The organism is Primorskyibacter flagellatus, assembly GCF_900176485.1.
Taxonomy (GTDB): Bacteria; Pseudomonadota; Alphaproteobacteria; order Rhodobacterales; family Rhodobacteraceae; genus Primorskyibacter; species Primorskyibacter flagellatus.
On the sequence record NZ_FWYD01000026.1, the window covers coordinates 1 to 48,485 of the forward strand.

Here is a 48,485-nt window from a genome sequence, read left to right on the forward strand (position 1 = left end):
CTCATTCTGAGCGTTCACGAAGGCAAAAACGTCAGCAGAATGAGCCGAGCACCCCACCGCAAGCGAAACACCAATGGGGCCGAGACGGCGCATACCTTGCAGCCCCCAGCCATCAAGACCTGAACGCCCTTTGGGCGCACGCGACGCGTATCCCCGTCCTTCCGCATTCCTGCGTCATTTGTGCAGGGCGGGTGATCCCCCTCCCGCCGCGCGGGTCTTGGCTGCATCCTCCTGCTCATTGGCGCGGGCCTAGTCCCGGTTGCATGCGCAACCGGCAATCTAGGAAAGGAAAAGCCAATGAAAAAGGACATTTACCAGGACGTAACCAACAAGATCATCGCTGATCTGGAGCAAGGCGAACTGACATGGCTCAAGCCGTGGAACAGCGGCAATATGGAAGGGCGGATCATCAAGCCGCTACGGCATAACGGCATCGCCTACAGCGGGATCAATGTCCTGATGCTTTGGGCGGCATCCATTGAGCAAGGGTTTTTCTCTCCCCACTGGATGACCTTCCGGCAGGCAAAAGAACTTGGCGCGCACGTGCGCAAGGGCGAATGCGGCAATCTGGTGGTTTATGCCAACACGATCACCAAAACCGAGGAGCAGGACAACGGCGAGACGGAAGAGCGGCAAATCCCGTTTATGAAGGGATACACCGTGTTCAACGTCGAGCAGATTGAAGGCATGCCCGAGCACTTCTATGCCAAGCCCGAACCGATCACTGATGATGTGCAACACAATGAGGAAGCCGAGGCATTCTTTGCCGCAACCGGTGCGGTTGTTCGTCATGGCGGTAATCGCGCCTATTACAGCGGCGGCAGCGACCATGTGCAAATCCCGGTCTTTGAGGCGTTCCGCTCTCCAGAAAGCTATTATGCCACGCTTGCCCATGAACTTACCCACTGGACAAAACACGAGACGCGCTTGACCCGCGATTTTGGCCGTAAAAAATGGGGCGATGAAGGCTATGCAAAAGAAGAACTGGTTGCCGAACTAGGCGCGGCTTTCCTTTGCGCCGATCTGGGTCTCACACCGGAGCCCGGCCTTGATCATGCCGCCTATATTCAAAGCTGGCTGAAAGTCCTGAAGGACGACAAGCGCGCAATTTTCAGTGCCGCAGCGCATGCGCAGCGCGCAGCAGATTACCTGCACGCGTTTCAATCCAACCAACAAAAGGACGGGGTTGCCGCGTAAGCGGCGTCTCCTATCCCTTGGAGGGCAAAGACATGGAATTGCACAACATCATATGGCGCGGCATTGAGATTGAGATCACGTTCACGGCAGAAAAATTCAGAATCTCCGATCATATTGAACTCAGGACAGTGGAACGGCAACCGCTGCCCGTGACCGAGACCGGCTATCGCTCACACTTTATACCGGCTGGCTCAGTTGACGCCTATGGCGGCGCACGCGCCTTTGTCACCGCATGGCTTGAGCATGAAGCAAAGCGCACCCGCTGGACGGTGCGCAGTTGTCCTTGTTTTCATGAGGGCAATATTTTCGCGCCCGCTTGGAAGGCGGGCGCGAAGAACAGAGTATCCCGTCAGGGTGACGGGATACATGCCAATTCAACTTGTCTTGACAAAATGTTATCATATTTGATACTATGGTTGATGAGTTGGAAGATCACGTTCTATAGCGAGAAGGTAGAAAAAGAGACGCTGACATTGCCAGCGGGCATCTTGGCTAACTTCCTACGGATCACCGAGTTGATCGAGGAATTTGGCCCTGATCTGGGACGACCACACACCGCGCCGCTTGGCAAAGGTTTGTTCGAAATCCGCGCCAAGGGCAAGGAAGGCATATCGAGGTCAGTGTTCTGCACCGTGAAGGGACAGGAAATCGTGATCTTGCTGACAGCGATTAAGAAGTCCAACACCCTGCCAAAACGGCAAATGGTGACGGCTAACAAGAGAATGAAGGAGGTTCAGGACAATGACTGAGCGACCAAGTTTAAAAGAGATGCGCGCCAAAGCGCTGAAAAACCCCGAGGTGAAGGCGGAGTATGACGCCTTGGCATCAGCCTTCGAGATGAAGCGGCAAATGATTGCGCTGCGCAAGGCGGCAGGGCTGACACAGGAAGAGATGGCGGAAAAACTTGGCACCAAGCGCAGCAATATCTCGCGCCTTGAAAGCATGAGCGCGTCCAACTCTCCGTCAATTGCGACCATTGAGAACTATGCGCGCGTCTTGGGATATTCCCTGCGCGTTGGCTTTGAGCCAGCCGCCGCACGCTGAGCTACCTCTCGAACGAAGGTGCGTTGTGGGAAAGCTTTGTTGGGCCAGACCGCTCGTTCGTAAATCGCTCTCGATCTTGCACCAACTCTGCGCTCTGATCCTTGAGATTAGAGCGTTCGATTGACTGAAAGCATTTCAAAGAACGCCTAACTTCGAGATCTCGAAACACCAAATCATCTTTAAGCTTCTGATCACGCAGATGGGCTTGCCACGCAAGTTCTTCGTTTTGCCGCCTAATTTGACGATGTTCACCGCGAACACGATCCCACAAACCCTGTAAGCCAGAACGAAACCGTGCCTGTCTTTGTTTCGATTCTACAGATCGCCGCTCTTCCAACTTGGCGATCAGTAGTTCTCGCTCACGGCGTTGCTTCTCGACAAGTTTTTTTAGCTTTTGTTCTTGATGGACTTTGACCGCGTGCTGCCTTGCTTCCAGTTCTTTTTCCCAGCGTGATGCAGCGTTCTGCATGGTATGGGCGATCTGATTTTTTGCTTGTTCAACAGATGGAAGGACTTTCGGGTCACCAAGTTTTTCCCCGACCTCTTTCGTCTTCAGTCCTGTCCATTTTGGGACGGCGTATACCTCGCCGTGAACATCGACGGCAACAAACCCGCGCCGATCACCACGCGCAAGCACATACCCTGTCTCTTCCAAGGCATTTGCAAAAGCCTTTTTGGTGTCCGAGACCGACCATGCTTCTTGAAACGTCCGCTTGATCTCTCTCGCATCCTTGCCCTGACGCTTGGCCTGTTGCCATTCTGCGAGCGTGAAGTTTCTGGGATCACGGTTGCGCTTATCGCGATATCCTTCAGGCAAGCGCCAGCCATGTTCCAAAAACAGATCCTTTGAGACCTCATTCAATTTGGTCTTAAAGAACGGAAGATTGATGGCTATCATTTCTATCACATCGATACGTGACCAGACCACATGAGCATGGCGGCGTCCCTCCTTTTCATGAAAGACAATTGCCCGCGCCTGATCGCTCAGCCCCAAACGTTCTTCGATCCGCTCAATCGCTTTTACAAAATCTGCCACCCGGACCTGCTCAGTTTCAGGCGGGCTAAGACTGAGAGAAAAAAGATACTGCTGGCAGCGTGTGCCTTTTGAGATTGCGTCCGTTTCCTGAAACGCCCCGTACAGGTCGTCGGCTGTGAAGCCGCGCAGTTCATGAACATCGACATGATCATTATCGCGGTCATTCATTAAATGCGCGGCAAGCTTTAAGCCGCCGCTGCGCTGGGAGCCTTTCAGGATCATGGCTGATCCTTACAGTCGTATCCGAGCGCTTTCATCAGTTCTGCCCTGATCGCCAGTACAGCGGCGCAGGTTGCCATCAGTTCTGCCTCGACTTCAGGAGAAAGCGGCAGCGCGCCAACATTGGCCGCTTTGGCAAGCTGATTGAGATTGTTCGCCAGCCGCAAGTTGCCGAGTAGACCAAGCGCCCGTGCCAAAGCGGCATGATCTTTGACGGGTGCCCCGCCTCGTGTTCTGCGCGGAGATAAATCACCATCAAGCAGTTTTGCTTTGATAAAAGGCCCAAGGGGCATTCCGGCGGCAGCTGTTTCCAGCTTTGCGCGCTCTTCCTTGCTCAAACGCAAAGAAAAAGGTGGCGGTGTCTTCTTGCGACCGGGCTTCGATGTTGTAACTGAGAATGTCTTCTTAAGATGGCTCATAATTCCATCTCCAGAATCGGCAGTTCAGTGTGTTTGAGTTGCTCCTCCCAATTGGCTAAATCCTGAAAAATCGCGTTCGAGTTTTCTCCGGTCAAGCGCACCATTTTTCACGGTTTCTAGTGTCTTTCCCTTGGCGGGTTTCTGACCGTCCCCCAGATAGCCCCCAAGGCCGATTGCGTCTAGCCGGCCTCGGCGAGGGTGATGGCGCGTCCCGGTTCACCTTTCTTGGCGCAGAAATGCATGCTGCGCGCAAAGGTGCGGGCCTCCTTGCGGTCCTGCGTGATGGGGGTGGGCTGGAATGCCATGCTACACTCAGGATACAATCGAGGCACTCACCGGGCACCCAACATGTAGATCTTGGGAAGAAATCAGGTTTCTCCTAGGCACCATGTTCGCAGGATATTCGGCCCAATCCCGAGAAAGCTTTGCCCCGATTTACATCGGATCAATGTGTCCAGGGACCGCGGCGGTCGGTTGCAAAGTTTTCGGCATATCCACGGGCGCGAATGTTGGGCTTGCGGGTCTTCGGCTCTATCACCACCGCATCAATGCCGTGATCGCTTGCGTATTCCTCGGCAGCCTCACGGGTGTCAAAGCGCAGACGTACCTGGCTTTGCATGTCGCCTGAAGAGGTCCAGCCCATCAGCGGGTCGACAGAGCGGCGCTCGGACGGAGCGAAATCCAGAACCCAGGTCTTGGTCTTGGCGACCCCCGATTGCATAGCGTTGCGGGCGGGTTTGTAGATGCGCGCTTTCATGGCCGAAATCTCCGTTTCTGTGAGGCCGTTATGCTAGATTTGCGCGTGCCCGGCAAGCCGGGTATTCAGGACAAACTGTTGCATAAGGCCGCAAGGCCGGATCAGAGATTAAAGCAGTGTTGGGGGAGTGAGAGGAAGACCTGCCCTGAACCTGCTGCTCCGGCGCTTGCTTCATAACAGGTAAGGACCGGGTTCGCCCTTGGGCAAGCCCAAAGCGACAGAGTTAAGACTAAAGGACAGGCCCGCGACCTGTTACTGACAGGTTTTGTCAGGGGGTGGGGTTGAAAGGCGCGGCAAAGCCATCAAGTTTGTCACTTCTGAAAGGCCGTAGCACATGCACAACAATTCTCCTGAACAGATGCCGCTGATGCACGCGCCCGCGCCCGACGTGCGGGTGCGCGAAAAGCTGGAAGGCGGCCAGCGGTTTGTGATGCAGACAGAGTTCTCTCCGGCGGGCGATCAGCCCACCGCGATCGTGGAACTGTCAGAGGGTGTCAATGCAGGCGAACGCGATCAGGTGCTGCTGGGGGCGACCGGGACCGGCAAAACCTTCACCATGGCCAAGGTGATCGAGGAAACCCAGCGTCCCGCCATCGTCCTTGCGCCTAACAAGACGCTGGCCGCGCAATTATACGGCGAGTTCAAGCAGTTCTTCCCCGACAACTCGGTCGAGTATTTCGTCAGCTATTACGATTACTACCAGCCCGAGGCCTATGTCGCGCGGTCCGACACCTACATCGAGAAGGAAAGCCAGATTAACGAGCAGATCGACCGGATGCGCCACTCTGCCACGCGCTCGCTGCTGGAACGTGACGATGTGATCATCGTGGCCTCAGTGTCGTGCATCTACGGGATCGGCTCGGTCGAGACCTACGGCGCGATGACGCAGGATCTGTTTGTCGGCAAGGAATATGACCAGCGCAAGGTGATGGCCGATCTGGTGGCCCAGCAATACAAGCGCAACGATCAGGCGTTCCAGCGCGGCTCTTTCCGGGTGCGTGGCGATTCGCTGGAGATCTTTCCCGCCCACCTTGAGGACCGCGCATGGCGGCTGTCCTTCTTTGGCGACGAGTTGGAGGGGATCACCGAGTTCGATCCGCTGACGGGTGAAAAGACCGGCAGTTTCGACCGCATCCGCGTCTATGCCAACAGCCACTATGTGACCCCGCGCCCGACGATGAATCAGGCGATCATCGGCATCAAGAAAGAGCTGCGGATGCGGCTGGATCAGCTTGTGGGCGAAGGCAAGCTGCTGGAAGCGCAGCGGCTGGAACAGCGCACCAATTTCGATCTGGAAATGCTGGAAGCCACCGGCGTCTGCAACGGGATCGAAAACTACTCGCGCTATCTGACAGGCCGCGCACCGGGCGAACCGCCGCCCACGCTGTTCGAATTCATCCCCGACAATGCGATTGTGTTTGCCGATGAATCCCATGTCAGCGTTCCGCAGATCGGCGGAATGTACAAGGGTGACTTCAGGCGCAAGATGACACTGGCCGAGCATGGCTTCCGGTTGCCGTCCTGCATGGACAACCGCCCCCTGAAGTTCGAGGAATGGGACGCGATGCGCCCGCAATCGGTCTTCGTCTCTGCCACGCCCGCCAAATGGGAGCTGGAACAGACGGGCGGCGTGTTCACCGAACAGGTGATCCGCCCCACGGGTCTGCTTGATCCGCAGGTCGAAATCCGGCCCGTTGAAATGCAGGTGGATGATCTGCTGGACGAGGTGCGCAAAGTTGCCGCCGATGGGTTCCGCACGTTGGTCACGACACTGACCAAGCGCATGGCCGAGGATCTGACCGAATATATGCACGAACAGGGCATTCGCGTGCGCTATATGCATTCGGATATCGACACGATCGAACGGATCGAGATCCTGCGCGACCTGCGGCTGGGTGCCTTCGACGTGCTGATCGGCATCAACCTGCTGCGCGAAGGCTTGGATATTCCCGAATGCGGTCTGGTGGCCATTCTGGACGCCGACAAGGAAGGCTTTCTGCGCTCTGAAACCTCTCTGATCCAGACCATCGGGCGGGCCGCGCGGAACTCTGAGGGGCGCGTTATCATGTATGCGGACCGGATCACCGGCAGCATGGAACGCGCGCTGGGGGAAACCAACCGTCGCCGCGACAAGCAGATCGCCTATAATGAGGAACATGGCATCACGCCGTCGACGATCAAGAAGAATGTCGATGACATTCTGCAAGGGCTGTATAAGGGCGATGTGGATATGAGCCGCGTGACGGCCAAGATCGACCCGAAACAGGCAGGGTCCAACTTGGCCGCCGTGCTGGACGGGTTGCGTACCGACATGCGCAAAGCCGCCGAAAACCTGGAATTCGAAGAGGCCGCGCGCCTGCGCGACGAGGTCAAGCGGCTGGAGGCTGTCGATCTTGCCTTGCATGACGATCCGATGGCCCGGCAATCGGCGGTCGAGGCGGCGTCGGATGCTGCCACAAAAGCGCGCGGGCGCAGCACCGCAGGCAGGCCGGGTCAGCATGGCGGCAATGTCAAACGACGCAAGCGATAGGCGAGCCGCGATCTTGCCGCCCCTGAAACCACCGGGCTGAAAGACGCTTGCCCGCGCTTTGGCGGCTTTTTGCTCAAACGACCAAAAATATGGCGAATAGGCCAATTTTCGAGATGCTCGGGATGTTATGTCTTCTTGTTGTCATCCTGCTCGGATAGGTTGATCTGGCATCGGTGCCCAATGCTGAATCGATGCGGCGCAATTGGAGGAGGAGCGTGCAATGAACCCGTTAAGCCAAGGTTACCAATTTAGTGCAATGTGGTGGCGTTTTTGCGGGAATATCGCGGAAACCAATCTGCGCGTTTTGCAGACCATGTCCCAGACAGGGATCAAGCGGGCGAATATGGCGGCTGTCCCGATGCTGGCCTTCGGGGTCTATGCAGCAAGGTCAATCACGCCAGTACAGGATGCCGCAGCCCCGTCGCCCTCGGCCCTGAGCGTCGCGCGGCAGAATGCCCATAAGATGGGCGTTGAAGCGTCCCGGCCCGACGTGGCCAGCTTTGCACCGATGAGCAATTTTCAGGCGCAGAACAAGAACCCATCCTTCGTCGACAGCGACGCTTCCGCGCGCGCGGTCTGACGCCTCAAACCCTGCTTTGCGTCGCGGTCTGTTATCAAGGTCTGCGTCGCGGATGGCACGAGTGGGCGGGCAAGAACCGGCCATAAAAATACCGAAAGACGGGTCCTGAGGAGTGATCGTTTTGCCGTGCACAGGCATCGCTTGTTAGGCGGCGGTCTGGACCAGATGCCATGTCTTTCTGAAGAGGCGCGGGTACGGCATCGCCCTTAGCTCTCGGGACCTTCGGTGACGAAGGCAAGCACTCGGCTGGATTCGTTCAGCCGCAGTGCTTGCCTGTGTGGTTCGGACAACAACAGCGCTGCCAGCCCCGCACCGCCGGAGGGCGTGGTTTCCAGATCATGCGCTGCAAGGCGCGGTAGCGTCCGTGCAACCGCATCGTCCGACAGGGTGACCGCCATATCTGCATCGCGGGCGAGCCCTTTTAACGCGATCAGTGATGGTTCCTTGCAGTCCAGCCGCCCCATGATGGAGACAGGTCCGGTGGTCGTGATGGCGCGCCCCTCTGTCAGGGACGCCGCAATGGCGGGGGCTGCGTCCGGTTCCACGATGATAATGCCGGGCGCATCGCCCCAAACTTTGCGCGTAAACGCGGCAACCGCAGCGGCCAGTCCACCGACGCCGGCTTGTACAAAGACGTGTGTGGGCGAATCCGCGATCTGATCCGCGACCTCTGCCATCAGCGCGAGATATCCTTGCATCAGCCGCCAGGGTCGGTCGGTATAGCCTTGCCAGCTGCTGTCGGACAGAAGTCGCCAGCCGTTAACCTCGGCGGCTTTTGCGGCAGCGGCCATGCTGGCCTCATACTCGGCACCTTCGCGGACCACCTTCGCGCCTTTTTCCGCCAGCCGGCGTGCGAAGCTTTCAGGCACGGTTTCGGCAACGTAGATCACGGCATTGGCCCCGAATATCTGCGCCCCTGCTGCAACCGACATTCCGTGATTGCCTGCACTGGCGGTCACATAGGTGATGCCGTGCAGCGCCTCTGCAAATGGGTCGGTCCCGGTTTGCACCGCGTCATCGGCGATCACATAAGCCGCGCCAAGCGCCTTGAAACTGCCAAGACCCATTCGCCCGCGTTCGTCTTTCGCGCTAAGCTGCGCGATGCCTGTCGCGCGCGCCAGTTCCGGCAGACTGCGCAGCGGCGTGGGCGCATAGGCCGGGCAGCGCGCCAACAGGGCAAGCGGTTTTGACGCGTCGTCGGACGGATAGTCGATCCCTTGCGGCAAGGCGATGCCAGAGTCGAGCTTCCGGAAAAGATTTGGGCGCAGTTGCACAATTCAGCCTTTCTGAACAGCATTGTGTTAGTGAGCCCAGCAATTCGGCATGTCGTCAATCCCCCAAGATTGGCTTTGAACCACGTCGCAGGACGCATTCAAGCCGCAAACCGTTTGTTCTCAAAACATGCCGCCGGGCAGCGGTTGCCGTAACGGCAATTAACTTTTTGTCGCAAGTGAGCCGAAACTGTCACAAACTGTCGGCATAAAACTTCGGAATCGAAATGCGGCCTGGGGGGTCATCACATGTCATATTGGTGGAAATCATTCGTTTTTGGCACGAACGGCGGCGACAAGCTGATTGGTTCTGCGTTCAATGACCGCATTTTTGGCTTTGGCGGCGACGATACGATCGAAGCAGGGGCCGGAAATGACATCGTTTTTGGCGGCAGGGGCGATGATGTCATAAATGGCGGCGCGGGCAATGATGTGCTGGAAGGCGGGCGTGGTTTTGACACGGCCGTCTACGAGGGTGGCATTGGCGATTATGAGATCACCATGCCCACGCGCGGACCGTGGTGGTCGTTTGGCCGCTGGTCCCCCACGACTGTTAAATCCGCCGGGGACGTTGCCGATACCGGGACTGACAAGCTCTGGGGGATCGAGGCGCTCTATTTCAAAGGCGACGATTTCACCCTTTACCTGAACGGTCAGAACAATGACGTGCTTGCCGGGGATGACGCGCTGTCGGCGGGCGAAAATGAGGTTCTGGTTGTTGCTACGGCTGACCTTTTGGCGAATGACCGCGAGTTTGACGGCGACACCATGACGGTGATTTCGGTGGGCGCCACCGCAACTGCGGGCACCTCCGTCAGCCTGTCCGGCGGCCAGGTGACCTATGACCCCGGCACAGCGTTTGACGCGCTGGCAGAGGGCGAGACGGCCACCGACAGCTTCAGCTACACGGTGGATGACGGCAAGGGCGGCACCGATACCGCCACCGTGACAGTGACCATCACGGGCGCTAACGACGCCCCCGTGATCGCAGCACTGGCCGCCGTGACCATCGACGAAAACACCGTGGACGTGTCCGCCGCGATCAGTGCCACGGATGTGGACAGCGCCAGCCTCAGCTTCAGCCTGTCCGGCGCGGATGCGGGCCTGTTCCAGATCGACAGCATCACGGGCGCACTGTCCTTCGTGACTGCCCCGGATTTCGAGGCTCGCGGCGATGCGGATGGGGACAACATCTATGACGTGACGGTCAGCGTCAGCGACGGCATTGACAGCGACAGCGCCGATATCGCGGTGACAGTGGCCGATGTGGTGGAATTGCCGCCACTCGATGCGCGGGTGAATGAATTCCACTACGACAATGCCGGTGCCGATACCGGTGAATTCGTCGAGATCCGACTGGCGGCCGGCACCGATCCGTCGCGCCTGTCGCTGGAGCTGTATAACGGCAGCAGCGGGGCGCTTTACAACAGCTTTGCCTTGCCGGGCACACCGGCTGGCAGTGACGGGACCTATGATTATTACGTGATCGACACGCCCGGGTTGCAGAACGGATCACCCGACGGCATTGCGTTGATCGGCGACGGCGCGGTGGTGGAATTTCTCAGCTACGAGGGCACGCTGACCGCCGCAGACGGCACCGCTTCGGGTCAAGTCTCGACCGATGTAGGCGTGGCAGAGGCCGGATCGACCCCGATCGGCCAATCGCTGCAACGCAATGACGATGGCACTTGGCGCGGACCAGAGGGTGAGACGCGCGGGCTGGACAACGATTTTGTGCCAACACCCGAGATCGTCATCACCGAGATCATGCAGAACCCGTCTGCCGTATCGGATTCCAGTGGTGAGTATTTCGAAGTCTACAATGCCGGGTCGGGCGATGTCGATCTGAACGGCTGGACCATCTCGGACAATGATTTCGACAGCCATGTGATCGACAATGGCGGGCCGCTTGTGGTGCCGGCAGGCGGTTACCTCGTGTTTGGCAACAATGCTGATATGGCGACGAATGGCGGCGTGAATGTGGATTACGCCTATAGCGGCATCGCGCTGGCCAATGGTGCCGACGAGGTGGTGCTGACCTCCCCCGACTTTGGCGAGATTGACCGCGTGGAATATGATGGCGGCCCGGCTTTCCCGGACCCCAACGGCGCGTCGATGGAACTGGTCGATCTGGCGGCGGACAATAATGACGGTGCCAACTGGACAACGGCCGTGGCGGATTTTGGCGATGGCGATCTTGGTACGCCGGGGGCGGCCAATGGTGCGGCACCTGCGGCCTTTGCAGGCCGTATCAACGAATTTCATTATGACAATGCTGGCAGCGATGTCGGCGAATTTGTCGAAATCCGTGTCGAGGCAGGCAGCGACGTGTCGCTGGCGTCGGTTACGTTGTATAACGGCAATGGCGGCGCAAGCTATGCCACCTATGACTTCCCGACTGCCGCCAGCTCTTCGGATGGCACCTATGACTACTATGTCATCGAAACGCCCGGCATCCAGAACGGCAATGACGGTATCGCCCTGTCCAATGATGGCGCGCTTGTCGAATTCCTGAGCTACGAAGGCAGCTTCACGGCTGTCGGTGGCCCGGCGGACGGTGTGGAGGCGACCGATGTTGTGGTCAGCGAAGCCACGACCACCCCCATCGGCCAGTCGCTGCAACGCAACGATGATGGCACTTGGCGCGCGCCAGAGGCCGAGACGCGCGGCGAGGCCAATGACGCGGATGTGACACCTCCGGGTGAGTTGGTGCTGATTTCGCAGATCCAGGGGGCGGGTTCGATGTCGCCCTTCGACGGGCTGGGCGTGACCGTGAATGCGGTTGTCACCTATATCGGCGCGGGCGGCTTCTTTCTTCAGGAAGAGGATGCCGATGCTGACGCCGATGCGGCCACCTCCGAAGGTATCTTCGTTTTTGCCGCCGGTCTTGCTCTGCCATCGCTGGGCGACCGGGTCAGCGTTTCGGGTACGGTGGACGAGTTCTTTGGCCTGACGCAGATCACCTCTGTCACCGACATCACGGTGGAACTTGGCAATCAGCCGATGCCCACGGCAGCAGAGATCCTGCTGGATCCGGCGGTCTCGCAGGACTTTGAGGCGGTCGAGGGCATGCGCATCTCTCTCGACAGTGGAGTGGCGGGCGAACGCATCACCGTCACACAGAACTTCAACCTTGACCGGTTTGGCGAGATCACAGTCTCGGCCGGCAATCAGGTGCAGGGCACGCAACTGTTCGATGCCCAGACCGAGGCCGCGCAGGTGGCGGCGGTGAACCAGGGCAACATCAACAACCGCCTGCTGATCGACGATGGCGTGAGCGCATCCAACCCGACGGAGTTCGCCTATATCCCGGTCGAAGCGGCATTTGATAATGGCAACGGCTATCTCGATAGCGGTGATACCTTCACAAGTGACGGACCGACGTTGCGCCTGGGGGCAGAGATTGACGGGCCGACCACGGGCGTCATGTCCTACGGCTTTGGCGCGTACCGGATGCTGGTGGATGGGCAGTTGAACGTCGACCAGACCACAAATACCGGTGCTCGTGTTGCAACGCCGGAAGATGTCGGCGGCACCCTTCAAGTGGGCGCGTTCAATGTGCTGAACTACTTCACCACGCTGGGCAGTCGCGGGGCCAACAGCGCGGGCGATCTGGCGCGCCAGACCGCCGCAACGGTTGAATCGATGCTGACCTCCGGCGTGGATGTGTTTGCCTTGCAGGAGATCGAGAATAACGGCTTTGGCGCAGGATCGGCCATGCAGACGCTGACCGATGCGCTGAACCTGTCCACGGAGGACGGGGCCAATTTTTCGGTTGTTGATCCCACGGGCGGTGGGGGCGGTATTCTGGGAACCGATGCGATCACCACCGGGATCGTCTATGACACGACCAAGGTAACGCTGATGGCCAGCGATTTCCTTGTGTTTGACGAACCCTCGGCGGCGGCGACATTCGCATTGGCAGAGGTTCTGCACCCGTTTGTTCCGGCTGGCGACCAGATCAGCGATTTCCAGCGCTCGCGCCCCGCCGTCGCCGCCACCTTCATGGACAACGACAGCGGCGAGGTCTTCACCGTCGTCTCTGTTCACTTCAAATCCAAGGGCGACAGCAATCTGCAAGATCTCGCAGAAGCGGCACAATCCTATCTGGATGGCGGCGGCACGGGCTTTACCCAGGCCGATGTGGATGCGCTGACCAGTGATCCCAACTACGATGCCGGCGACGGTCAGGGGTTCTGGAACGGCGTGCGCACGGATGCCGCGGACGAGCTTCAGGATTGGCTGGGCAATACCTATCAGGGCGGTGTCAGCAGCTATGTGGTGCTGGGGGATTTCAATGCCTATGCGCAGGAAGATCCGGTTCAAAGCCTGCGCGATGCGCCAGACACGACCGATCTGATCGACACGTTCATCGGGCAAGAGAATGCCTATAGCTTCGTGTTCGATGGCCAGCGCGGCACGTTGGATCAGGCCATCGCCTCGGATGAATTTGCGATGAATGTTACCGGGCTGACGGAATGGCACATCAATGCGGATGAGCCGGATCTGCTGAACTATTCGTCACAGTTCAAAGACCCGGCTTTCTACAATGCCGATGTGTTCGCATCCTCCGATCACGACCCGCTGATATTGGGTCTGGACTTCAGCGACACCACGGTGATCGGCTAAGGTCGCTGTACAAATTGCACTTTGCCCCCGCCGGTTCAGATCGGCGGTTTTTTTCGAATTTGATCGCCATATGTGAGGACAGCTATCGGGCTTGGCATGCCGAGTCCTGCGCCAAAAGCTGTGTGACAAGGGCCGGAAGCTGCGCAAAATCATCGAAGCGGGCAGCGTGGGGCAGGGTCTCTGCCGGGCTTTTGCGATAGCCTTCGGTGTGGAGCAGGAAGTTGACGCCCGCGCGCTGCGCCGTTTCGGCATCCACCTCGCTGTCGCCCACATAAATCGGCGGGCCATCGTCCCCCAGAGCTGCGAACAGCATCGCCGGATCGGGTTTGCGCGTTGTCAGACTGTCACCTCCGATAACCGTGGCAAACAGGCTTTCCAACCCGAAATGTGCCAGCACGTCACGCGCGGCGCGCTCTGGTTTGTTGGTGCAAAGAGTCAGCCGGTGTCCTGACGTTGAAAGCGCATCCAATGCCGCCCGGACCTGTGGATAAAGCACCGTGTAGGCGCTGCCCGCCCTGGTGTAATGGGCCAAGACGCAAGCGGTCAGGGCATCATGTCGTGCCATGTCCATGCCGCGCGCTTCGACGACCAGTTTAACCAGATGTGGCAAGCCGTTGCCGATGAAACCGGTCACTTCGGCAAGCGTCAACATCTCGGCGCTTTCCTCAGTCAGCATCGCATTTACGGCATGTGCGATGTCCGGCGCGCTGTCGATCAGTGTCCCGTCCAGATCAAAGGCGATTGTTGCGACCATCAGGCGGCTTTCCATTTGATCGAACACCCCATCGAGGCGATCTGTTCAGGCGGTCCAAGACCGGTTTCGGCTATTTCGCGCATTGCCTCAAACAGATCGCGGCGCACGTCCGCTTTGGCAGGGCGCGCGCGCGAGGCATCCAGCCGTCCGCGATATTGTAACTGCAAATCGGCATTGAAGCCGAAGAAATCCGGCGTACAGGCCGCGTTGTAGGCGCGCGCCACGGATTGATCCGCGTCATGCAGATAGGGGAAGGGAAAACCGGCATCCGCCGCAAATTTCACCATATTGTCGAAGCTGTCAGCCGGATGGCTTTCGGCATCATTGGAACAGATCGCCGCCACGCCGATCCCCAGCTTTTCCAGATCACGCGCGTCGCGCACGATCCTGTCGCGCACCGCAATGACATAGGGACAATGATTGCAGATGAACATCAGCAGCATCCCTTTCGGGCCGCGAATATCGCTTAGCGCATGGTGCCGGCCATCGGTGCCGGGCAAGGTGAAGTCGGCGGCAGGCCAACCGAAATCACATAAGGGGGGCGTTGTGGCCACGGAAACCTCCTGTAGGGTTTGAGGCTGCAACTGTCCTATGTGTCCTTGCAAAACGCAAGGCGGACGGCCCGGAAGAGCCGCCCGGTGTCGGGACCTACTTCGCGTATCCGATGGTTGTCAGTGCGTCGCGGATCTCGTCCAGAATTGCCGGGTCGTCGATCGTCGCGGGGGCCTTGAACTCTGCACTGTCGGCGATCTTGACCATCGTGGCGCGCAGGATCTTGCCTGACCGCGTCTTGGGCAGCCGGTCCACGACAAGGCACAGCTTGAACGCCGCAACCGGACCGATCTTTTCGCGCACCAGTTTGACGCATTCTGCCGTAATTTCGTCATGCGGCCGGTTCACGCCCTTGGTCAGGCAGACAAAGCCCATGGGCAATTGTCCCTTAAGTTGATCCGTGACGCCGATAACGGCACATTCGGCAACGTCCGGATGCGCGGCCAGCACCTCTTCCATGCCGCCGGTGGACAGGCGATGGCCCGCCACGTTGATCACATCATCCGTGCGCGCCATGATATAAAGATAGCCATCCTCGTCGATCATGCCGGCATCGCCGGTCTCGTAATATCCGGGGAAGTGATCAAGGTAGGATTTGCGGAACCGGTCTTCGGCATTCCACAGGGTCGGCAACGTGCCCGGAGGCAGAGGCAGCTTGACCGCGATGGCACCCAGCTCTCCGGATTTTACCGGTTGGCCCGCCTCGTCCAGGATCTGCACGTCATAGCCGGGCATCGGAACCGAGGGCGAGCCGATCTTCACGGGCAGCTTTTCGATCCCTGCGGGCATGCCTGCGATGGTCCAGCCGGTTTCTGTCTGCCACCAGTGATCGTAGATCGGCTTGTCCAGAACCTTCTGCGCCCATTCGATCGTGTCCGGATCGGCGCGCTCGCCCGCCAGATAGACGGCCTGCAAATGCGACAGGTCGTATTTCTTGACGAATTCGCCCTTGGGATCCTCGCGCTTGACAGCGCGCAGGGCGGTGGGCGCGGTAAAGAAGCTGCGCACCTTGTATTCTTCGATGATCCGCCAGAACGTGCCTGCGTCGGGAGTGCCGACGGGCTTGCCCTCGAACACGATGGTGGTGTTGCCGTGGATCAGCGGCGCGTAGCAGATATAGCTGTGGCCGACGACCCAGCCGACATCGGACGCTGCCCAGAACACATCGCCCGGATCGACATTATAGATGTTTTTCATGGACCAGTTCAGCGCCACCAACTGCCCGCCGGTGTGGCGGATCACGCCTTTGGGCGCGCCCGTCGTGCCAGAGGTATAAAGGATATAGGCCGGATGATTGCCCTCGACCGGCACACACTCCGCCGGTTCGACACCGTATTGAAAGCCGTGCCAGTTGTAGTCGCGGCCCTCCTCCAGATGTGCCACTTCCTGCTCGCGCTGAAAAATCACGCAGAAATCCGGCTTGTGCGCAGCCTGATCAATGGCCCCGTCCAGCAGGGGTTTGTAATGCACCACGCGGCCCGGTTCTATCCCGCAGGAGGCGGCGATGATCGCCTTGGGTTTGGCGTCGTCGATTCGCACCGCCAGTTCGCTTGCGGAAAATCCGCCAAAAACCACAGAATGGATCGCGCCAAGGCGGGCGCAGGCCAGCATCGCCTCCAGTGCTTCGGGGATCATCGGCATGTAGATGATGACGCGGTCGCCCTTTTCGATCCCCTTGGCACGCAGCGCACCGGCAAGGGTGGCGACGCGATTGCGCAGCTCGACATAGGTGATTTCGCGCTTGGACCGCGTGACGGGGCTGTCATGGATAATCGCCGCCTGATCGCCGCGCCCAGCCTCGACATGGCGATCAACCGCGTTCCAGCAGGTGTTGACCATGCCATCCGCGAACCATTCGTAAAGGTCATCGCCCTTGTCGAACAACGCCTTGCTGGGCGCGCGGTCCCAGTCGATGGCTTCCGCAGCCTGCATCCAGAATGCTTCCGGGTCGGCCTTCCAGCTGTCGTACACGTCCTTGTATGCCATGGTATTCCTCCTCAAAAGCTGAAATGGTGTTACGGGCAAGCGGGCAATTCAAACAAGCATGTTAGCGGTTGCAGCGTCAGAATGGCGCGCAATATTTGCAGAAATTGGGATTATAGGACTGCAAATTTTTGCAAAGCACTCAATGTTTGACGATTAAATGCAAATTACTGGCCAGTTTGCAAATCCCTTGGCTGTTGTGCAAATCATCGACCGGATCAGTGTTGACCATGGATGTGGTCATCATGCCGGGCTGTCCAGCATCGTTGCAAGATGGAACCCAGGGGCGCGCGAACGGATTTGAGTAACCGGATCGGCAGAAAGAGCGGCCGCGCCTCGTGCAAAATGGCTTGGTTCAGCGGCAGTACAAGAGCCATTTCAGCCAAACGACCGGATACAAAAAATCACCGACCCCCACAGGAGCCGGTGATCGGTTGTTCTGAAAGAGACACGACAACCGCACAGGTTTCGGTCTGCGCGTGCGCTGCGGGACCTCAGCCGTAATGCGACACCGGGGTGCCCGCGACGGCGGCCATGTTGAGCAGCCCGCGCGGCGTGATCGAGGGTGTCACGATGTGGGCGCGGTTGCCCATGCCCATCAGGATCGGGCCAACCTCCAGCCCTCCGGCTTTCACTTTGAGGATATTGCGTGTTGCCGAGGCGGCGTCGGCATGACCGAAGATCAGCACATTCGCCGTGCCTTCCAAACGATTTTGCGGGCAAAGACGCTCGCGCAGTTCGGGGTTCAGGGCAGCATCGACGTTCATTTCGCCCTCGTAGCTGAAATCGCGCGGCTCCCGGTCGAGTATGGCAATCGCGTCGCGCAGACGTTTGCCGGAGCCTTGGGCCTGGTTGCCGAATTGCGACTGAGAGCAGAACGCGATATTCGGCGTAATACCGAAACGGCGCACATGCCGTGCAGCGCCAATCGCGGTCTTTGCCAATTGTTCCGGCGTGGGCAGTGACCAGACATGCGTGTCCGCAACGAATAGCGGCCCGTCCTCAAGGATTATCATCGACAGCGCACCCAGCGGATTTTGCGTCTCGGTGCCGAGGATCTGGGAAATGTAGTTCAGATGCCAGCGGAACTCGCCGAACGTACCGCAGATCAGGCTGTCCGCTTCGCCGCGATGGACCATCACAGCCCCGATTGCCGTGGTATTGGTGCGCATGATCGCGCGGGCCACGTCCGGGGTAACGCCGCGGCGCGCCATGATTTCGTGGTAGCTGCCCCAATAGTCGCGATAGCGCGGATCGTTTTCCGGGTTCACGATGCTGAAATCGCGATCGGGAAGGATCTCCAGTCCCATCCGTTCACAGCGGGCGGCAATCACCTCGGGGCGACCGATCAGGATCGGCAGTTCCGTGGTTTCTTCCAGAATGGCCTGTGCGGCGCGCAGCACGCGCTCGTCCTCGCCCTCGGCAAACACGATCTTGCGGCTGGCCGTCGCTGCCGCCTGAAACACCGGGCGCATCAGCAGGGCGGACTTGTAGACCGAGGCATCCAGTTTGCGGCGGTAGGCCTCCAGGTCATCAAGCGGGCGTGTTGCCACGCCGGTCTCCATCGCCGCGCGGGCCACGGCAGAAGACACGATGCTCGACAGGCGCGGGTCAAAGGGTTTCGGGATCAGATAATCGGCACCGAATGTCAGTTGCTCGCCCTGATAAGCGGCAGCGGCTTCGGCGCTGGTTGTGGCACGGGCGAGTTCCGCGATGCCTTCGATACAGGCGATTTTCATCTCGTCGTTGATCTCGGTGGCGCCCACATCCAATGCGCCGCGAAAGATGAACGGAAAGCACAAGACGTTGTTCACCTGGTTCGGAAAGTCGCTGCGCCCGGTGGCGATGATTGCATCCGGTGCAATCTCGCGCGCGATGTTGGGCATGATTTCCGGCGTCGGGTTGGCAAGGGCAAAGATGATTGGGCGTTTGGCCATCTGGCTGACAAGTTCAGGCTTCAATACGCCGGGACCGGACAGGCCCAGAAACAGGTCAGCCCCTTCGATCACTTCCGCCAGCGTCCGTTTGTCAGAGGCTTGTGCAAACGCTGCTTTTTGCGGGTTCATGTCCTCGGTCCGGCCCTCATAGACCAGCCCGTTCACGTCGCACAGCCAGACGTTTTCACGCTTCACCCCCAGCTTCAGCAGCATGTTGAGGCAGGCAATGCCCGCCGCGCCGCCACCGGTGGAGACGATCTTGATGTCCTCGAACGCCTTGCCCGCGACATGCAACGCGTTTGTGGCGGCAGCCCCCACAACGATGGCCGTGCCGTGCTGGTCATCGTGAAAGACCGGAATATTCATCCGCTCGCGGCACAGCTTTTCAACGATGAAGCAATCGGGTGCCTTGATGTCCTCAAGGTTGATGGCACCGAAAGTAGGCTCCAGCGCACAGACGATATCGGCCAGTTTCTCGGGATCGGTTTCGTCCAGTTCTATATCGAAACAGTCGATGCCCGCGAATTTCTTGAACAGGACGGCCTTGCCCTCCATCACCGGTTTGGACGCCATCGCCCCGATATTGCCCAACCCCAGAACCGCGGTGCCGTTGGACACGACGGCGACAAGATTCCCGCGTGCGGTGTAGCGGGCAGCGGTGCTGTTGTCGGCCTGAATTTCAAGGCAGGCCTCTGCGACACCGGGCGAATAGGCCCGTGACAGATCGCGCCCGTTGGCCATGGGCTTGGTCGCGCGGATTTCGAGTTTTCCGGGTTTGGGAAACTCGTGATAGTCGAGCGCGGCTTGCCGTGCTGTCTCGCTGGGATTGTCGGCCATGGGATCCATCCTCCGGGTGTCTTTACGTCAGGCTTAAACCACTGTCGGGTGAAGCGGAACCATGGACAGCGCGAAACACCTTTTGATAAATGCGAACAGTCGCTGTTTCGACAGGCGCAGCAAGGGAAGGCTTGCAATCCCCCGGCGCGCTAACGCACCATTGCCGGACTGGTGGATGCGGGGGAGAGGACAGATGTCACTCAGACAGTCAGCGTTGGATGTGCGGGAGCGGGCCTATGCGCCGTATTCGGGGTTCAAGGTCGGGGCCGCGATCCGCGATACCGATGGCACCGTCCATTTGGGCTGCAATGTTGAAAACATCGCCTATCCCGAAGGAACGTGTGCCGAGGCCGGTGCAATCGCTGCTATGATCGCTGCGGGCGGCGCACGGCTGGCAGAGGTCTATGTGGTGGCCGATGCGCCGATGCCGGTGACGCCATGCGGGGGCTGTCGGCAGAAACTGGCGGAATTCGGCGCGGGGGATGTGCGCGTGACGATGGCCACAACTGATGGCACCGAACAGGCGATGACCCTTGCCGAACTGTTGCCCGGTGCTTTCGGCGCAGAGCATATGGGCCGATCAGAGTCGGGCGGCACCTGAGCATGGATGCCCGTGCCGTGAATGCCGCTTTGCGCAAGGGACAGGCGCTGTCGTCAGAGCAATTGGCGTGGTTCACGCAAGGTCTGGCCGATGGGGCGGTGTCGGACGCGCAGGCAGGTGCCTTTGCAATGGCCGTCTGTCTGCGTGGGCTGAACGAGGAGGATCGCGTGGCGCTTACCCTTGCGATGCGTGACAGCGGCGATGTGCTGCGCTGGGATCTGGGCGCGCCGGTGATCGACAAACATTCCACCGGCGGGGTGGGCGATTGCGTCAGCCTCGTGCTGGCGCCTGCGCTGGCGGCCTGCGGGGCGTATGTCCCGATGATCTCGGGTCGGGGCTTGGGCCACACGGGCGGCACGCTTGACAAGATGGAGGCTATTCCGGGGCTGGTCACGGCGCTGGACGAGGATCGGCTTCGACAGGTCGTGCGCGACACCGGCGCGGCCATTGTCAGCGCCAGCGCCGATATCGCCCCCGCCGATAAACGGCTCTATGCCATCCGTGATGTGACCGGAACGGTCGAAAGCCTTGATCTGATCACCGCGTCGATCCTGTCCAAGAAGCTGGCGGCGGGGCTGGACGGGCTGGTGCTGGACGTCAAGTTGGGCACGGGGGCGTTCATGAAGACCCCCGAGGACGCGCGCGCGCTGGCGCAGGCGCTGGTCAAGACCGCCAATGCGGCAGGGTGCCGGACCACGGCGCTGATCACCGATATGAACCAGCCGCTGGCATCGTCGCTGGGCAATGCGTTGGAGGTGGATGCCAGCCTGCGCGTGCTGACCGGGCTTGACGATGGCTCGCTTGGAGAGTTGAGCGCAGAGCTTGGCGGCGCGCTGCTCGCCTCGGCCGGGTTGGCCGCGAGTGCGGAGGAGGGCAGAGCGAAAATCGCCGAGGCGATCCGGTCAGGCACCGCGGCAGAACGGTTCGCCCGGATGGTCTATGCCATGGGCGGCCCGGTTCATTTCGTCGAGGATTGGCAAAGGTTTCTGCCCGAAGCGCCGGTGATCCGCGAGATCACCGCCACTGCGTCCGGCATTGTCACGGCCATTGACGGCGAAGCTTTGGGGTTGGCGGTGGTCGACCTTGGCGGCGGGCGTCAGGTGGAAACCGATGTGGTTGACCCTGCGGTCGGGCTGTCAGACATCGTGCGGCTTGGCGTGCGTGTCGAGAAAGGACAGCCACTGGCGCGTGTCCATGCCGCACGGCTTGGTCAGGCCGATGCGGCAGAGGTGGCGGTGCGCGCCGCAATCAGCCTTGGCGATATGGCCCGCGACCTGCCGCCGCTCGTGCATGAAAGGATCACCTCATGAGCCGCGCTTTTCTGGTTGTGATCGACAGTGTCGGCATTGGCGGCGCACCGGATGCGGATGCGTTTTTCAATGATGGCGTGCCGGATACCGGTGCCAATACGCTCGCCCATATCGCACAGGCCTGCGCCGAGGGGCGCGCCGAAGAGGGCCGCTCTGGTCCGCTGCGCCTGCCTACGCTCGACGCGTTGGGCTTGGGGGCGGCGGTCCGGCTGGCCTCCGGCGACAATGTGCCGGGGCTGGGTGCCGAACCCGTGGGCCTTTGGGGGGCCGCGACGGAGGTTTCTCCGGGCAAGGACACGCCGTCGGGCCATTGGGAACTGGCGGGCCTGCCGGTGCCCTGGGACTGGACCTATTTCCCGAAACAGACGCCCGCCTTTCCCGACGACCTTGTGGCGCAGGTCTGCAAGATCGCGGGCACGGATGGCATTCTGGGCAATTGCCACGGCTCCGGCACGGTGATGCTGGACGAATTCGGCGCAGAGCATATGCGAAGCGGTTGGCCGATCTGCTACACCTCTGCCGACAGCGTGTTCCAGATCGCCGCGCATGAAGAGACCTTCGGGTTGGATCGGCTGCTGGATCTATGTGAAAAACTGGCCCCGACGCTGCACGAGATGAAAGTCGGCCGCGTCATCGCCCGGCCCTTTGTCGGGGAACCGGGCCATTTCAAGCGGACCGGTAACCGGCACGACTACGCAATCCGTCCGCCGGAACCTGTCTTGACCAACTGGGTGCAGGATGCGGAGCGTCAGGTTTACGGGATCGGCAAGATCGGTGACATCTTTTCGATGGAAGGGATTGACGAGGTCCGCAAGGGCGACGATGCCACGCTGATGACACATCTGTCCGATCTGGTCGATGACGCCCCCGAAGGCAGCCTGACCTTTGCCAATTTTGTCGAGTTTGACAGCCTTTACGGGCATCGCCGCGACGTGTCGGGCTATGCCCGCGCGCTGGAATGGTTCGATGCAAGGCTGGCGCGGCTGCTGCCGCGGCTTCGCGGCACCGACATGCTGCTGATAACCGCCGACCACGGCAATGATCCCACATGGACTGGCACCGACCACACGCGCGAACGTGTGCCGGTTCTGATCGCGGGCCGGGACACTGGATCGGTGGGGCAGGTTTCATTTGTCGATGTGGCGGCTTCTGTCGCGGATCATCTGGGCGTGGTCAGCCACGGCCCCGGAAGGAGTTTTCTATGAGTTTTCGATCCCTGCCCAAGGTGGAGTTGCACCTGCACCACGAAGGCGCCGCCCCGCCGGAGTTCATCCGGCGGCTCGCGGCCGAAAAATCGGTGAACCTGACGGGCGTGTTTGCCGAGGATGGCAGCTATGCCTATCGCGACTTCGTGCATTTTCTCAGCGTCTACGAAGCGGCCACCCAGGTCTTGCAAAGCCCCGAGGATTACGCCCGCCTGACGCGCGCCATCCTGGAACAAAGCGCCGAAAACGGCGTGATCTATGCCGAAACCTTCCTGAGCCCCGATTTCTGCGGCGGCGGCGATGTCGGGGCCTGGCGCGAATATCTACAGGCCATTCGTGAGGCTGCGGAGGAAGGCGAGCGCGATACCGGCGTTACCTTGCGGGGTATCGTCACCTGCATCCGCCATTTCGGGCCGGACCGCGCCAAGCCGGTGGCGCGTTGCGCCGCCGAGACGGCGGGCGACTGGATTGTAGGATTCGGCATGGGGGGCGACGAGAATATCGGCAAACAGTCCGATTTTGCCTACAGCTTCGACATGGCGCGAGAGGCCGGGCTGCGGCTGACCACCCATGCGGGCGAGTGGCGCGGCCCGCAAGAGGTGCGCGAGGCCATAGACGATTTGCATGTCGAACGCATCGGGCACGGCGTTCGCGCGATAGAGGATCTGGCGCTGGTCGATGACCTTGCCGAACGCGGCATCGTTCTGGAGGTTTGTCCGGGGTCAAACGTGCGGCTTGGGGTCTATCCGCGCCTCTCTGCGCATCCGATTGAAAAGCTGCGCGCGCGCGGCGTCAAAGTGACAGTCTCGACCGACGATCCGCCGTTCTTTCACACCACGATGACACTGGAATATGATAACCTCGCACGGGTGTTTGGCTGGGACGAGGATGATTTTCTCGACCTTAGCCGTATTGCCGCCAACGCCGCGTTCTGCGATGACGCCACCCGCGCCCGCATTCTGAAAAAACTGGAGCCCGCATGACCGATCACCTGAACGTCGTTTTGCACCCCTTGGTACAGCATAAACTGACCCTCATGCGCAAGAAGGACACGTCGACCGGGGTGTTTCGGCAGTTGCTGCGCGAAATCAGTCAGTTGCTCGCCTATGAGATCACCGTCAATCTTCCGATGACCTCACGGACCATCGAGACACCGATGACCGAGATGGAAGCGCCGATGCTGGCTGGCAAGAAGCTGGCGCTGATCTCTATCCTGCGGGCAGGCAACGGGCTGATGGACGGCGTTTTGGAGCTGATCCCCTCGGCCCGCGTCGGCTTTGTCGGGCTTTACCGGGACGAAGAAACACTCCAGCCCGTGCAGTATTACTTCAAGGTGCCGGACAGCCTGAAAGACCGGCTGGTGATTGCGGTGGATCCGATGCTGGCGACCGGCAATTCATCGGTTGCGGCCATTGATCTGCTCAAAAAGGCAGGGGCGACGAATATTCGCTTTCTGTGCCTGTTGGCGGCACCCGAAGGGGTTGCCAGGATGAAAGAGGCGCATCCGGACGTGCCAATCGTGACGGCAGCCTTGGATGAACGGTTGGACGAGAAGGGCTATATCGTGCCCGGTCTTGGCGACGCCGGAGACCGGTTGTTCGGCACCAAGTAGAGCAATCGCCGGATGTCGAGAACCTTCGGGACGGTGTGGAAAATGGCAAGATATTGGCGGGGACAGATATGCAGATCGCGAGTTTGATTGCATCGGCGGTGCTGGTCATTGGAACCAGTGCTTTCGGGCAAGGGGCCGGAACAGCGGCCGGGCAGGGGGCTGGTGCATCATCCGGTGATCTGCTTCATGCCCCGGCCGAAGCGCCACCCGCAGAATTTCCCGGCGCGCAATATGTCGACAGCCGGGGGTGCATCTTCGTGCGCTCAATAGACGACGGGCGCGAGGATTGGGTACCCCGCATCGCCCGGTCCGGGCAGATGATTTGCGGCGCAGTGCCAAGCCTGACGACCCTTGCCGGACAGACGCCGCAGGTCAGGCCAATGGCGCGGCGTGCACCGGCCACCGGGGGTTCTGCCGCAGGCAGCGATACAGCCGCGCGGAATGCGACGCAGACAATTCCCAATATTGCCGGCACGCCCGACCCGAACGGATTGCCCGGCAGGTTCGTGCAGGCCGGATCTTTCAGAAGTGAAAAGACGGCGCAGGAAGCCGTCCAGAAGATCGCCGGCACCGGCTTGCCAGTGACAGTCAAACGCTGGCGGCGCGGCAGGGTGTATTATCAGGTCGTTTTGGCTGGGCCACTTCATGGCACAGTCGCGCAGGAGCGTGGGGTGCGTATCGTGCGGGGCGAAGGTTTCAGCGACGCCTATTTAAGAGACTGAGGCGTTTCGCGTCCGGGCAGCGGAAATAAGGCAACTTTCATCGCCTGGCGTTCAGCCCCCGCAGATGGTTTGCAGGCGGATCCAGTTGCTATCGCTCAGGACTGACGTGTCGGACCCTGTGGGATAGGGGTCGGCCTCGATCAGGCCCAGCACGGATTCGCCCGATACGTCTCGGGCATAGGCATAGGGTGCGGTGCGCAGCTTCGCTTTGGTAAAGGCGGCAATCAGCTCTGCGTCAGGCAGGGGGTCGGGCGGCGCGGTCAGGATGCGTTCGGCCTGTGCGTCAAGTGTTTCAGGGGTGAGTTCGCCGCGCGTCAGAAGACGCAGGCTGGACCAGAAACCAGCGGAACGCAGCAGCGCCTCCAATGGATCTTGACGGTCGGCACGCAGCGCTTCGACGACGATGTAACCGGCAGGCACGTCCGCATCCTCGAAATCCTCGACCAAAGCGCGGTTCATCAGGATCGTGCCTCCGGGCAGATGGGCGGTTTCCCGCACGCCGTCGGGCAGAACAACCAATCTGTCAGGCGTGTCCAGAAGGCGCAGTGACAGCGCCTGCAACGCCGGTTGCGCGGCGCGGTCGGCGCAGGCTTGGCCCGAAATGCGGGTAATGCGCGACAGCAGGCCCTCACCGATCTCGGAGCGTTTGACGTCCGGGATCACCGTGACGGTGTGATGCAGCAAGGCACCCGGCAGCCAGACAAAAGCCAGCGCAGCCACGACCGCTGCGGCCGACAATGTCAGCACCATTCGCAAACGTCCGGGTTTTGGGCGCCGACGGTCGATGACCCTGCGCAAACGCTCGATCGCGTCGAGCATTACAGTGGCATCCTCGCTAAGTTCCAGCGTCTCGCCGGGGTCGCCGTCAGGGTGATAAATGGCCGGAAACTGACCGGGATTGGCCCGTTCCAAGGCCGCGAGCGACCAATGCGTCAGTGCCACGTCCCGCAAGTCAGAAATGGTCAGCGTGGCATCGCCCAGCGACACGACGACTTCGCGGCGTTGATCGTCGGCAGTGGCCCGCCAGAGGCCGCTTGCCTCCAATCTGTCGTATTGCTTCAGCGCTGTCATTATCCGGGCTGCTCTGGCTTATTATTGCGCGGAAGCTAGCACGCCGACGACATGCCCGGCAATGCAGCACCGCCCGAGACCTGGCATCTACAGATCGGCCACCCGCTTGCGCAGTTCGAATTTCTGGATCTTGCCCGTGGAGGTTTTGGGCAGTTCTTCGAAGACGATCTGTTTAGGGGTTTTGAACCCGGCCAGACGCGAACGGACAAAGGCGATCAGATCCGCTTCTGTCACCGAACGGCCCTGTTTCAGCTCGACAAAGGCGCAGGGCACTTCGCCCCACTTGTCGTCGGGTTTGGCCACCACCGCACACAGGCTGACCGCCTCATGCGCCATCAGTGCGTTTTCCACCTCGACCGAAGAGATATTTTCGCCCCCCGAGATGATGATGTCCTTTGCGCGGTCGGCGATCTGGACATGGCCGTCAGGGTGCATCACGGCAATGTCGCCGGAATGGAAATACCCACCCGAGAAGGCCTCGGCGGTGGCCTCGGGGTTCTTGAAATACCCTTTCATCACGCCGTTGCCGCGGAACATGATCTCGCCCCGGCTGGCGGCGTCCCGCGGCACGTCGGCCATTGCGTCATCCATCACGGTCACACGGTCAAGAAACGGCATCGCCACGCCTTGCCGGGCCTTGACGGCGGCGCGCTCATCGCCTTCAAGGCGGTCCCATTGCGGCAGCCAAAGGCTTTCGGTGCCGGGGCCATAGGTTTCCGTCAGGCCGTAGACCTGCGTGACGTTGAACCCCATGGGTTCGATCTGTGACAGGGTGGACGGGGCAGGTGGTGCGCCGGCGGTGAAAACCTCGACTGTCTGGGAAAATTCGCGACGGTCGCCTTCGGGCGCGTTGATCAGCGCGTTCAGCACGATGGGCGCGCCACCGAAATGTGTGACGCCCTCATCCGCGATGGCGTCGAAAATTGCCTTGGCGGTGATGTCGCGGCAGCACACTACGGTGCCGCCGACCATCGGCATCATCCAAGTGTGGCACCAGCCATTGCAATGAAACAGCGGCACGATGGTCAGATAGACAGGCTGCAACGTGATGCGCCAGCTGATGACCTGTCCCATTGCGCTAAGATACGCGCCGCGATGGTGACAGACCACGCCTTTCGGATGCCCCGTGGTGCCCGAGGTATAATTGAGCGCGATGCTTTCCCACTCGTCCTGCGGCAGGATCCATTCGAAATCCGGGTCTGCCGAGGTCAGCAGATCCTCATAGGTCCGGTGCCGTCCGCTGGCCTCAAACCCTGCCTGGGGGTCGGGGCATTCGATCAGCGTCGGTTTGGGGCCGTCCAGCGCGGCGATGGCGTTTTCAGCCAGATCAATGAACTGGCTGTCGACCAGCAGCACCTTGGCACCGCCGTGACCCAGAATGTAGCTGACCGTGGCAACGTCCAGCCGGGTGTTGATCGTATTGAGAACCGCGCCACAAGCGGGCACGCCGAAATGAGCCTCGGCCTGGGGGGGCAGGTTGGGGATGATCGTCGCCACCACATCGCCCGGCGTCACGCCAAGCGCGGTCAGCCCGGATGCCAGCCGCGTGCACCGCTTATAGTATTCGGCATAGGTCACGCAGTGCATGCCGTAGACCATTGCTGGCTCGTCCGCGAACACATCTGCCGCGCGGATCAGTCCTGAAAGCGGCGTCAGCGGCGTATAGTTTGCGGCGCATTTATCCAGCCCGGTTTCATCTGCAAGCCACCCCATCGGAACCTCCGCAATTTGCTGTGTTGGCTGACTATGCGGCGCTTTGCAGAGAGTGAAAACCCCTTTGCGCTTTTCCCCGGCTGCTGTCGCGCTAAACTGCCGCGCATGATTATTTCCGAAGGCCGCGCCTATATCTTTGTGCATATCCCAAAGACCGGCGGGACCTCGATGGCGCTGGCGTTGGAGGCGCGCGCGATGGCTGGGGATATTCTGATTGGCGATACCCCGAAGGCGCTGCGCAGGCGCGGGCGGCTGAAGGGGTTGCAGCCCCGCGGGCGGCTTTGGAAACACAGCACGCTGGCGGATATTGAGGGCGTGCTGACGCCTGCGCAGATCGCTGCGATGTTCACCTTCACCATCGTGCGCAATCCCTGGGATCGGGCGGTCAGCTATTATCACTGGCTGCGCGCGCAGAGCTTTAGGCATCCGGCGGTGACACTGGCGCAACAGACCGGCTTCGCGGCGTTCCTGCGCGATCCGCAGATCGTGCGCAGCCTGCATGCCGCGCCGGCGCGGCACTACCTGACCGATGCGACGGGGGTTGAGCGTGCATCGGCCTACCTGCGGCTGGAACATATCGAAGAGGACATGCCGTTGCTCTCTGGCCATCTGGGGTTTACGCCCGATTTGCCGCATGTAAACCGGTCGGAGCGGGCGAATGACTATCGTCAGCACTACGGCGACGCGCTGGCCGAGCATCTGGCAGAGGTTTGCGCCGAGGATATTGCCCGCTTTGACTATCACTTCGACGGGCAGGATTAGGCAGGGCGTCAGGGTGCCGGGCGGACCTCTATGGTGTTGACAAGTTTGCCGTTGGCGCGGTCGAAAATCAGGATACGGTCATCGGCCGTGACCACCGCGTACCAGTCCGATCCTTGGGTAAAGGCGGTGGCCGTGGTCCCGTCCGGCAGGGTAATTGTGTCCGGCAAAGGCGCGCGTTGGTCAGAGTAGCGGATGACAACCAGTGCAATGATGATTAGAAGTCCCGCGATCATCGTGCCGGTCAGGATTGTGACCAGCATCCGCAGAAATTTCAGGTTTGCCGGTTCTTCGAAACTCTCGTCCGGCTGAGGAGCGTCATCCATGGATACCACCGTGATTAGCGTCACGATCGGGCTGGCCCCGCCGCCCCGCCTTGATAAGGCGCTTTCGCGGGATGTGCCAGACGAGGCATCGCTGTCGCGCACACGGCTGGCGCGGCTGATCGCCGACGGTTGTGTGGCGCTGAACGGAACGGTGGTGACAGACGCCAAGGCAAAGGTATCAGAGGGCGACGTGCTGGAGATCACCGTGCCGGTTGCCACCGAGAGCCATATCGGCCCGGAACCGATCCCGCTTGAGATCGTTTACGAGGATGACGACCTTATCGTGGTGGACAAGCCTGCGGGGATGGTGGTGCATCCCGCGCCGGGCACGCCGACGGGAACGCTGGTCAACGCTCTTTTGCACCATTGCGGCGACACGCTTTCAGGTGTCGGCGGGGAAAAGCGCCCCGGCGTCGTGCACCGGATCGACAAGGACACGACCGGATTGCTGGTTGTGGCCAAGACAGACCGGGCGCATCACGGGCTGGCAGCGCAGTTCGAGGCGCACAGCGCCGAACGCGCCTATCTGGCGATTGTCCACGGCATGCCAGACACCGGCGATCCGCGTCTGCGCGGCATTCGCGGTGTCTCGGTCGAGCCGGGGGCGGTGATCCGCATCACCACGCAACTGACGCGCCACAAGACGGACCGGCAAAAGCAGGCCGTGGTGTTCAATGGTGGACGACATGCGGTGACGCGGACGCGGGTGCTGGAAGGGTTTGGAACACCGCCTGCGGTGGCGCTTGTCGAATGCAGGCTGGAAACCGGGCGAACGCATCAAATCCGAGTGCATATGGCCCATGCCGGTCACGGGCTTGTTGGGGATCAGACCTATGGCGGGCGCCGGAAGATCGCGGCAAAGGCCCTGACCGCCGCGACACGAGACGCTGTATCGGCGTTTCCGCGACAAGCGCTGCATGCCGCCGTGCTGGGATTCAAACATCCCGCGAGCGGTGAGGTGATGCGGTTCGAGTTGCAGCTTCCCGCTGATATGGCGCTGCTTTTGGCGCGATTGCGCGCATGACGCGGTCAAATGCACAGCACATGCGCGTGAACGCACTGACATATTGATTTCTTCCCGACGGAATTGTCTTAACTAAACGTTATAGTTTTGCACGCTACGGGAGTTGAAAGCCCGTACCGAGATGCCTAAGTAAATGTTAAGCCCTTAAACATGGGGAGGGACATATCCATGAGTAACTACAAAAACCTGCCGGCACCGACGCCAGAGGGCGGCCTGAACCGCTATATGCAGGAAATCCGGAAGTTCCCGCTGTTGGAGCCGGAAGAAGAATACATGCTGGCCAAACGCTGGGTCGAAGAGCAGGACACCGAAGCCGCCCACAAGATGGTGACATCTCACCTGCGTCTCGCGGCAAAGATCGCCATGGGTTATCGCGGCTACGGACTGCCGCAGGCCGAGGTGATTTCCGAGGCGAATGTCGGTCTGATGCAAGCGGTCAAACGCTTTGATCCAGAGCGCGGCTTCCGCCTTGCGACCTATGCGATGTGGTGGATCCGCGCCTCGATCCAGGAATATATCCTGCGCTCGTGGTCGCTGGTGAAACTCGGCACGACCTCTGCCCAGAAAAAGCTGTTCTTCAACCTGCGCAAGGCAAAATCCCGCATTGGTGCGCTGGAAGACGGCGATTTGCGGCCCGAGCATGTGCAACGGATCGCAAACGATCTTGGTGTGACAGAGACCGAAGTCATCTCGATGAACCGTCGTCTGTCGGGCGGGGACGCGTCGCTGAACGCCACTGTCGGTCAAGAGGGCGAAGGCTCTATGCAGTGGCAGGACTGGCTGGAGGATGAAGACGCCGACCAGGCCGGCGACTATGAAGAGCGTGACGAGTTGGAAACGCGTCGGGCGTTGCTCGCGGAAGCAATGTCGGTGCTCAATGATCGCGAAAAGGACATTCTGACCCAACGCCGCCTGACCGATCAGGCCGTTACGCTGGAAGAACTGTCCGGCCAATATGATGTCAGCCGCGAACGTATCCGGCAGATCGAGGTGCGCGCCTTTGAGAAGCTACAGAAGAAGATGCGCGATCTGGCAAGCGAAGCCGGAATGACACCGACGCAGTAACCCTGCCCATATGCCAATATTTGACAGGCCCCCATCGCGGGGCCTGTTTGCATTTATGATGGGCTGTTGACGTAAGGGACGGCAAAGGTAAGGTGTTCACAACAGGGAGAAAACGCAATGGCCAAACACATTCGCTGGGGCATCCTGGGTGCCTCGAATTTCGCGTTGAACCACATGGCACCCGCGATTCACTCTGCGCGTGGCGGCATGTTCTCCGCGCTTGCAACCTCCGACGCTGAAAATGCAAAACCTTTTGTCGAGAAGGTGCCCGGCCTGACGGTATTTGAGGATTACGACGCTCTGCTGGCCGACGACCAGATTGATGCCATTTATGTACCGCTTCCGAACCATCTGCATGTCGAATGGACACTGAAGGCTTTGCGTGCCGGCAAGCATGTTCTGTGTGAAAAGCCGATTGCCATGCGGGCCGATCAGATCGACGAGATCATTACCTTGCGCAATGAAACCGGGTTGCTCGCGGCCGAGGCCTATATGATCGTGCATCACCCGCAATGGCAGAAGGCCAAGGCGCTATACGAAGCCGGTGCAATTGGGGAGCTGATCCGCGTCTCCGGCGCGTTTTCCTACGATAACAGCGCCGATGGTGGAAATATCCGCAACAGGCCCGAAACCGGTGGCGGCGCAATACCCGATATTGGCGTCTATACCTACGGATCGACCCGCTTCGTGACCGGGCAAGAACCGCAGGAAATCCTATCCACCGCTATCCGTTATGAAAACGACGTGGATGTGTGGTCGCACATCACCGCGCAATTCCCGTCATTCCACTATACGGCCGTCAATTCCATGCGGATGAGCCCGTGGCAGGATATGACATTCCACGGATCCGAAGGGGTGATGCGTCTGACAGCGCCGTTCAATCCGATGGTCTACGGCGAGGCGCGCATTGATCTTCATCGCGCCAGTGGCGAGATCGCCGTTTACCGGTTTCCCGGCGACAACCACTATGTGCTTCAGGTCGAGGCGTTCAATCGGTCCGCGACGAGCGGTGCCGCATATGCCTGTCCGCTGGAGTTTTCTCGCGGGACGCAGGCGATGATCGACATGGTGTTCGACAAGGACCGGGGTTGAGCCGACGCCCCGCGGTTGGACCGTTCCCCGCACGGTCATCTTGCATAAGACGGGGCCGAACCATTGCTGGTGCGGCCCCGTTATGATTGGTCCAATGCAACGCCCCGGAGATTGTCGATCAGGCGGCGGCGTTCTTGTTCGCTGTCTTGGTGGTTTTGGCGGCAGGCTCCGGCGCGTCCGAATTGGCGTCGATGAATTCCAACACCAACGGACGAATGTTCTGCCGCCAGCTCTTGCCCGCGAAGATGCCGTAATGGCCGGCACCCGGTTCCAGATGGCTGGCCTTCTTGGACTCGGGCAGGCCAGTGCACAGCGCCAGCGCCGCGACGCATTGACCGGGGGCCGAGATGTCGTCCTTGGCACCTTCGACCGTCTTGACGGCAACGCTGGTGATCTTGCCAATATCGACCAGCTTTCCTTTGACGGTGAATTCGTTCTTGGCAATCTCGCAATTCTTGAACACCCGCTCCACCGTGGACAGGTAGAATTCCGCAGGCATGTCCATCACCGCAAGATATTCATCGTAGAATCGGTTATGGGCGTCATGGTCAGACGCTTCGCCGCGGCTGACACGCATGATCTGGTCGCTGAACGCCTTGGAGTGCCGTTCGGCGTTCATCGAGATGAACGAGGACAGTTGCAGCAGGCCAGGATAGACCATCCGACCGACGCCATTATACTTGAATCCCACACGTTGGATCATGGTTTCTTCAAGCTGACCCATTGTTACGCGTGCGCCGAAATCGGTCACATCCGTCGGTGCAGCATCCGGATCAATCGGTCCGCCGATCAAGGTCAGCGAACGCGGTTGCGCATCGGGATCTTCTTCGGCCAGATAGGCGGTGGCGGCCAGCGTCAGTGGTGCGGGCTGGCAGACGGCGATCACATGGGTGTCGGGGCCGAGATGGCGCATGAATTCGACAAGGTAGAGAGTGTAATCCTCGACATCGAACTTGCCTTCGCTCACCGGGATGTCGCGGGCATTGTGCCAGTCGGTCACATAAACCTCGCAATCGGGCAGCAACGAAATCACGGTCGAGCGCAGCAGCGTGGCGTAATGCCCCGACATCGGCGCGACCAAAAGCACTTGCCGGGGTTTCGGGTCGCGCCCCTGTACTTTAAAGTGGATCAGGTCACCGAAGGCGCGCTGAACGACGGTCTGCTTGACCACAACGTGATCTTTTCCGTCTTCGCAAGTGATAGAGCGGATGCCCCATCCCGGTTTTACAGTCATTCGCTCGAAGGATCGTTCCGTCACCTCGCCCCAAGCCGCCATCCACTGCAACGCAGGGTTGGGAATCAGGGCAAACGCAGGGTAGGATGCAGCAGCCTTGGCCGTCGCTCCCAACCACTGGTTGGTGTTGCGAAGGGTCTCCATAAGGTCGTACGTCGCCATGTAGCGCATGTGCGTCTCCATAAGTCCGGGCAGGCAAGCCGGTTCATTTCGTCGCTTTGCCCCCCAACAAGAGGCGACAGGATATTTTATTCTGCGTAGCAGCAAAAGTAAGGGGGAAATTTTCCAATGACAACTAAAGACGTTGCCGCAGGGCAGAATTTGGATCGGCTGAAGGAAAATTTGGCGCGTGTTGAGGAGTTGTCGCAACGCTTGATGGCCGCGATGTCGCAAAAACAGCCGGTAAATCCGGCACTCAGCGGCCCGAATCAAGAGCTGTATACCAAGGCAATGCAGACCTATTGGACGGAGGCCGTTCAGAACCCGTCGAAGCTTCTTGAACACCAGATCGGATTCTGGGGCAGCTCTCTGAAGCATTTTGTCGAGGTACAACAGACGCTTGCGCGCGGAAAACTGGAGGCACCCGAAGATCCCGGCCCGAAAGACCGGCGGTTTTCCAACCCGCTGTGGGATTCGCACCCTTATTTCAATTTCATCAAGAAGCAGTATCTGATCAATGCGGATACGATTTCTCGTGCCGTCGAGGACATCGAGCATCTCGACGATACCGAAAAGCGCCGGTTGACGTATTTCTCGCGGCAGATCCTTGATATGATGGCACCGACCAATTTTTTCGGCACCAACCCGGATGCATTGCAGAAGGCGGTTGAGACGGATGGCGAGTCCCTGGTCAAAGGTCTCGAAAATCTGGTGTCTGACCTAGAGGCCAACAATGGCGAGTTGGTGGTGCGGCTGGCGGATGAGCGCGCCTTTGTGCTGGGCAAGAATATCGCCACCACACCGGGCGAGGTTGTCTATCGCAACAAGATGATGGAACTGATCCAGTACACACCGGACACCGATCAGGTCTATGCCACGCCGATCGTGCTGTTTCCGCCGTGGATCAACAAATTCTACATTCTCGACCTGAAAGAGCAGAACAGCTTTATCAAATGGGTGACAGAGCAGGGCTACACGCTGTTCGTCGTCAGTTGGATCAACCCCGATCCCAGCTATCGCGACGTGGGGCTGGAGGATTACATAGAGGATGGCTACCTGACTGCTTTTCGGGAAGTGAAAGAGATCACCGGACAATCTGAAGTAAACGCGGTGGGCTATTGCATTGCCGGGACCACGCTGTCGCTGACGCTGTCGCTGATGAAGCAGCGCGGCGACAAGACGGTAAAATCGGCCACGTTCTTTACCACGCTGACAGATTTCAGCGATCAGGGTGAATTCACCCCTTTCCTGCAAAACGATTTTATCGACGGGATCGAACAGGAGGTCGAGGCCAAGGGGATGCTGCCATCCTTTGTCATGGCGCGAACCTTCAGCTTTCTGCGGTCGACGGATCTTATCTACGGTCCGGCGATCAAAAGCTATATGATGGGGGAAACGCCGCCTGCTTTCGACCTGCTGTACTGGAACGGTGACGGTGCCAATCTGCCCGCCAAGATGGCCATGCAGTATCTGCGCGGCCTGTGCCAGCGGAACGAATTTTCCGAGGGCACGTTCGAGCTTATGGGCCACACGCTGAAACTGTCCGACGTTGATGTGCCGCTCTGTTCAGTCACCTGCGAGACCGATCACATTGCTGCTTGGAAAGACTGCTACCGGGGTGTTCAAAAGATGGGAGCGCGGTCCAAGACCTTCATCGTGTCGGAATCCGGCCACATTGCAGGGATCGTCAATCCGCCGTCCAAGAAGAAATACGGGCACTACACCAACACCGATCTGAAGCAGGACGCAGAAGGCTGGATGGAGGGGGCTACCTTCACCGCCGGGTCGTGGTGGCCGCGGTGGGAGGAATGGCTGCGAAAGCGTTCTGGCAAGAAGGTGGACGCGCGAAAACCGGGTGATTCGGACCATCCGACGCTTGGGCCAGCCCCCGGAACCTATGTGACGATCAAGGCAATCCGCTGAAAGTATTGGTCAAATAAACATTTTTCTGCGGCGCAGCATTTAATTCTTGAAATGCCGCGCCGCAGCATGCATATTCCTGACAGACGCAGGAAACGGGGTGGGCCCGAGTTCAGCTCTGAAAGGAATTTAACAATGGCTAAGACACAAGATCCGACCGCAATGATGAAAGACATCATGGGCGCGTTCCCGGTTGACACGAAAGCAATGGAAGACGCGTTCAAGACCACAGCGACTCTGAACGAGAAGCTCTCGGGCGTTGCTCTGGAAGCTGCTGAAAAGTCGACAGAAATCTCTGCCAAGTGGGCCAAGGACACTCTGACCAAACTGGCAGACATGTCCAAAGCCAAAGCAGAGCCTGCCGATTACGCCAAAGCGATGACAGATTTCGCTTCCGCTCAGGCTGAAGTTGCTTCCGAGAACATGGCCGCTTTCGCTGAAATCGCGAAAAAGGTTCAGATGGACACGGTTGAGCTGATGATGGCTGCCGGCAAGGACATCTCCGAAGACGCATCCGCGGCTGTCAAAAAGGCAACCAACGACGCGACAGCCGCTGCCAAGAAGGCAACTTCTGCTGCAACTTCGAAGTAAGTTATAATAACGACTGCGCCAACTCCTCCCAACGCGGCGCAGAGGTAGGGGCGGGCTTTATGCCCGCCCTTTCTTTTTGTTCTGCACTCGCATAAGCTTTTCTGCATTGCTGCATTCTTGGGGAGAACCTTCTTGGCTGACACCGATAAACCGCTGCTGATCAAGCGCTATGCAAGCAGACGACTCTACAATACCGAGACCAGTGATTACGTCACACTTGAAGATATTGCAGGCTTCATTCGCGCGGGCCGCGAGGTTCAGATCGTCGATCTGAAATCCGGCGATGATCTGACCCGTCAATATTTGCTGCAAATCGTGGCCGAGCATGAAAGCAAGGGCGAAAGTGTCCTGCCGATCAATGTGCTCACCGATCTTGTGCGCAGCTATACGACGCAGGCAACCTCGGTCGTGCCACAATTCCTTGCGGCCTCCTTCGATATGTTCCGCGACAGCCAGTCGAAATGGGTCGAGAATATGAACTCGATGAACCCGATTTCCAAGGTTCCGGGGTTTGAGGCAGTGCAGGCGCAGCAAGAAGCGTTTGTTAAGGCGATGACCAGCGGAATTGGCAACACCTGGACCGGCCCCGGCAAGGACCCCAATGCCGAGAGCGGCGATGAGGATCTTGACGACATCAAAAAGCAGCTCGCGGAGTTGCAGGCAAAGCTGTCCAAACTCTCCAAGTGACAAAGCCTGCGACCGGAGACGCAGTAAAAGCCCGGTTACATATCCCGTTTCTTGTTTGTCTGATCGCCGTCTTTCAGGTGCCGTAGGCAGGCAGGGGAGTCATCACTGCCGCAGCCGCCCCGGTCAAGGCATCTGCCACGAATTTCAGTTCCGGCACCGTCAGTCGTGCCGGAAGACGTACATCGCAGGCCTGTTTCAGCATGGCGCGTGTCTTGGGCAGATCCGGTATTCCGCCCGGAAGAAACTTCCAATTCCAGAACGCGCGTGCATTGTCCGTGGACAGGCCGAAAATCTGTACCTTGACCGCGGCTGCTGCGGCGGCGTCGGCAAAGCGCGCCGCATCGGAACTGTCCATGCCGACAAGGTTGAACTGAATCGAATCCGGCGCACGTTCTTCGGGCGACAGCGGGGCAGGAACGTCCAGCCAAGGCGACTGGTTCAGCCGCTCCGCAACGAAATCGTGGTTTGCCCGTCCGTCACGCACCCTGCGCGCAAGTTCGTCCAGTTGCGGGCGGATGACGGCCGCGCTGAGGTTGCCCATGCGCAGATTGTAGAGTGGCAGAAGGTTCTGCCAACGCTGGAAGGCTGCCGCCAGCCCGTCATGCTTTTTCCAGTTATGCTCATAGGCGCCGGACATGATGACCGCCTGGGCAAAGATTTCCGCATCATCCGTGATCAGAATGCCGCCTTCGCCCGCGTTGATCAGCTTGTAGCTTTGGAAACTGAAACAGCCGATTTTGCCGATCGTACCGATCTTGCGACCGTCCCAGACCGTGCCAAGAGAATGCGCGGCATCCTCGATTACCGGGATGTCACGGGCATCGGCCAGTTCCATGATGCGGTCCATATCAGAGGTATGGCCGCGCATATGGCTGATCAGCACCGCCTGCACATCATCCAGCTTTGCTTCGAAATCTTCCAGATCTATACGATAATTCGTGCCGACCTCGCACAGGACCGGATGGCAATCCGCGTGGAGAACGGCAGAGGGCACGGCGGCGAAGGTGAAGGCCGGGATCAGCACCCGCGCGCCACGCGGCAGACCCAACGCCTTGAGCGAAAGGAACAGCGCGGCAGAGCAGCTTGACACCGCCAGCGCGTATTTCACGCTCATCATCTCGGCAAACTCGCGCTCCAGCAGGGACACCGGTGCGTCTTGGGCCGCGTGATAGCGAAATAGATCGCCCGATTGCAGCAGCTCCTCGACCGCTTTCAAGGCGGCTGCGGGGATCGGCTCGGCGTCATGCATCTTGGGTGCGGTGACCATATTTCAATTTCCCAAATAGACCTTTCTGATTTTGTAAACTTATGGCGCGAAACCGCAAAGCGAAAAATGCCCGCGTCACGGGGTTTTCATCGAACTGTCACATGGAAGTGTGGTCAGACGCCCAGCCTGTCCCGCAGCGCGTACCAACTCATCGCCAGTGCCAGTAGGGGATTGCGCATCATTGCGCCGCCGGGAAAAGGCTGCGCCGGGACCGCCGCCATCGTATCGAACCCATCGGTCTGGCCTTCGATGGCGCGTGCCATAAGCTGACCGGCATGTACGGCCGTGCCCACACCATGCCCGGAATAGCCCGAGGCCGACAGGATGTTCGGTGCAACCCGTGCGAGATAGGGCATTCGCCGCATGGTGATCGCCAGCGTTCCACCCCAGGCGTGGTCGATGCGCACGCCTTTCAACTGCGGAAAGCTCTGCTCCATAGGTTTGCGGACCAGAGCCGCAATATCAGCCGGAAACTTGTAGCCATAGCTTTCGCCGCCGCCGAACAGTAGACGGCCATCGTGGCTCATCCGAAAATAATTGACCACGAACCGGTCGTCAGCCACCGCGACGTTCCGTGCCAGAACCTCAGCTGCGCGGTTGCCCAAGGGCTCTGTCGCTGCGATGAAATTGTTGATCGGCATGACCCGTGCCGCGACCTTGCGGTTCAACCCGCCCAGATAGCCGTTGCAGGCAAGGATGACCTGCTCGGCAATCACGCGCCCGCCCTCGGTCTGTACGGTCGCCGGGGTGCCTTGGATCAGGTGATGCACATGGCTCGTTTCATGGATCTGCACGCCCGCGTCGTGCGCTGCCTGCGCCAGCCCAAGCGCCAGTTTCAAAGGGTGCAGATGCGCGGCACCGTGGTCAAGAATGGCCCCCAGATGCTGTGGCGCGCGGCAGATCGCCTGCCAGTCGTTGGTTCGCAGCGCGTCTATCTCTTCGTAGCCGTAGCGCGCCGCCAGATGTTCGGCATAGCGGTGCAGCCCGTCCACTGATCGTTGCGAAGTGCCGGCCCAGGCCACGCCTGGCGTCAGATCGCAGGCGATACCGTGACGCGCGATCAGATCCTTTACCAGCGCCTTGGCATCCTCGGCCAGATCCCACAGCGCGTGCGCGGGGCCGTCGCCCATCATCTTTTCCAGCCCGTCCTGCGTCAGTCGCTGCCCGGATCCCAACTGCCCGCCATTGCGCCCAGATGCGCCAAAGCCCACGCGATGCGCCTCGATCAGCACCACCGACCGGCCCGCCTGCGCCAGATGCAGCGCAGCCGACAGCCCGGTATAGCCGCCGCCCACCACGCAGACATCCGCGCGAACCTCGCCGCGCAGGGGCGCAAACGGCGCGAGAGGCGTGGCCGTCGCGGCATACCACGACGCCGGGTAGGTGCCTCGTCTGTCATTGGAAAACAGCAAATCCACGACGCAAGTTCCTGTTCGTTGTCTCAACTCAGATCAGGAAAGGAAGGGCCCGTTCCCTTTCCGGTAATCGAACGACTAGACGTTCAGCAGCAGATGTTCGCGTTCCCACGGGCTGATCACTTGCAGGAACTCTTCGTATTCGGTGCGTTTCACGATGGAATAGACCCGCGCAAATTCCGGACCAAGCACTTTGTGCAGCGCTTCTGCGCCGTCGAACACATCCAGAGCCTGTCCCAGCACGCGCGGAATATCGCCCTCGCCCTCATAGGCGTCACCACGGAACTGCTTTTGCGGGCGGATTTCCTCCGTCATGCCCAGATAGCCGCAGGCCAGCGACGCGGCGATGCCCAGATAGGGATTGCAGTCCATCCCCGCCAAGCGGTTTTCCACGCGCCGTCCGTCGGGGCTGGAGAGCGGAATGCGAATGCCCGTCGTGCGGTTGTCGCGGCCCCATTCCAGATTGATCGGTGCGGCCTGATCCTTCACATAGCGGCGATAGCTGTTCACATAAGGGGCCATCACGGCAATAGCTGCGGGCATATAGGTCTGCAACCCGCCGATGAAATGGAAGAACGCGTCGGTTTCACCGCCCTGCGGTCCGGAAAAGGCGTTCAGCCCGGTTTCAACATCCAGCACCGAATGGTGGATATGCATGGCACTACCCGGCTCGTCCGCGATGGGTTTGGCCATGAAAGTCGCGAAACAATCGTGGCGCAACGCGGCCTCGCGGATCAGGCGTTTGAAGTAGAACACCTCATCGGCCAGCTTCAGAGGATCACCATGTTGCAGGTTGATCTCCAACTGTCCGGCACCGCCTTCCTGCGTGATGCCGTCAATCTCAAATCCCTGTGCCTCGGCAAAGTCGTAGATATCGTCGATCACCGGGCCAAACTCATCCACGGCGGTCATGGAATAGGCTTGCCGTGCGGCGGCGGGGCGGCCTGACCGGCCCATCATCGGCATGATGTCCTTGGCCGGGTCCAGATTGCGCGCCACGAGGTAGAATTCCATCTCGGGCGCCACCACGGGCTGCCAGCCCTGATCGTGATAAAGCTGCAGGACACGGCGCAGCACGTTGCGCGGCGCGTAGGGTATGGGCCGGTCCTTGCGATCATAAGCGTCGTGGATCACCTGCAACGTCCAGTCGCCGGTCCAGGGGGCTGCCGTGGCGGTGGCCATGTCCGGGCGCAGGATCATGTCACGCTCGATAAAGCCTTCGCGCTCGTCGGCAGCCTCTCCCCAGTCGCCGGTGATGGTCTGAAAGAAGATGCTGTCGGGGAGGTGAAAATGCTTCTGCCGGGCAAATTTGCTGGCGGGCACGGCCTTGCCACGCGCGATGCCGGGCAGATCCGAAATGATGCATTCGACCTCGTCAAGGCGGCGACCTTCCAGATAGGCGCGGGCCGGGTCGGGCAAGCCATCCTGCCAGTCAGTGTCGCTCATGTGATCCTCTTTTCCTTGAAGAACAGCGCAAACATCTCGGCCAGCCGCGCGCTGTCCGTGTCGGCGTCAAGGCGGGATAGCGCCTCCTGCCGCAGCGGTTCGGGCACGACGCCTTGCGCCCGTTCGTCCAGCAGCCCCTTGAGATAGGTCCGGTCAATCTCGGGGTGCGGCTGGATGGTGAAGGCGCGATCACCATATAGCAGTGCCGCATTTTCGCAGAAATCGGTGGAAGAAACAATTTCGGCATCGTCGGGCACCACCACGACCTGATCCTGATGCCAGGCGTTCAGGTTCACGGTCTCGCCCAATATGTCATAGCTGGTGCGCCCGACAGACCAGCCGCCCGCGAATTTCTCGACCTTGCCACCAAGCGCTTGCGCGATGATCTGATGGCCGAAACAAACGCCGATCATGGGCCGTCCCGAGGCGTAGATGTCGCGGATCAATTCCTCCAGCGGCGGGATCCACGGATGATCCTCATACGCGCCAAAGCGCGAGCCGGTGATCAGCCAGCCTTCGGCATCTTCCGGGCCGTTCGGAAACTCGCCGTCCACGACCGCGTAGTTGCGGAAGCTCAGGTCACGGCCTGCCAGAAATTGCGCAAAGATTTCCGGATAATCACCGTTCTCCGCGACAAGCTCTTGCGCGACATGACCGGTTTGTAAAATGCCAATAAGCATGGGGCACCAATGTTGGGGTTCTGCTCAAACCTAAAGATGCGAAGGGCCGTCCACAAGGGGCGGCCCGTTGGCGTGTCACACAGTGTCGAGGTAGATTTCGACCTGTTCGGTGGGGCTAAGTTCGGCCATGTAGTATTTCTCTTGCTTCTTGGTCAGGACAAGGTTGCGGATCAATTCTGCCGAGAAGACGCGCGGGATGAAGCTGCTGGCCTCGAAGGCCTCAATGGCGCTGCCCCAGTCGGACGGGATATGCGGAAGGTCCTGTGTATAGGCGTTGCCGGTGATCGGTTCGCAAGGCTCGATCTTGTCTTCGATGCCCACCAGCGCTGCGCCTAGGATCGCGGTCAACAGCAGATAGGGGTTCACGTCGCCGCCCGCGACGCGATGTTCGATCCGGCGTGCGGCGGACGCGCCGGAAGGAATGCGGATCGCCGAGGTGCGGTTCTCATAGGCCCAGCAGATCGCCGAGGGCGCATGCGCGCCGGGCACCAGCCGGTCATAGCTGTTGGCATGCGGTGCGAAGATCAGCGCGCTGTCATGCATGCCCGCAAGACAACCACCCACGGCATGACGCAGCATGTCCGTGCCCTTGGGGCCGCCATCGTCAAAGATGTTGTCGCCGTTTTCATCCAGAACCGAGAAATGCGTGTGCAGGCCGGAACCGGCGTAATCCTCATAGGGTTTCGCCATGAAGGACGCGGCAAAGCCGTAGCGCCGCGCCAGCCCTTTTACGAGGATCTTGAACAACCATGCGTCATCGGCGGCGCGCAGCGCGTCGTCGCAATGCATCAGGTTGATCTCGAACTGGCCCAGCCCGGCTTCGGAAATGGCGGTGTCGGCAGGTATGTCCATCGCCTCGCACCCATCGTAGAGATCGGTGAAGAATGTATCGAACTGGTCCAGCGCGCGAATGGATAGCGTCTCGGCGGCCTTGCGGCGCTTGCCGGAACGCGGACTGATCGGCACCTGAAGGTTGCGGCCTGAATCGTCGATCAGGAAAAACTCCATCTCCATCGCGACAACCGGGGTCAGGCCGAGCTTCTTGTAGCGTTCGACCACCGCACGCAGCGCATGGCGGGGGTCGCCGTCATAGGGTTTACCACCGTCACGATACATCCAGATCGGCAGCAGCGCGGTCGGTGCCTCCAGCCAGGGCATCGGCATGAAGCCGCGCTCTGTCGGCTTCAGGATGCCGTCTTCGTCGCCGCTTTCAAAGACCAGCGGGCTGTCGTCGATATCCTCGCCCCATATATCAAGGTTGAGGACGGACATCGGAAAGCGGGTGCCGTCCTCAACCACCTTGTCGGCAAAGCGCGACGGCACGCGCTTTCCGCGCGGCTGGCCGTTCAGATCTGCCGCAGCCACACGAATGGTACGCACTTCGGGATGTTTGCGCAGGTAGTTTTTCATTGTCAGCTTGGACATAGGACACCGGTTTAGAATATGATCAAATCATCGATAGCTGGGCAGGGGCGGGCTTGGCAAGGGCCATGTCAACACGCGCCTTAACGCAGCAGGTTCGGGCGCACCCTCAGCTTTGGTCGCGCGTCCTGCGGCAGATGCCGATTGAGATGCCGGTTGATCAGCCCGAAAATTCCCACGATCACCAGCGTCAGCAGAATGAAATAGCCGGCGAGGATCGGGTAGGGGACAAACGGGTTGAACGTCTTGTCAGCGAAGTAGCTGGCGTAATACAGCGCATCGCCTTTCTGTTGCAGCGCCGGAAACCCAGAGAAGAAGACCAGCGTCGTGGCGTGGAACAGAAAGATCGCCTCGTTCGTATAGGCAGGCCATGCCAGCCGCAGCATCGTGGGCCAGACGATCCGGCGAAACCGTGGCCAGCCGGACATGCCGTAAGCATCTGCGGCTTCGACATCGCCCTTGGGGACCGACAAAAGCGCGCCATAGAAGATCTCACCGCTATAGGCGGCGGTGTTCAGAAACAGCACCACCAGCGCGCCCGCCCAGGCAGAGGAAAAGGCGGTGAACATACCGGTTGCCTGTTTGAGGCTGAGAAACAGGAAGTAGGCGAAGAAGAACTGGATAAACAACGGAGAGCCTCGGAAGATGAAAATGAACCACTCCGACAGTTTGCGCAGGACGCGATTGTTCGAGGCCTTTCCCATCGCCACGGCGGTGGCCAGGCAGAAGCCGCTGGTCAGCGCGCATATGCCGAAATAGATGTTCCAAAGCATCCCAGAGCCGATCAGGGTGACCTGTTGGCACAGCGTGAAACCCTCTCGGGGCAAAAGACGTTCGCCAATCCCGAGCGAACGCAAACCGTAATCGGCAATCGTGTCCCAACAACTCATGGCGCGGACCTGCCCCGGGCTTGACCCGGGGCCTTGCGGCAGGCGGGGCAGAGGTCCCGGATCAAGTCCGGGACGCGTGTCGCTGTGTCTTTCGCCATCATGTCGCCGCCTTGCGTTGCGCTTCGCCGCCGGTGGTGGCCTGACCATGTGTGAGGCGGGCCATCAGCCGCCCAAGGACAACCTCTGACACGCGGGTGAACGCCAGATAGAAAATCAGCAGGGCCAGAAAATACCACATTCGCCAGTCGCCATGTGGATAGTCGGTGAAACGCGGCGTCTTGGCACCGCCAAGCTCGCGCGCCCAGTAGACGATATCCTCGACCCCCAGCAGGAACAGGAGCGGCGTGGCCTTGATCAGAACCATCCACAGGTTCGACAGGCCGGGCAGGGCAAAGACCCACATCTGCGGCACCAGGATGCGCCAGAACACCTGCCTGCGTGACATGCCGTAAGCCGCGGCGGTTTCCAGTTGGGCATGCGGTACGGCCCGCATAGCGCCGAACAGGACATTGCCCGCGAAGGCTCCGAAGACGATGGAAAAGGTCAGCACGGCGAGAAAAAAGCCGTAGGTTTCGTGCATCCATTGCGGCGAATTGCCCAAGGGCAGCTTGGCTGCGGCGCAGACCACGAAATCGTTGCCTTGACGGATCGGCTGGTCCCAGTCAGCACATTTCACCTTGTGCCGCATCCATTCGAATGCCTGATCCAGTGCGATCACGAAGAACAGAAAGAACGCGATGTCGGGCACGCCGCGCACGATTGCGATATAGGCCTTGCCGATCCAGCGCAGCGGCGCAACGGCGGATCGCGCAGCACCGGCGGCGGCAAATCCAAAGGCCAAGGCCGTGGGGGCCGTGATTGCCAGCAGCAGCAGCACCGTGCCGAACGAGACGTAAAATCCCATATGTTTGCCGGTCGTCAGGTAGCAGGCAAACCACTGCAATCCGTCCAGAGCCGTGGGATCTGTGCAATAGCTGAAAATGGCAGACCTCCCTGGGCAGGCGGACGGGCGGAAATCAGGGGCAGCCGCAGCCGCCCCCGGATAGGATCATCAGAAGGCGGGCGAATCCTCGCCCAGATACTCAGCGATCATCGTGTTCAGCGTGCCATCATCCTTCATCGACTGGATCGCGGCGTCGAACTTGTCGCGAAGCTCGGGGTCGGACTGGCGGAAGGCCATGCCGATGCCACCGCCCAGAGGAATGTCGTCGCCCACGAACACCATCGCACCTCCGGATTCCTCGACCGCAGGGATCAGAAAGTCCTTGTCGGCAAGCCCGGCATCCGCTTCGCCGCTTACAACGGCGGCGACGACTTCATCAGGGTTGGGAAATTCCAGCAAGGTGGCCCCGGTCTGGGCGATATGAGCGGCCTGAATCGTGCCGGTCTGGGCCGCGATCACCCCGTTTTCAATATCCACATCCGCAGTCGCACCAACATAGGAGGACGGCGATGGCGGCGTGTAGTTCTGGGTAAATGCGACAACTTCCTCACGCTCTGGCGTGATCGACATGCCGGCGATGATGGCGTCATAGTTGCCGGATACCAGATTGGGGATGATCGAATCCCAGTCGTTGGTCACCCATTCGCAGGTCAGCTCGGCACGCTTGCACAGCTCGTCGCCCAGAACACGCTCGAACCCGTCCACTTCACCGGCATCGTTGATGAAGTTATACGGAGGATAGGCACCCTCTGTGCCCAGACGCACAACCGAATGGCTGGCGGCGAAAGCCACTGACGCACTGAGGGCCAGCGCGGCGGTGCCAAGGATCAAACTTTTCATGAATACACTCCCTTATTGAGTTTTACGCCGTCTGCGTGGCACTTAGAAAGCCTCGCAGACGTTCCGATTTGGGCGCACCGAACAACCGGTCCGGCGCGCCTTCTTCCTCGATCAGGCCCTGATGCAGAAAGACGACGTGGTCCGACACATCAGCGGCCAGTTTCATGTCATGCGTGACGATCAGCATCGTCCGGCCTTCGCGGGCCAGATCCTTGATGACACGCACCACTTCCTGTTCAAGTTCCGGATCCAGCGCCGAGGTTGGCTCGTCGAACAGAAGTGCCTCGGGTTCCATGCACAAGGCCCGTGCGATGGCGGCGCGCTGTTGCTGACCGCCTGACAGCTGTGCCGGAAAGGCATTGGCCTTGTCGCCGATCCCGACCTTGACAAGATAGGCATGCGCAGATTGTTCAACCTCTGCCCGGTCACGGCCCAGCACCGTCACAGGAGCCTCCATCACATTCTGAAGGATGGTCATATGGGACCACAGGTTGAATTGCTGAAACACCATCGACAGGTTGGTCCTGATCCGCAAAACCTGTTTGGGATCGGCTGGCCGACGCGACAGGCCATCGCCGTGCCATTGCACGGGTTCCCCTTTGAACAAAATCTCGCCCTGCTGGCTGTCCTCAAGAAGATTGCAGCAGCGCAGCAACGTCGACTTGCCCGATCCGGATGATCCGATCAGCGACACCACACCCCCAACCGGAGCAGAGATGTCTACCCCTTTGAGAACCTCAAGTGACCCGTAGCGCTTGTGCAGGTCGTGGATCTCGATAACGGAACTGGTGTCTGCCAAAGTAAACCCATGCTGATAGCAATCCTACACCGCGTAGCATGGGCTGCTTTTTTGCCTCATTGCAACATTCAAAATGCCCGGAACACATCGGGAATGCCAAATTGACGACACGGAAGGTCGCTTTTCCGACCCTTCCCCGGCTTGCAGGCGGTCCCAGCGCCGCCGAGCGGCTCCCTTGCATATCTTCCAGCAGAAACGGTGATAAGACTGGCCATTTGCCTTGAAGGCGGCGCGCCGGTTAGGCAATTCAAGCTGTGCGATCAGCCTTTTTCCATCCGTTGCCGTGCCAACGCGCTGTCGACATCGCTGACGCCCAGCAGGTTGGATACGAGCCGCAGCAACGCGTCCTCTGCCTCGTCACGTTCGCCATCCGCCAGAACCACCTGCCAAAGCGCCTCGATCACGCCAATGCGGTGGTCGTAGGGCACGGCATCTTTGATCGCGCGGGTAAAGCGTACCGTGTCCGGCGCCTCGGATTCCAGCGTTTCGGCATCGCGCCGCAGGGCCGTTGCCTCGAAGGGCGACAGACCGTAGCGCGTCGCAGCGATACGGTCGATGCGCGAGATCTCGCGGTCGGAATAGTCGCCATCGGACCGGGCCACCCGGACAAGCAGGGCGGTCAGGGCGAGGCGGGCATCACCGTCGTCCAGCGGGGCGGGCTCTGGCTGGGTCAGCCGTTTGAGGAAGTCTGCGAACATAGGTGATGATATATGCCGCCTGTCCGGGCGCGCCAAGCCTGATCGTTTCGGGGTCGCGCGAAAGGGCGTCGCTGTTCTGGATTTATGTGCGCTGTCAATGCGTTGCGCGTCAGAGCGTCGCGAAGAGTTTGCTCAGACGGGCGGTTTCGTCCTCGATCCGGTAGGGCGGGTTGAGGATGAAGAGGCCGGAGCCGACCATCCGGTGGCCCTGACGGGCGGGCGGAAAGCTGACTTCGTGGCGCAGCGCGTCGGGATGTGCCTTGCTGAGGGCGCTCAACATCTTGCGGTGCGGCGCGTCCGAAAGGATCGGATACCACAACATGATGATTCCGACATTCCACTTGCGATTCAGGGCGGCGATCTGCGTGGGGATCAGATCATAATCGCTTTTGATCTCATAGCTGGGGTCGATCAACAACAGGCCGCGGCGCGGGGTCGGGGGACAGATGGACTGTGCCATTTCAAATCCATCTTGTTGATAACACTTGGCTTTTGGGACTGCATAGTCGAGTGCGGCGTATTCCTGCGGGTGCAGTTCCGCAAGGTGCAGACTGTCCATCGGGCGCAGGATTTGCGACGCGATCAGAGGGGAGCCGGGATAGGAATTTTCTCCATGATCTGAATGGGTTGCGCGGATCGTATTTGCATATGGGTGGCTGTCGGGAAACCAGTTCAGGGCGGCTGCACGGGCAATGCCCTGTGCGGCCTCGCCGGTTTTCAGCGCCTCGGCAGCGTCCAGCCGGTAGAGCGCCCGGCCCGCATGGGTTTCCAGATAGGTGAGTGGTTTATCCTTCTGGATCAACTGGTTAAGCATCCATGCAAGCAGGCTGTGCTTGTGAACATCGGCCAGATTCCCGGCGTGATAAATATGTTGATAGGACAGCATCGGACTGGCTTAGCCCCGCGCGCCTGTCCGCGCAAGAGCGGCTGACGTTTGGGGCCTTTTGTGTGTTTTGTACGGTGAATATGTACAAATGCCCGTCGGCCCGGAAAAACTTTGTTGAATGGCGGAGCCAAGCGCGAAGCGCTGGGGCGCTAGTGAGGTCCGCGTAGTGCGTTGAGCGAAGCCAAGCTTTGAAAATTGAAGTAAGCTCATCAACCGCCAGTCCGCAGGCTGTCTCAGGCGCTTTCGCTGCTAAATCGGCCAATAATCCGTATGCGCCGTCTCGGCCCCATTGGTGTTTCGCTTGCGGTGGGGTGCTCGGCTCATTCTGCTGACGTTTTTGCCTTCGTGAACGCTCAGAATGAG

43 protein-coding genes are annotated in these 48,485 nt (G+C 59.9%); 19 read left to right on the plus strand and 24 right to left on the minus strand.

Annotated elements, in window-relative coordinates:
- Nucleotides 1–297 precede the first annotated feature (297 nt).
- The 3 genes from B8991_RS18615 to B8991_RS18625 are packed head-to-tail and all read left to right on the plus strand — an operon-like array spanning nt 298 to nt 2,241.
- Complete coding sequence (locus B8991_RS18615; protein WP_084354706.1) at nt 298–1,197, plus strand: ArdC family protein; 900 nt, start codon at nt 298–300, stop codon at nt 1,195–1,197.
- A 32-nt stretch (nt 1,198–1,229) separates the two neighbouring features.
- Entirely contained in the window at nt 1,230–1,946 is a 717-nt protein-coding gene (locus B8991_RS21760; RefSeq protein ID WP_218673262.1) for a type II toxin-antitoxin system RelE/ParE family toxin, read from the plus strand.
- Nucleotides 1,939–2,241, plus strand: a complete 303-nt coding sequence (locus tag B8991_RS18625; RefSeq protein ID WP_084354709.1) for a helix-turn-helix transcriptional regulator — start codon at nt 1,939–1,941, stop codon at nt 2,239–2,241. Before B8991_RS21760 ends, B8991_RS18625 begins: the two co-directional genes overlap by 8 nt.
- A gap of 1 nt (nt 2,242) precedes the next feature.
- Here B8991_RS18625 and B8991_RS18630 read toward each other — a convergent pair whose 3' ends face one another.
- The 4 genes from B8991_RS18630 to B8991_RS18640 form a co-directional block, all read right to left on the minus strand.
- A complete protein-coding gene (locus tag B8991_RS18630; protein WP_084354711.1) occupies nt 2,243–3,499 on the minus strand; it encodes a relaxase/mobilization nuclease domain-containing protein in 1,257 nt (418 codons plus the stop codon).
- Nucleotides 3,496–3,915: a plasmid mobilization relaxosome protein MobC gene (gene mobC / locus B8991_RS18635; RefSeq protein WP_084354714.1), complete on the minus strand. Its 420-nt coding sequence runs from the start codon at nt 3,913–3,915 to the stop codon at nt 3,496–3,498. The genes B8991_RS18630 and mobC overlap by 4 nt, the downstream gene beginning before the upstream one ends.
- Before the next feature lie 179 nt (nt 3,916–4,094).
- Nucleotides 4,095–4,220 (minus strand): hypothetical protein, encoded by a 126-nt coding sequence (locus B8991_RS22210; RefSeq protein ID WP_268876754.1) that lies wholly within the window; start codon nt 4,218–4,220, stop codon nt 4,095–4,097.
- Between the two features lie 140 nt (nt 4,221–4,360).
- Nucleotides 4,361–4,672 (minus strand): ETC complex I subunit, encoded by a 312-nt coding sequence (locus B8991_RS18640; protein ID WP_084354717.1) that lies wholly within the window; start codon nt 4,670–4,672, stop codon nt 4,361–4,363.
- A gap of 334 nt (nt 4,673–5,006) precedes the next feature.
- Between B8991_RS18640 and uvrB the strand changes: the two genes are divergently transcribed.
- Both uvrB and B8991_RS18650 read left to right on the plus strand, forming a co-directional pair.
- Entirely contained in the window at nt 5,007–7,202 is a 2,196-nt protein-coding gene (gene uvrB / locus B8991_RS18645; RefSeq protein ID WP_084354720.1) for an excinuclease ABC subunit UvrB, read from the plus strand.
- Between the two features lie 256 nt (nt 7,203–7,458).
- Nucleotides 7,459–7,782, plus strand: a complete 324-nt coding sequence (locus tag B8991_RS18650; RefSeq protein WP_084354721.1) for a hypothetical protein — start codon at nt 7,459–7,461, stop codon at nt 7,780–7,782.
- 206 nt (nt 7,783–7,988) lie between these two features.
- Here B8991_RS18650 and B8991_RS18655 read toward each other — a convergent pair whose 3' ends face one another.
- Complete coding sequence (locus tag B8991_RS18655) at nt 7,989–9,056, minus strand: diaminopropionate ammonia-lyase (protein WP_084354724.1); 1,068 nt, start codon at nt 9,054–9,056, stop codon at nt 7,989–7,991.
- A gap of 246 nt (nt 9,057–9,302) precedes the next feature.
- On the opposite strand from B8991_RS18655, the gene B8991_RS18660 reads away from it, so the two are divergent.
- A complete protein-coding gene (locus tag B8991_RS18660) occupies nt 9,303–13,682 on the plus strand; it encodes an ExeM/NucH family extracellular endonuclease (protein ID WP_084354727.1) in 4,380 nt (1,459 codons plus the stop codon).
- Nucleotides 13,683–13,764: 82 nt separating this feature from the next.
- Here B8991_RS18660 and gph read toward each other — a convergent pair whose 3' ends face one another.
- The 4 genes from gph to B8991_RS18680 form a co-directional block, all read right to left on the minus strand.
- Complete coding sequence (gene gph, locus B8991_RS18665; protein ID WP_084354816.1) at nt 13,765–14,436, minus strand: phosphoglycolate phosphatase; 672 nt, start codon at nt 14,434–14,436, stop codon at nt 13,765–13,767.
- Nucleotides 14,436–14,990, minus strand: coding sequence for a thioredoxin family protein (locus B8991_RS18670; protein ID WP_084354730.1), 555 nt, complete (start codon nt 14,988–14,990; stop codon nt 14,436–14,438). Before B8991_RS18670 ends, gph begins: the two co-directional genes overlap by 1 nt.
- A 94-nt stretch (nt 14,991–15,084) precedes the next feature.
- Entirely contained in the window at nt 15,085–16,974 is a 1,890-nt protein-coding gene (gene prpE, locus B8991_RS18675; protein ID WP_084354733.1) for a propionate-CoA ligase PrpE, read from the minus strand.
- A gap of 491 nt (nt 16,975–17,465) precedes the next feature.
- A complete protein-coding gene (locus tag B8991_RS18680; RefSeq protein ID WP_084354736.1) occupies nt 17,466–19,745 on the minus strand; it encodes an NADP-dependent malic enzyme in 2,280 nt (759 codons plus the stop codon).
- Nucleotides 19,746–19,938: 193 nt separating this feature from the next.
- Here B8991_RS18680 and B8991_RS18685 point away from each other — a divergent pair, with 193 nt between their 5' ends.
- The 6 genes from B8991_RS18685 (at nt 19,939) to B8991_RS18710 (ending at nt 25,195) form a co-directional block, all read left to right on the plus strand.
- Entirely contained in the window at nt 19,939–20,346 is a 408-nt protein-coding gene (locus B8991_RS18685; RefSeq protein WP_084354739.1) for a cytidine deaminase, read from the plus strand.
- Nucleotides 20,347–20,348: 2 nt separating this feature from the next.
- A complete protein-coding gene (locus B8991_RS18690) occupies nt 20,349–21,656 on the plus strand; it encodes a thymidine phosphorylase (RefSeq protein ID WP_084354742.1) in 1,308 nt (435 codons plus the stop codon).
- Complete coding sequence (locus B8991_RS18695) at nt 21,653–22,861, plus strand: phosphopentomutase (protein WP_084354745.1); 1,209 nt, start codon at nt 21,653–21,655, stop codon at nt 22,859–22,861. The genes B8991_RS18690 and B8991_RS18695 overlap by 4 nt, the downstream gene beginning before the upstream one ends.
- Nucleotides 22,858–23,844 carry an adenosine deaminase gene (locus B8991_RS18700; RefSeq protein ID WP_084354748.1) on the plus strand — a complete coding sequence of 329 codons (987 nt, stop codon included), beginning with the start codon at nt 22,858–22,860 and terminating at the stop codon, nt 23,842–23,844. Before B8991_RS18695 ends, B8991_RS18700 begins: the two co-directional genes overlap by 4 nt.
- The gene (upp, locus tag B8991_RS18705; RefSeq protein ID WP_084354751.1) at nt 23,841–24,473 is read left to right on the plus strand and encodes a uracil phosphoribosyltransferase; all 633 of its coding nucleotides are present in this window, start codon (nt 23,841–23,843) and stop codon (nt 24,471–24,473) included. The genes B8991_RS18700 and upp overlap by 4 nt, the downstream gene beginning before the upstream one ends.
- A 68-nt stretch (nt 24,474–24,541) precedes the next feature.
- Nucleotides 24,542–25,195: an SPOR domain-containing protein gene (locus tag B8991_RS18710; RefSeq protein ID WP_084354754.1), complete on the plus strand. Its 654-nt coding sequence runs from the start codon at nt 24,542–24,544 to the stop codon at nt 25,193–25,195.
- A gap of 51 nt (nt 25,196–25,246) precedes the next feature.
- Here the strand turns inward: B8991_RS18710 and B8991_RS18715 are convergent, their stop codons facing one another.
- Nucleotides 25,247–26,266 carry a M48 family metalloprotease gene (locus B8991_RS18715; RefSeq protein WP_084354757.1) on the minus strand — a complete coding sequence of 340 codons (1,020 nt, stop codon included), beginning with the start codon at nt 26,264–26,266 and terminating at the stop codon, nt 25,247–25,249.
- 87 nt (nt 26,267–26,353) lie between these two features.
- Nucleotides 26,354–27,979 carry an AMP-binding protein gene (locus B8991_RS18720; RefSeq protein WP_084354760.1) on the minus strand — a complete coding sequence of 542 codons (1,626 nt, stop codon included), beginning with the start codon at nt 27,977–27,979 and terminating at the stop codon, nt 26,354–26,356.
- Between the two features lie 105 nt (nt 27,980–28,084).
- Here B8991_RS18720 and B8991_RS18725 point away from each other — a divergent pair, with 105 nt between their 5' ends.
- A complete protein-coding gene (locus tag B8991_RS18725; RefSeq protein WP_084354818.1) occupies nt 28,085–28,741 on the plus strand; it encodes a sulfotransferase family 2 domain-containing protein in 657 nt (218 codons plus the stop codon).
- An 8-nt stretch (nt 28,742–28,749) separates the two neighbouring features.
- Here the strand turns inward: B8991_RS18725 and B8991_RS18730 are convergent, their stop codons facing one another.
- Nucleotides 28,750–29,064, minus strand: a complete 315-nt coding sequence (locus tag B8991_RS18730) for a DUF6476 family protein (RefSeq protein WP_084354763.1) — start codon at nt 29,062–29,064, stop codon at nt 28,750–28,752.
- On the opposite strand from B8991_RS18730, the gene B8991_RS18735 reads away from it, so the two are divergent.
- From B8991_RS18735 to B8991_RS18745, 3 genes are all read left to right on the plus strand, one after another.
- Nucleotides 29,063–30,088, plus strand: a complete 1,026-nt coding sequence (locus B8991_RS18735) for an RluA family pseudouridine synthase (protein WP_084354766.1) — start codon at nt 29,063–29,065, stop codon at nt 30,086–30,088. The two genes, B8991_RS18730 and B8991_RS18735, sit on opposite strands and share 2 nt — an antisense overlap.
- A 168-nt stretch (nt 30,089–30,256) precedes the next feature.
- A complete protein-coding gene (gene rpoH, locus B8991_RS18740) occupies nt 30,257–31,153 on the plus strand; it encodes an RNA polymerase sigma factor RpoH (RefSeq protein ID WP_084354769.1) in 897 nt (298 codons plus the stop codon).
- A gap of 117 nt (nt 31,154–31,270) precedes the next feature.
- Nucleotides 31,271–32,245 (plus strand): Gfo/Idh/MocA family protein, encoded by a 975-nt coding sequence (locus tag B8991_RS18745; RefSeq protein WP_084354772.1) that lies wholly within the window; start codon nt 31,271–31,273, stop codon nt 32,243–32,245.
- Between the two features lie 118 nt (nt 32,246–32,363).
- Here B8991_RS18745 and phaZ read toward each other — a convergent pair whose 3' ends face one another.
- The gene (gene phaZ, locus B8991_RS18750; RefSeq protein ID WP_084354819.1) at nt 32,364–33,650 is read right to left on the minus strand and encodes a polyhydroxyalkanoate depolymerase; all 1,287 of its coding nucleotides are present in this window, start codon (nt 33,648–33,650) and stop codon (nt 32,364–32,366) included.
- 117 nt (nt 33,651–33,767) lie between these two features.
- On the opposite strand from phaZ, the gene B8991_RS18755 reads away from it, so the two are divergent.
- The 3 genes from B8991_RS18755 (at nt 33,768) to phaR (ending at nt 36,836) form a co-directional block, all read left to right on the plus strand.
- The gene (locus B8991_RS18755; protein ID WP_084354775.1) at nt 33,768–35,561 is read left to right on the plus strand and encodes a PHA/PHB synthase family protein; all 1,794 of its coding nucleotides are present in this window, start codon (nt 33,768–33,770) and stop codon (nt 35,559–35,561) included.
- Between the two features lie 132 nt (nt 35,562–35,693).
- On the plus strand, nt 35,694–36,149 hold the full coding sequence (locus tag B8991_RS18760; RefSeq protein ID WP_084354778.1) for a phasin, PhaP: 456 nt from the start codon (nt 35,694–35,696) through the stop codon (nt 36,147–36,149).
- Between the two features lie 132 nt (nt 36,150–36,281).
- Nucleotides 36,282–36,836: a polyhydroxyalkanoate synthesis repressor PhaR gene (phaR, locus tag B8991_RS18765; protein WP_084354781.1), complete on the plus strand. Its 555-nt coding sequence runs from the start codon at nt 36,282–36,284 to the stop codon at nt 36,834–36,836.
- 73 nt (nt 36,837–36,909) lie between these two features.
- Here phaR and B8991_RS18770 read toward each other — a convergent pair whose 3' ends face one another.
- The 11 genes from B8991_RS18770 to rlmJ form a co-directional block, all read right to left on the minus strand.
- Complete coding sequence (locus B8991_RS18770) at nt 36,910–38,103, minus strand: DegT/DnrJ/EryC1/StrS family aminotransferase (RefSeq protein ID WP_084354784.1); 1,194 nt, start codon at nt 38,101–38,103, stop codon at nt 36,910–36,912.
- 113 nt (nt 38,104–38,216) lie between these two features.
- Complete coding sequence (locus B8991_RS18775) at nt 38,217–39,521, minus strand: NAD(P)/FAD-dependent oxidoreductase (RefSeq protein ID WP_084354787.1); 1,305 nt, start codon at nt 39,519–39,521, stop codon at nt 38,217–38,219.
- A 75-nt stretch (nt 39,522–39,596) separates the two neighbouring features.
- Nucleotides 39,597–40,964 carry a glutamine synthetase family protein gene (locus B8991_RS18780; RefSeq protein ID WP_084354790.1) on the minus strand — a complete coding sequence of 456 codons (1,368 nt, stop codon included), beginning with the start codon at nt 40,962–40,964 and terminating at the stop codon, nt 39,597–39,599.
- The gene (locus tag B8991_RS18785) at nt 40,961–41,644 is read right to left on the minus strand and encodes a type 1 glutamine amidotransferase (protein ID WP_084354793.1); all 684 of its coding nucleotides are present in this window, start codon (nt 41,642–41,644) and stop codon (nt 40,961–40,963) included. Before B8991_RS18785 ends, B8991_RS18780 begins: the two co-directional genes overlap by 4 nt.
- 75 nt (nt 41,645–41,719) lie before the next feature.
- Nucleotides 41,720–43,054: a glutamine synthetase family protein gene (locus B8991_RS18790; protein WP_084354796.1), complete on the minus strand. Its 1,335-nt coding sequence runs from the start codon at nt 43,052–43,054 to the stop codon at nt 41,720–41,722.
- A 95-nt stretch (nt 43,055–43,149) separates the two neighbouring features.
- Complete coding sequence (locus tag B8991_RS18795) at nt 43,150–43,956, minus strand: ABC transporter permease (RefSeq protein ID WP_084354799.1); 807 nt, start codon at nt 43,954–43,956, stop codon at nt 43,150–43,152.
- 97 nt (nt 43,957–44,053) lie between these two features.
- Nucleotides 44,054–44,938, minus strand: coding sequence for an ABC transporter permease (locus B8991_RS18800; RefSeq protein WP_084354802.1), 885 nt, complete (start codon nt 44,936–44,938; stop codon nt 44,054–44,056).
- A gap of 69 nt (nt 44,939–45,007) precedes the next feature.
- Nucleotides 45,008–45,739 carry a transporter substrate-binding domain-containing protein gene (locus B8991_RS18805; RefSeq protein ID WP_084354805.1) on the minus strand — a complete coding sequence of 244 codons (732 nt, stop codon included), beginning with the start codon at nt 45,737–45,739 and terminating at the stop codon, nt 45,008–45,010.
- A gap of 22 nt (nt 45,740–45,761) precedes the next feature.
- Nucleotides 45,762–46,538: an ABC transporter ATP-binding protein gene (locus tag B8991_RS18810; RefSeq protein ID WP_084354808.1), complete on the minus strand. Its 777-nt coding sequence runs from the start codon at nt 46,536–46,538 to the stop codon at nt 45,762–45,764.
- Nucleotides 46,539–46,798: 260 nt separating this feature from the next.
- Entirely contained in the window at nt 46,799–47,236 is a 438-nt protein-coding gene (locus B8991_RS18815) for a tellurite resistance TerB family protein (protein ID WP_084354810.1), read from the minus strand.
- Nucleotides 47,237–47,345: 109 nt separating this feature from the next.
- Nucleotides 47,346–48,122 carry a 23S rRNA (adenine(2030)-N(6))-methyltransferase RlmJ gene (gene rlmJ, locus B8991_RS18820; protein ID WP_084354812.1) on the minus strand — a complete coding sequence of 259 codons (777 nt, stop codon included), beginning with the start codon at nt 48,120–48,122 and terminating at the stop codon, nt 47,346–47,348.
- Between the last annotated feature and the right edge of the window lie 363 nt (nt 48,123–48,485).

Coding starts and splice junctions, on each gene's coding strand:
- B8991_RS18615 (WP_084354706.1), top strand. CDS start 298: ATGAAAAAGGACATTTACCAGGACGTAACCAACAAGATCATCGCTGAT.
- B8991_RS21760 (WP_218673262.1), top strand. CDS start 1,230: ATGGAATTGCACAACATCATATGGCGCGGCATTGAGATTGAGATCACG.
- B8991_RS18625 (WP_084354709.1), top strand. CDS start 1,939: ATGACTGAGCGACCAAGTTTAAAAGAGATGCGCGCCAAAGCGCTGAAA.
- B8991_RS18630 (WP_084354711.1), bottom strand. CDS start 3,499: ATGATCCTGAAAGGCTCCCAGCGCAGCGGCGGCTTAAAGCTTGCCGCG.
- mobC (WP_084354714.1), bottom strand. CDS start 3,915: ATGAGCCATCTTAAGAAGACATTCTCAGTTACAACATCGAAGCCCGGT.
- B8991_RS22210 (WP_268876754.1), bottom strand. CDS start 4,220: ATGGCATTCCAGCCCACCCCCATCACGCAGGACCGCAAGGAGGCCCGC.
- B8991_RS18640 (WP_084354717.1), bottom strand. CDS start 4,672: ATGAAAGCGCGCATCTACAAACCCGCCCGCAACGCTATGCAATCGGGG.
- uvrB (WP_084354720.1), top strand. CDS start 5,007: ATGCACAACAATTCTCCTGAACAGATGCCGCTGATGCACGCGCCCGCG.
- B8991_RS18650 (WP_084354721.1), top strand. CDS start 7,459: ATGTGGTGGCGTTTTTGCGGGAATATCGCGGAAACCAATCTGCGCGTT.
- B8991_RS18660 (WP_084354727.1), top strand. CDS start 9,303: ATGTCATATTGGTGGAAATCATTCGTTTTTGGCACGAACGGCGGCGAC.
- gph (WP_084354816.1), bottom strand. CDS start 14,436: ATGGTCGCAACAATCGCCTTTGATCTGGACGGGACACTGATCGACAGC.
- prpE (WP_084354733.1), bottom strand. CDS start 16,974: ATGGCATACAAGGACGTGTACGACAGCTGGAAGGCCGACCCGGAAGCA.
- B8991_RS18680 (WP_084354736.1), bottom strand. CDS start 19,745: ATGGCCGACAATCCCAGCGAGACAGCACGGCAAGCCGCGCTCGACTAT.
- B8991_RS18685 (WP_084354739.1), top strand. CDS start 19,939: ATGTCACTCAGACAGTCAGCGTTGGATGTGCGGGAGCGGGCCTATGCG.
- B8991_RS18690 (WP_084354742.1), top strand. CDS start 20,349: ATGGATGCCCGTGCCGTGAATGCCGCTTTGCGCAAGGGACAGGCGCTG.
- B8991_RS18695 (WP_084354745.1), top strand. CDS start 21,653: ATGAGCCGCGCTTTTCTGGTTGTGATCGACAGTGTCGGCATTGGCGGC.
- B8991_RS18700 (WP_084354748.1), top strand. CDS start 22,858: ATGAGTTTTCGATCCCTGCCCAAGGTGGAGTTGCACCTGCACCACGAA.
- upp (WP_084354751.1), top strand. CDS start 23,841: ATGACCGATCACCTGAACGTCGTTTTGCACCCCTTGGTACAGCATAAA.
- B8991_RS18710 (WP_084354754.1), top strand. CDS start 24,542: ATGCAGATCGCGAGTTTGATTGCATCGGCGGTGCTGGTCATTGGAACC.
- B8991_RS18715 (WP_084354757.1), bottom strand. CDS start 26,266: ATGACAGCGCTGAAGCAATACGACAGATTGGAGGCAAGCGGCCTCTGG.
- B8991_RS18720 (WP_084354760.1), bottom strand. CDS start 27,979: ATGGGGTGGCTTGCAGATGAAACCGGGCTGGATAAATGCGCCGCAAAC.
- B8991_RS18725 (WP_084354818.1), top strand. CDS start 28,085: ATGATTATTTCCGAAGGCCGCGCCTATATCTTTGTGCATATCCCAAAG.
- B8991_RS18735 (WP_084354766.1), top strand. CDS start 29,063: ATGGATACCACCGTGATTAGCGTCACGATCGGGCTGGCCCCGCCGCCC.
- B8991_RS18730 (WP_084354763.1), bottom strand. CDS start 29,064: ATGGATGACGCTCCTCAGCCGGACGAGAGTTTCGAAGAACCGGCAAAC.
- rpoH (WP_084354769.1), top strand. CDS start 30,257: ATGAGTAACTACAAAAACCTGCCGGCACCGACGCCAGAGGGCGGCCTG.
- B8991_RS18745 (WP_084354772.1), top strand. CDS start 31,271: ATGGCCAAACACATTCGCTGGGGCATCCTGGGTGCCTCGAATTTCGCG.
- phaZ (WP_084354819.1), bottom strand. CDS start 33,650: ATGCGCTACATGGCGACGTACGACCTTATGGAGACCCTTCGCAACACC.
- B8991_RS18755 (WP_084354775.1), top strand. CDS start 33,768: ATGACAACTAAAGACGTTGCCGCAGGGCAGAATTTGGATCGGCTGAAG.
- B8991_RS18760 (WP_084354778.1), top strand. CDS start 35,694: ATGGCTAAGACACAAGATCCGACCGCAATGATGAAAGACATCATGGGC.
- B8991_RS18770 (WP_084354784.1), bottom strand. CDS start 38,103: ATGGTCACCGCACCCAAGATGCATGACGCCGAGCCGATCCCCGCAGCC.
- B8991_RS18780 (WP_084354790.1), bottom strand. CDS start 40,964: ATGAGCGACACTGACTGGCAGGATGGCTTGCCCGACCCGGCCCGCGCC.
- B8991_RS18785 (WP_084354793.1), bottom strand. CDS start 41,644: ATGCTTATTGGCATTTTACAAACCGGTCATGTCGCGCAAGAGCTTGTC.
- B8991_RS18790 (WP_084354796.1), bottom strand. CDS start 43,054: ATGAAAAACTACCTGCGCAAACATCCCGAAGTGCGTACCATTCGTGTG.
- B8991_RS18795 (WP_084354799.1), bottom strand. CDS start 43,956: ATGAGTTGTTGGGACACGATTGCCGATTACGGTTTGCGTTCGCTCGGG.
- B8991_RS18805 (WP_084354805.1), bottom strand. CDS start 45,739: ATGAAAAGTTTGATCCTTGGCACCGCCGCGCTGGCCCTCAGTGCGTCA.
- B8991_RS18815 (WP_084354810.1), bottom strand. CDS start 47,236: ATGTTCGCAGACTTCCTCAAACGGCTGACCCAGCCAGAGCCCGCCCCG.
- rlmJ (WP_084354812.1), bottom strand. CDS start 48,122: ATGCTGTCCTATCAACATATTTATCACGCCGGGAATCTGGCCGATGTT.